Below are 41,068 nucleotides of genomic sequence, written 5' to 3' on the forward strand. Positions count from 1 at the left end.
GGAACCAACGGGATCCAGGCCATTGACCTGATGGGCCGAAAGATGCGGATCAACGACGGGGCCATGTTTGCTGCATTTGCCAAAGAGATGGAAAATTTCATTGATGCCCGGCGGGATCATGACCACTTGGGCGGCCATGTGCGGGACCTGGAAAATGCCTTTGCCCGGGCGCAGAAAAAGGGCCGGAAAAATGAGTTTTTCCGGGGCAAGGTGGCCCAGGCCACGTTTTTTGCCGATACGGTTCTGCCCCATACCATCGAGCGTGCCGGCACCTGCACGCGCCAGGGCCGGGAGATTGTCGAAATTGCCGATACGGCATTTTAATGGATCAAACGTTTCAAGGAGCAACTTATGTCTGATGACCGCACTGTGATCGCAAGCGGCGTGCGAACGCCGGTGGGTGCATATATGGGCGGCCTGCGCACGGTGGAGGCCTATGACCTGGCCGCAATGGTGTTAAACGAGGCCGTGTCCAGGGCCGGCATCGAGCCCGGCCAGATCGATGAAGTGATCATGGGTCAGGCCTACCAGAACGGCGAATATGTCAATATCGCCCGCATGGCCCTGCTAAACGCCAACTGGCCCGAGGAGATCCCCGGCTTTACCATTGACCGCCGCTGCTGTACCGGGCTGGAAGTCATCCGGCTGGCCGCCTCTTTGATTAAAAGCGGGGATGCGGAAATTGTCGTGGCCGGGGGCGTGGAGAGCATGTCCCATGCCGAGTTTTACCTGCCCGGGGATATCAAGTGGGGAATCGGCGGGCAAAAGGGGATGCCCCGGGGCCACGGGGATCTGTCCATTTGGGGACTGCCGTTTTATGACAGAATCCAGCGGGCTCGGGTCATGAGCCAGCCCGAGCACCGCTACGGCAAGCTGCCCTCCATGATGTCCTGGGCCGAAACCGCTGCTGTGGAGGAAAATATCACCCGGGAGGAATGTGACCAGTGGACCTTTGAAAGCCAGAAAAAGGCGTGCGCCGCCTGGGATCAGGGAAAATTCGATCAGGAGGTGATCGCCATTTCTGTCCCTCAGAAAAAGGAAGACCCCGTGGTGGTGGCCAAAGATGAAACCCCGCGCAGGGACACGAGCCTGGAAAAATTGGCCCGGCTGACCCCGGTGCTCGGCGGGGTGTGCACGGCCGGCAATTCCTCCAGTGAAAACGACGGTGCTGCGGCCGTGGTCCTCATGTCTGAGAAAAAGGCCCGGGAACAGGGAATTGAGCCCTTTGCCGCAGTCAAATCCGTGGCTGCGGCCGGAGCCGATCCCACCCGTACCCACCTGACGGTCAATGCCGCGGTGAAAAAAGCCATGGGCCTGGCCGGTGCCCGGCTGGGGGACATGGAGCTCATCGAGATCCAGGAAGCCTTTGCCGCCCAGGTGCTTGCGGATTTAAAGGATATGGGCGTTTCGCCCGATGATTACGGCAAGGTCAACGTCAACGGCTCGGGTATTTCCCTGGGCCATCCCATCGGCGCCACCGGCGTGCGGGTTCTGGTGACCCTGATGCACGAAATGCGCAGAACCGGTGCCAAAACCGGCCTGGAATGCATTTGCGGGGGCGGCGGACTCGGCATTGCCGCCATATTTGAGAGAAGCGAATTCTAGAAGGAGATATCTGCATGCAATTTGAACTTTCCAAAGAACATAAAATGCTGCAAAAAGCCGTACGGGAATTTGCAGACAAGAAAATCGCCCCCAATGCCGACCAGTGGGATGCGGACAACTACCTGCCGGTCAAAGAGGCCATCAAGCCCATGGCGGAGCTGGGCTTTATCGGCACTGTGATTCCGGAGGAATACGGCGGCGAGGATGCCGGCTGGATGGCCGCGGCCATTACCACCGAGGAAATCGCCAGGGCTTCGAGTTCCCTGCGGGTCCAGATCAATCTCATCGGCATCGGATGCGCCTACCCCATTTATCTTTACGGCACAGAGGAGGCCAGAAAAAAGTATGTCCCAAAATTGTGCGCCGGAGAGATGCTGGGCGCCTTTGGCATCACCGAGCCCAATGCGGGATCTGATGTCATGTCCATGGAAACCGTGGCCGAGGACAAGGGGGATCATTTCGTGTTAAACGGTTCCAAGACCTGGATTTCCAATGCCAACCAGGCCGATGTGGCCGTGATTTACTGCTACACTGACCGGGAGGCCAAGACCAAGGGTCTGTCCGCACTGGCAGTGGAACTCAAGAATTTCCCGGGCATCACCACCTCGGATATTGACAAGCTGGGCTCTCACTCCTCGCCCACAGGTGAAATCTTTTTCAACAACACGCCCGTGCCCAAGGAAAACCTGCTGGGCCAGCCCGGTGACGGGGCCAAAATCGTTTTCAGCTCCCTTGCCAACACAAGGCTGTCTGCGGCGGCCGGTGCCGTAGGATGTGCCCAGGCATGCTATGAAATGGCCCTGAAATACTGCAACCAGCGCGTCCAGTTCGGCCAGCAGATCGGCAAATTTCAGATGAACCAGGAACTGATCGCAAAGATGGTAACCGATATCGAGGCCGCACGCCTGCTGGTATACAAGGCGGCCTGGCAGAAGGACCAGGGCAAGCTCAACAACGGGTTTGAAGTGGCCCAGGCCAAGTACATGGCCGGAGAGGTGGCCATGCAGTGCGCGGAATCAACCATGCGCATCATGGGAGCCTACGGGTATTCCACTGAATACTCCCTGGCCCGGTATTACCGGGATATCCCCACCTATGTGCTGGTTGAGGGATCGGCCAATATCTGCAAGCACATTATCGCTATGGATCGTCTGGGATACCGGAAAGCCAACCGGTAATCTCAAAAGGTGTTATCAATGGACAGAGCGGTCCTGCAGCCTGAAAGCGCAGGCAAAACCACATTGTTTCGAACCATTGCCGGGGTATTAAAGCCCGGTTCCGGAGCTGTTGAGTTCAACGGCATTCCCATTTATCAGATGCCATGGTATAGATAAATCCGTGGAAAATGCATCTTCCACATATATTGATTCCACAGCCCAGTTTCTGATTTTAAATGCACATTGCCCGGTTTTGACCGTAAAGTAAATCGGTTGGCCCTCTATGGGGGAAAAATCTTACCGCCCTGCCGCCCGCCCCGGCTCCCCAAAAGGGCGGCAGGGCAGATCTGCTGCCGCCCTTTGCCTATATTTTGACTTCCAGATGTCGTTTTTTGATTTTTTCCAGCAGAGTGGTGCGCTTCATGTTCAGCAGGCGGGCCGCCTCTTTTTTATTTCCCTCGGCCATGTTAAGTGCTTTGAGGATAAGCTGGTTTTCAAATTCTTGTGTCATGGCATGAAAATCAAGATCTTCACAGACATTATTTTGTTGTTCCGCCTCTGGGTTGTCCGCAGGGTCGCCCAAGTCCTGGAATCTCTGGGGCAGGGAGGCCACATTAACCGTGGCTCCCCCGTGGAGGATGCACATGCGCTGAACCAGGTTCTGCAGTTCCCGGACATTTCCGGGCCATTCATAGGCTTTTAGCCGCTGAAGGGCTTGGTCCGTGAAGCCGAGAGGGACATTTTTCCTGCCCCGGTTGTACATGAGCAGAAATTTCTGCACCAGGTGCGGGATGTCTCCGGTGCGCTTGCGCAGCGGCGGCAGGGTGATGGGCACGACGCTTAACCGGTAATACAAGTCTTCGCGAAATGCGCCGTCAGCCACAGCCTGCTCAAGGTTTCGGTTGGTTGCGGCAATCACCCGCACATCAATCTGTGTGCTTTTTACCGATCCCACCGCCTCAAAGTTCTGTTCCTGGAGGACCCGCAGCAGCTTTGCCTGCAGGTTGGCCTTCATGTCCCCGATTTCATCAAGAAACAGCGTTCCCTGATCCGCGTGTGCCAGTCTGCCCTTTTTGGCCCGGTTGGCACCGGTGAAAGCGCCTTTTTCATATCCAAACAATTCACTTTCCAGCAGTTCCTCGGGAATGGCCGCGCAATTTAAGGGGACAAAGTTATACTGATTGCGCTCCGGTGTCAGGTCATGAATGGCCCGGGCCACCAGTTCCTTTCCGGTGCCGCTTTCGCCTTTGAGCAATACATTGCCTTCGCTGTTGCCGGCAATGCGTTCGATAATCTCAAAGAGTTTTTTCATGGGCGCGGATTCGCCTATGATACCGGCGAATCCGTCGCTTTTGCGCAGGCGCGGTTTGTGCTGAAGGCTTTGGGCCAGCAGTTTCTGGTATTCCAAAGCATTTTTGACCACTTCCAGGATTTCCTGCTGGTAAATGGGCGTGTGAATATAAAAGTATGCCCCTGCCTGTAAGGATTCCACGACATGCTGACGTCCCCCGGGCGGCATGACCACGATGGGAACCATTGCCGGATTTATGGCAATGCCTTTTTGGATGAGTTCCAGTCCGGACTTGTCCGGAAAGAACAGATCCGTGACCAGAAGCTCCACATGTCTGTTGTTGTTGATAAACTTCAGGGCCTCTGTCGAGTTTTTGGCTTGAAAAATATTGGCTTCGGTATGTTCTCTGAAAAAACCGGCCACTTCTCTGCCGGCATTGTCTCCCGGTTCAACCACCAGGACGGAAATATTTTTGAGCATGTTTCACCCTTGTTCAAACAGGCGGTTTATCAAATGGGTGTTAGCTGGAAACTGCTTGAAAACAGCAAATATAGTACATTTCATGTCAAAATACTGACATGGCGGGGGCAATGTCAAGAATTCTTTTATTTCATTTGGCTTATGAACAGCCGCAAGTAATTTGAATTCGTAAAATTCTGTTCAATTACAGAATGTTGAAGGTTTTTAACAAGTCTGGCCCCAGTTTTGCATACAAGCCCTGCAGGAGGCGCATATGAACCAGATTTCCCAGGCAGTCGGTATTGCTTGCGTATTGATCTTTTTGTCAACAGGCCTGTGTTTGGCCGGCAGTGCCAGCTTGCTGGGCATGTCCAATGACCGGCAGGAAAATGTGAATCAGGTGGATTTTGTTTTTGACAGGATCCCGGGAATCCATGTCAGCCGTTCCGGACAGCGCGTCCGGGTGGAAATGGAAAATACCCGGGTTTCCGATTCGGTTCGCAAGATTGCCGGCAAGGACTTGACCCCCCCTTTGGTAAGGGTCAAGCTCAATTCCGAAGGAGCAAAAAGTATAGTGGATTTCTATTTCCGGCAGATACCCCGATCCGTGGATATCACCAGGGATAAAGGCAGCGCCAGGCTGACGGTCAATGTGTTCTGGGACCGGCAGCAGGCCGGCAGCCGGCCGGCAATTCAGGATCAGCGGGTGGGCCGGCTTCAGCCGATTCGCCACGGGGCCGTGGCCCGGCAGATGATTTCTTCGGATTATACGGGTGGATGGACTGATTTTTTCTCCCGATTCGAATGGCCGCCGCAATGGGATCTGCCGGTAAAATTTTCTCTTCCCCCGTTTCCCGGGCCCCTGGTGACGGAAAACCGGGCCTTTCTGCCGGATGCACTCGTGGAAATGGTCAACGGCGGGATGTGGCAGGCTGTGGAAAACAAAACAACAGAACTTCTCAACGGCGATATCGGCGGCCGGCAGGCGGATTTGTACCGGCTGATGCTGGCTGAATCTTTGGTTCGGCAAAACCGGAACCAGAAAGCCCTGTCCGTGCTTGAAAATATGGAGCCGGGTGCTGAAAGACCTCAGATTCGGGCCTGGCAGATTTATTTTCAGGTCCGTGCCACAGCCGGGATGCGGGAGTATTACCAGGCCGCCCGTATTGCAGAAACCCAAAGGAAAACGGTTTTGGAGGAAACTTCCGCAGCCGGCTGGTTTGCCATTCTGGACGCGGAAATGGATATGGCCTTGGGAGAGCCGGAACAGGCACTTGACGGGTTGGAACAAGATCTGGCTTATTCCGGGGCCGCCGGCTGCATTGCATCGCTTCGCAAGGGAGATGTCCGGTATGATCTCGGGGATATGGAGGCCGCATCGGATTCCTACGATCAGGCTGTTTCTGATTTGCGCCTTGTGCAGCAATACCCCGGTTCTCTTGCCAGGTACACCTCGCTGCTTTACCGGAACCAGCAATATGACACCGCCTATCGACACTGGTTTCTGCTGTCTGAAATACTTGTCAAAAGAGCGCCCGTGCACAAGCCCCTGGCCGACTACTGGGCGGCCATGGCCCTGTTTCATTCAGGCGAGCCCAACCGGGCGCGGCTGATGCTCTGGGAAATCGAGGAAAAAGCCGGAGATTCAGAGGCCGCACTCCGGGCAAGGCTGAAATTAATGGATCTGGATGTGATGGAAAAGCCGGATCCGGATTTCGATGCCCTGCTACCACGATATGATTCGATCATTGAGGCCGGCGAGAAACGACAGATCCGGGAGGAGGCCTTTTTCAAGCAAATTCTGGCCTGCCATCTGAGCGGAAACGAGCTTGCGGCTGTCCGGCAGCTGGGTCGGTTTTTTGACGATTACTGGGCCGGAGATCTGCTGGCTGAAGCCCAGGCCCTGTTTGTGGAAATTTTTCCGGATGCCGTAGGCGCCATGCTAAAGCAAGAAGCTTATTTCGAGGCGCTCACCCTGGTTTCCAAGCATCGGGATCTGCTCGCGCAAGCTCCGATCACTTACGGATTTTTATATGACTTGGCTGAAAGCTACACCCGCTCCGGGCTTCTGGACCAGGCAGCTACCACCTACCGTTATCTCATGGATTTTGAAAAGGACGAAAAAAAACAGGCCCGGATTTTTCTGCCCCTCATCCGAACTTTTGATCAGCAAGGCAATCACGGTCAGGTGATGCGTTATGCCCCGGATTACCTAAACCGGTTTCCGAAAGGGTCTGATCGCAGGGAGGTGTTTTATTACTATGTCCGGGCGCTGGCCAAAACCGGAGAATCCCGGGAAGCGGCACGAATGCTGAGGGAAAACAAGCGGCCCGTTCATGAAAAAACCGATCTCCTGGCAGGAGAGCTTTTTTTTGAACAAAAGAAATACAGGCTGGCTGCGTGTTATCTGGGCAGGGCCTCGGCCATGGCCGGGGAAAGCGGTTTGCCGGAAACGGATTTTAAACAGGCTGAAGCCCTGTTTTACCGGGATAAATGGCGGAAGGCCGCATCTGTTTATGAATCACTGCTTGATGTGGATGAATACAGGGGGCAGGCGGCATTCCGATTGATTCGGACTTATTTGAACATGGGAAGCCGGGATAAGGCCCTTAACCTTTACCGGCAAATGTCCGAAATGGAAATAGAAGAGTCCTGGCTGGCCCTGTCAGCCCAGGAAATCGAAATTGAAAACCGGATGAACTAGGGGGAGGTATTATGCCCGTCAACGGCATTTTTGACAGCAATATCCAGCTGCTCGATCAGGCCCTTTCATTGAGGAGCCGCAAGCATGAAGCCATCTCCGCCAATATTGCAAATGCTGAGACGCCCGGTTATGCACGGCTGCGGATGGATTTTGAAGATGCCATGGCCGCGGCTGCCGGCAGATCGGATGATACGCAGGCGGTCACCCATCCGAAGCATATGCAGGCCGGTGCAGGCCAGGCCGAGGGGCTTGTTTATCGTCAACAGGATCCAAGCGTTATAGGAGATGGCAACAATGTGGTGATGGAGCAGGAAATGATGGATCTGTCGGAAAACCAGATCCGGTACGAGGCAGCCATTCAGATGCTGAACAAAAAATTTAGCATGCTCAAATTCGTGATTCAGGAAAGAGCATAAACCCAAGGAGAAATGCAATGGATATTTTCGGCGCCATGGACATCGGTTATTCGGCTTTGCGGGCGCAGACCCTGCGGTTAAACGTCATTGGCTCCAATCTGGCCAATATGGAAACCACCCGTACCCCGGAAGGCGGCGCTTACCGCAAAAAATCCGTGATTTTTACAAGCGAGCAAAACAGCTTTGCCCGGGAGCTTGAAAACAGCAGCCAACAGCAGGCCCGGGGGGTGCGGGTAGAGCGGATCATGACCCACCAGGGAGAAGGCAAAATGGTCTATGAACCTTCTCATCCGGATGCAAATGACGAAGGCTACGTGGAAAAGCCCGATATCAGCCTGGTGGAGCAGATGACGGACATGATGAAGGCCAGGGGGAGCTATGAAGCCAACGTGACTTCCATCAAGGCGGCCCAGCGCATGGCCATGAAGGCTCTGGAAATCGGGAGGTAGAAGCAATGGCAGACTCAGTTATGGCAGCTGCGGGCAGTATATCTGCAAACCCCGGGCCCAATGCGGCGCAGAAAACAGATGACCCCGGGCCGGAAGGCGGTTTTGAAAAAATGTTAAACGAGACGGCTCAAAACCTGAAAAAGGCTGATCAGGCAATTCTGGAGGCCAACACCGGTGGTTCCACCGACCTCCATGATGTAATGGTCGCCATGGAAAAAGCCGATATTTCACTGCGCCTTGCAGTGCAGGTGCGCAACAAGGCTGTGGATGCTTATCAGGAAATAATGCGCATGCAGGTTTAATGCAGCCCTATAGGATAAACACCAATGGAAGAAACCAAGCCTTACCAAAAATTCGTGGAAAATATCCGCAACTGGCCCCTTTCCAGAAAACTGTCTTTGGCCGGTGTCGGGCTGCTGTCACTGATCTTGTTCGGGGTCCTGATTTTCCAGGCCGGCAAGGCGGATTTCCGGCCTTTGTATACGGATCTGCCCCGTCAGGAGGCCGCCTCGGTAACCCAATGGCTCAAGGAGGAAGGGGTTGCCTACCGGCTGGAAAACAACGGTCGATCCATTCACGTGCCGGCCGATCTGGTGTATGAAACCCGCCTGAACCTGGCCGGTCAGGGACTTCCCCGGCAGGGCGGGGTGGGATTTGAGATTTTTGACAAGCAGGATTTCGGGGTCACCAAATTTACCCAGAAAGTCAATTTCCAGCGGGCCATGCAGGGCGAACTGGCCCGGACCATTGCGGCCATGGAACCTGTGAAATCCGCCCGGGTACATCTGGTGCTGCCCGAGGATCGTCTGCTCCGGGAGCAGCAAAAGCCCGCCAAGGCATCCGTGGTCCTGGACATAGCGCAGGGCCGGAGCCTGGATGCCACCCAGACCCGGTCGATTGTTCATTTGGTTTCCGGCAGTATTGAGGGGCTGGATAAAAACCATGTCACGGTACTCGATACCGGGGGGCGGCTTTTGAGCGAAAACCGCTCCAATGATCCCGGCCTGGTGATGCTGCCGGATAAGCTGAAATTCAAAAACACCCTTGAAAGCCGCCTGGAACAAAGGGTGCAGTCCCTTTTGGACCGGGCCCTGGGCCGCGGCAACTCCCAGGTCCAGGTGACCGCAGACCTTGATTTTACCCAGGAGGCCATTACCACCGAGGAATACGACCCGGACAGTCTGGTGCCCAGAAGCGAGAAAATCACTGAGAGCCGCTCGGGACGGGAACAGGGCGGCGGGGTTCCGGGCGCTGAGTCCAACCTGGGCGATAACCAGCAAGATGGCGGCAGTCTGATGACCGAGTCCAGAAATTCCGAGGTGATTAACTACGAAATCAGCAAAACCGTAAAGCAGATCCAGCGCCCGGTGGGCGATGTCAGCCAGATTTCGGCCGCAGTGCTGGTGGCCGACACCTTTGATCCCGCAGCCAACGACGGCGAGGGCCAATGGGTTCCCATGGCGCCTGAAAAGCTCGAATCCATCCGCACAATGGTGTCATCCGCACTGGGGTTGGACGCCGACCGGGGCGATCGTGTGGAGGTCGTTTCCATGCCGTTTCAAAAGGAAATGGCAGAAGCCGGAACCCGGGAGACATCTCCGGGTCTGTATGATTATCTGCCTTATGCCAAGTACATCCTGCTCCTGATTTGCGCACTTCTGGTTTATCTGGCACTGGTGCGGCCCATGATCCGGACCCTGCGCGGGCAGGCTGTGGCGCAGCAACAGCAATATGCGGCTGAGCTGCCGGATGCATACGGCCATCAGCAGACAAAGGCGCTGGATGCGCCGGCGGCGCTGCGGGGAGAGCTGGACAGTTTTTCCGTAACACCGGCCCAGGTGGTCAAGGCCTGGCTTAAGGAGGGGTAAGCAGCAATGAGCAAGGATTTTTCAAAAATGAGCGGAGCTGAAAAAGCAGCCTACCTGCTGCTGTGTCTCGGCGAGGATACAACGTCTGAAGTGTTTAAGGAATTAAAGGACGACGAGGTTCGGTGGATCAGCAGTTACATGAAAAACGTCGATCACGTGCCCGCGGATCTCGCCCGGATGGTGGTGGATCAATACCGCAAAACCCAGCAGGAGTATGCCGGCTTGTTTGTGGACGGCGGAGAGTTTATCAGCAACGCCCTGACCTCTACCGGCGATCAGAAGCGAGTGGAATCGCTTCTTGAGGATCTGAATTCGGGTTTTGACGGCAAGCCTCTGGAAACCATTTCCATGATGGAACCCCGGATGGTGGCCGACCTGCTGAAAAACGAACACCCCCAGACCGTGGCCCTGATCCTTTCAACCCAAAAGGCCGAGCATACCGGCAATGTTTTGCAATACCTGCCCGAGGAATTGCGTTCTGATGTGGTCTACCGGATCGCACGGATTGAAAAGGTTTCTCCCGAGGTCATCCAGCAGATCGAAGAAGCACTGCAACGGGAGATCGGGGGATTTGTCAAAAAGGATCAGCATCACGTGGGCGGTGTGGATAAAGTTGTCGAAATTCTGACACGAATGGAGAAAAACCTGGAACAGCAGATTTTATCCGGCATTGAGGAGGTTGACGCGGAAACCGCGGAAACCATCCGCAATTCCCTGGTGACCTTTGAGGACCTGAGCAATATTGACAACCGCGGCATGCAGAAAATCCTGCGTGAGGTCAAGAATGAAACCCTCACCCTGGCGTTGAAAACCTCGCCTGAAGGTATCAAGGAAAAGATTTACCACAACATCAGTGAACGGGCGGCCGAAATTATCGCAGAAGACCTGGAAGCCCTGGGTCCGGTGCGGCTGTCAGACGTGGAGCGGGCCCAGCAAAGTATCGTCAAAATCGCCCTGCGGCTCGAAGAGGAAGGTCAACTGGTCTTGCCGGGGAAAGGACAGGAAACCCTTGTCTAGAATATTTCATGCAGGAAGCGATGTTGCGTGTCAGCCAGTTCGTTTTGCCGATCTGGAACAGGCCGGGGGCATGGGGGAGGGCCTTTTTGTTCCCTTGTGGCCCGCAGCCGGAGCATTGGATAAAAGCCAAGCCAAAATTGGCGATGCAAAACAGGCCGAAAAACCGGGCCGGGATCAAGGTCCGGCCATGTCCGAAACAGCCCCTGAATTGCCTGAATCCGATGATGAAAAGAAACCGGAACCTGCCATTGATCTGGAGGCGGTAAAAAAGGAAGCCTATACCCGGGGCAAAAAAGAGGGCCGGGCCGAAGCGGAAAAAAAACTGCACACAAGCGCCCAGGTCCTTGCAGAAGCCCTGGAGCAGATCAGCCGGCTGCGCGAGTCTCTGCTTCTAAAAAGCCGTGAAGACATGGTCCGGCTGATCATGGGCGTGGCCCGGCAGGTGATCCACAGGGAGATCTCGGAGAAAAAGGATATTATTGTCAGCACCGTAGCCGGGGCTTTGGAGGCGGCGGTGGCAGATGACGAATATTATATCCGGGTGCATCCCGATGACCTGGAAATGGTCAAAGACCATGAACCCCTTTTTCTGGCGGCCATGAAGGGGTTGCGCAACATTTATTTCCTCTCTGACGAAAATATCTCCCCTGGCGGGTGTAAGGCCGAATCCCGGGGCGGGGATGTGGATGCCACAATCGAGTCCCAGCTCGGGGAAATTGAGCAGCACCTCAAAAGGGCGGTTGTCTGATCATGGATGGTGTTGTCGAATCCCTTAAGCAGTTTAATCCCATGCGGGTCCGGGGAAAAGTCACCCGGATTGTGGGCATGGTCATCGAAGGTCATTGCCCCAGTGCGACCATTGGCTCATTGTGTGAGATCATGCCCCTCAACGGCGGCCAGTGCATATGGGCTGAGGTGGTTGGGTTCAGGGATCAGTCGGCCCTTCTCATGCCCCTCGGGGAAATGCACGGTCTGGGTTCGGGCAGCCTGATCCGGGTCATGGATGCAAGCGCTCATATCCAGGTGGGACCGGATATGCTCGGTCGCGTGGTCGATGCCATGGCAAACCCGGTGGACGGCAAGGGGCCTATTGAATACACGGATTATCGCAGACTATATCAGTCTCCCCCGACCCCAATGGAACGAAGTCCCATTAATGATCCCCTGGACCTGGGGGTCCGGAGCATCAATGGTCTGCTCACCTGCGGTACAGGCCAGAGAATGGGCATCATGGCCGGCTCTGGCGTGGGCAAAAGCGTTCTGCTCGGCATGATGGCCCGCAACACCCGGGCCGATGTCAATGTGATTGCCTTAATCGGGGAACGGGGCCGGGAGGTCCGGGAGTTTATCGAAGATGATCTGGGCGAAGACGGGCTTGCCCGCTCGGTGGTGGTGACAGCCACCTCGGATCAGTCCCCGCTTTTGCGCATGCGCGGGGCCTTTATTGCCATGTCCGTGGCGGAATATTTCTGCGCCCAGGGCAAGCATGTGCTGCTGCTGATGGATTCCGTGACCCGTTTTGCCATGGCCATGCGCGAAATCGGCCTGGCGGTGGGTGAGCCGCCCACCACCAAGGGTTATACACCGTCGGTGTTTTCACGCCTGCCCAAGCTGCTGGAACGCGCGGGCAATTTTTCAGACATGGGCAGTATCACGGGCCTTTTTACAGTGCTCGTGGAAGGCGACGACATGAATGAGCCTGTGGCAGACGCGGTACGCTCCATACTCGACGGCCATATTGTCTTGTCAAGGGATATCGCGGCCAGAAACCACTACCCGGCCATTGACGTGCTGCATTCTGCCAGCCGGGTCATGAATCGGTTGGTGGATGAACCGCATGCGCGATACAGCGCCCGGATTCGGGAAATTCTGGCCGTATATGCCGAGCAGGAGGACCTGATCAATATCGGCGCCTACCAGCCCGGCAGCAACCCGAAAATCGACACGGCGCTCAAATACATCGAGCCGGTAAATCATTTTCTGCGCCAGGATTTAACTGAGCAAGCCACCATGAAGCAGACCCGAAGGCAGATGAAAAAACTGTTTGAAAAGGAGACTTGATGAAATCGTTTAAACTTCAGTCCCTGCTTGATTACCGGAAACGGCTTTCCGATCAGGCAAACCAAGCGGTTGTGGTTGCCATGGAGCATAAAAATGCGGTGGCCGAAGCGCGCAGGCAGGTGGAAAAGGAAAGACAGCGGCTCTGCCTGGAGCTTGAATCAGCCAAGGCCGGCAATTTTCGTATGGAAGAGGTGCTTTTGTACCAACAGTGTATCTGCGCAAAACAGGACCAGTTGCGCCGGCTTGAGGAAAAACAGGCCCGGGCCGAGGCAGCGGTGGCGGAAAAGCAGCAGAAGCTGGTAAAGGCCAGGCAAAAAAAGCGAATCCTGGAAAAGCTCAGGCAAAAACGCAGCGATGCGGAACAGAAAAACCAGGCCCGCCAGGAGCGCCTGATGACAGATGAGGTGGCAATCCTGGGATTCGGAGGGGGCAAATGAAGAAGCTCGGTCTGCAGGTGATTGTCTGTATGGTGGCAGTGGCCCTGGCAAGCCTGGCTGCACCGGATGCCCGGGCCCAGGAGCCGGAGGTGATTTTTGAGTGCGAAGACATCGGCACCGAGGCCCGCAGGATGTTGGACCGGCTTCAACAGGAGCGAAGGAGATTCGCTGAGCGGGAAAGGCGGCTTGATCGGCGCGAAAATGAATTAAAGATTTTGCAGGATGAGGTCGATAAGAAAATCGAGCAGCTAAAGACACTTCGTTCAAAGCTTGACCAAATGCTGGCTGAAAAAGAGCAGACGGAAAATGAAAAAGTCAAACAGCTCAGCAAAATCTATCAGAAACGCAATCCCGCCGGAGCAGCAGCAAGCCTGGCGGCCATGGACAAGGATCTGGCCGTATCGATTCTCTCCATGATGCGGGATAAATACGCCGGTGAGATTTTAGACAACATGGAACAGGAAACAGCCGTGGCCTACAGTACTTCCCTGGGCCGCCTAAACCCGTAAGCACAAAAAACCGGATTCTTGGAAAGACAGGGATAAAACAGCATGATCTTTTCGCAGCTTGGTTTAATGCACGCAAACACCGGTACCTCCCGGGATTGCCTCCAGGACCCTGGCACTGAGGGCGGCTCCGCCGGAAAGGATGTTCACAAGGCGGCCAGTTTCTTGCAAATGCTTGTGCGGGCGGCGGGTTCAGAGGGCGGCAAGGTCCCGGAAGCCGCCGGAACCGGGGGGCAGCCCGAGGCGATTTCAGACCGGGAGTTGGAGCAATTGCTGGGACAGATCATTGACTTTCTGGAAAAGAACGGGCTTTCGGCCGGCTTTCTTAATTCTGCTTTTGACCGGGACGGGCAGGTTGATATGCCGGGCCGCTGGAACAGTTCAGGCCATGCCCGGATGCTGGAAAATCTGCTTGTCAACGGCGGTTTTAATCAAAGCGCCGGGCAGGGCGGCGATTTAACGGCCGTGTCTGAAGGCGCCATGGATTCAGGGCTGGACAGCCAGGTTCGCCGGATTATGGCGCAAATAGCAGGCGGGCCGGCCGGACAGGACAGCCGGTCTGAAACGGATCAATCCACGCGCGTGCTGCTGCAGTCCCTGGTGGAGAAGTTAAAGGGCGGGCAGAAAAACGCCCCGGAAGCCGGGGGCCATGCGGGCCGAAGCGATTCTCAGGGCGGCAGCCCGGCAACCGCCGAGCGGTCTTATCATTTGATGCCGGAAATCCCGGCAGTATTGAAAAATTCCGTTCAGGGACAAGGTGCGGCAGGGGGAACCAATGCCGGCCTGTCACCGGATACGGCCATGCAGGCCCTGCAGGAATTTGCAGCCAAAACCGCGCGGGGAAACGAACTGCCCGAAGACACGAACTCCCTGCGGGTTCGGCTTCAGGCATCAGAGAAATCCGATGAATTTCAATTGATTGAAAATTCAGGTAAGACCGGGCAAACGGCCCGGCCTCAACCTCAACAGGAACCCGGTTCTGACAATCTCCGGGCCATGCTCGACTCCCTTGTTTCCAACACTATGGAAAAAACCGGGGCCGCGGAAAGGACGGAAAACCGTCAGAACATCTTAAAGGACGGCGGTGGCCCGGCCGGCGCGAACATGAATACGTCGGCCACGAGCACCGGGTTGTTCGGGCGGGCGGAAAATGCCGCCAATGTGGTTCAGCCCGGGGGGGCTTCGTTTGACAGCCAGGTAAAGGCAGCGGAACACCAGGTGGTCAACCAGGTTTCCGTGCGCCTGTTTACCGGTGTGCGCCAGGGATCGGGCAACATGACCATCCAGATCCATCCTCCGGAACTGGGCAGCGTAAAGGTCAGGATCGTCTCCGATCAGGGGAGCTTAAACGTTCATCTGCATCCCCAGAACCAGCAGGTGGCCGCCATTCTGGAGCGGCATCTGCCGGCCCTGCACCAGTCCCTGGCTGATCAGGGCATTGATCTTTCGGGCCTCCAGGTCAGCGTGGATTCGGGCACGGATCAGAATGCTTCCGGCTTTGAGGATCAGGAAGGGGATTTTACGGCCGATCGGAGAAATTTCAACGGTGAAGCGGAATCGGATGAAAATCGTTTAGCCCAATCAGCGGAATCTGCGGACCCGGCGGCTTACAATCAGGGTTCGGGTCTGAGCCTGCGGGTATAAGTCAAGGAGGAAAAAAGCAAATGAATGCAATTGATACTCTCCAGCAGTCAGCCGGTTCTGAAGGAGCAGCTGCGGCATCCAAGGTTGCGGCCAAGGATCTGGGAAAGGACGATTTTTTAAAACTCCTGGTTTCCCAGCTGGAACACCAGGATCCGCTCAACCCCAGTGACCCCACGGAATTTACCGCCCAGCTGGCCCAGTTCAGTTCCCTGGAGCAGCTCACCAACATCAGTGAAAGCATGGAGTCCATCAACACTCTGTCCTCGGAATTCGGACGGCTGTCTGCGCTCTCGCTTATTGATCGAAATGTGGTGGTCAATGACAACGCCTTTGTTTTTGACGGCGAGCAGGCTCAACTGGGCTTTTCCTTCCAGGATCCCGTGGAGTCGGCCACCCTTTATATCCGAAATGAAAACGGCCAGACCGTGGGCAGGGTTGAGGCGCCTGCCCCGGGAACCGAAGAAAACTGGGTGACCTGGGACGGCACCAGTAGTTCGGGGCAGCCCCTTGACCCGGGGAAATACAGTTTTTCGGCTGTGGGCAAAAACGCCGATGGCGAGGAAACCGAGGGCCGGGCCCTGGTGGAAAGCCGGATCACCGGTGCGGATTTTTCCGATTCGGACCAGACCCTGTTGACCGACAACGGGCCTGTGCAGGTTTCGGAAATCACCCGGGTACGGTAACACGACACGGGATATCCGGACGTGTCAGGATTTTGACGCGCTCGGGCAATGAACTCAAAAAAAGAATTTACCCATATAAAACAGGAGATACGACCATGAGTTTAGGCGGTGCAATGAACAGCGGCATTTCCGGGCTTCGATCCTTTTCCAGCGCCATGGGCGTGATCGGAAACAACCTGGCAAACTCCAACACCGCAGGTTTCAAGGCCAGCAGAACGCTATTTGCAGACCTGATCCCGGACACGGTGTCCGGCTCCGGCGGCACCAGCCAGGTGGGAAGGGGCTCGGGGCTGTCCACTGTGGATGATATTTTCACCCAGGGCTCCATTGAAAGCACCAGTTCCAGCCTGGACCTGGCCATCGAGGGCACTGGCTTTTTCATGGTGCGCAACCCGGATGCCCAGGCCAGCAGCTTTAGCCGATCCGGGGCCTTCCGGTTAAACGAGGAAGGCTACATGGTCAATCCCGAGGGTTATGTGGTCCAGGGTTATGACCATATCGGAGGAGGCGAGTTCCAGGACCTGGCCGGGGATGTCCAGATCAATACCCGTTCTTCGGTGCCCGGAGAGGCATCTTCCATGGTGGAGCTGACCACCAACCTCAATGCCAACACAGATACCAATAAGGCCGCTACCCCGGGCCGGGCGGCGATCGGCATTACGGATGCAGATGCCGTGGGCGTTGGAGGGGTCAATATTCTGGTGGATGGCAACCCAGTGACTCCGGATCTTAGCTCCGTTACCGACGGGGATAGCCTTGCCACGGCACTCAATGATGTTGATGGTCTTTCCGCTTCCTATGACGATGTTACAGAGACGCTCACCCTGGCCACAGAAGCCGGTGATACACTGGAATATAGCACCCCCGGGCCCTTGAATGACGGCGGCACCAACGAGGTGGGCGAGCTGGTCAGTCACTATGACGGCGATGGATGGGATATTAACAACCCCGTGCCTTCCTCGGATTTTGCCACTACTTCGGAGATTTATGATTCTTTGGGCAACACGCATCTGATCACCACTTATTTCAGAAAAACCGGTCTTAATCAGTGGGAATACAACCAGGTGGTTGCTGGTTCAGAACTGGACATGGACGCGGGCACTTTCAGCGCTGAGGACTCTTCCCTGGATTCAGAGGGCGAAATTGATCAGGTCCGGGTTGGCACCGGCAATGTTGGTTTTGATGATGCCGGTATTCTCAATACCATTAACGGCCAGACCCGGCAGGATATGGGAAACACCTGGCCGGAAGTCAGCATAGGAGAAAACAAGCTGGTGTGGGATAACGGCTCCAGCCAGGGAGATCCCTTGGGTTACACCATGAACTTAACCCAGTTTGCCACCGAGTCCCGGGTGGTCACCCAGCAGTCAGACGGCTACAGTTCCGGGTATCTCAATGATATCAGCGTGGACAACGAGGGGGTTATCACGGGTACCTATTCCAATGGTGAATCCCGGTCCCTGGCCCGGCTGGCCCTGGGCAAGTTTGCCAATGAAAACGGCCTGGAAAAGCTGGGCAACAACCTCTACTCCCCCACACGGGAATCCGGGCCCGCGGATATCGGAACCCCGGGAGCCGGTTTCGGCCGGATTTTTTCCAACTCCCTGGAGCAGTCCACAGTGGACATTGCCGAGGAATTTACCCGGATGATCACCACCCAGCGCTCGTTTCAGGCCAACTCAAAGACCATTACCACCACGGATGAAATGTTAAGTGAAGTGATCAATATCAAGCGCTAGGGGCAAAGTCAAAAATTTGTCTTTTTAGTGGGGCCGGTCTGTCAGGACCGGCCCTTTTTATTTCATTGTCCGGTGCCGGCGCCTTTCGCAAAAACAAAAAGACCCCTGTAAAAATTACTGAAAGCCTGAGGACATCCCTCTTGTTTGCCATTGATTCCTCCCTGTCCGGTCCGTTTTTCATGGTTTGGTATGAAGCTTGCAAAGCAAAAGGGCGAAAAGGAGATCTTGTTTATGGATTTTTCAACGCTTCTGGGTATTGTGGCTGCTTTCGGGCTGATGATCATGGCGATAATGAGCGGCAGCGGCATTATGGTTTTTGTCGAACCCCAGTCCATCATGATCGTTGCCGGCGGCACCCTCGGCGCCCTTCTGGTGCATTACCCCTTTGGCGAGGTGCGCCGGGCTTTTTCCGTGGCGCAGAAGACCTTTTTTTACAAGGAAGTGCCGCCCCTTCAGCTCATTGAGCAGTTAACCGAGTTTGCCGGCAAGGCCAGAAAGGAAGGCCTTCTTTCGCTTCAGGCCATGGCCAAGCAGGTGGAGGACCCGTTTCTGGTCAAGGGCCTGCAGATGGCTGCTGACGGCCATGAGCCCGAGGCCCTGGAGCATATGATGGTCCGGGAGATCGATTATATCCGTGAACGTCATGAGAGCGGGGCCGAGATTTTCGCCGCTCTGGGCACTTATGCTCCGGCCATCGGCATGGTGGGCACCCTGATCGGACTGGTGCAGATGCTCCAGAGCATGGATGATCCCTCCACCATTGGTCCGGCCATGGCCATTGCCCTGCTGACCACCTTTTACGGTTCTGTTGCGGCCAATGTGATTTTTTTGCCCATGTCCGGGAAACTCAAGACCCGGTCTCAGTACGAGCTGCTCAAAAAGGAGCTGATCGTGGAAGGCATGAACTCGATTCTGGCCGGGGAAAACCCCCGGGTCATGGAACAGAAGCTTCACGCCTACCTCCAGCCCAAGGACCGGCAGAGCGTGTTTCAGAAAAAAAAGAAGAAATAGCCGGTTTGCGGGGGCATTTTCATGGCAGTCAAAAGAAAGAAAAAAAACAGGGAAAGCAACGGGCCGTCAGCCCCGGCCTGGATGGTGACTTACAGCGACATGGTCACTTTGCTGCTGACCTTTTTTGTGCTCATGCTTTCCATGGCGGAAATGGATAAGGTCAAGTTCCAGCGTGCCGTGGTGTCCCTGCAGGGGGCATTCGGCATCATGGAAAACAAGCCCCCGGATGAAACCCAGACCGATGTCATTGTTCCGGAAATCGAGCCTATTCCCCTGGAAATGCTCCAAAGCGTATACCGGAAAATGCTGCTGGATCTGCAAAAGCTTGAGCTGGATGAAGACATTGAGCTGGTCAAGGATCGCGGTGCCATCGTGCTTAGAATCAAGGAAAAGGTGCTCTTTGACCTGGGCTCCACCCGGTTGAAAAAACAGGCCGAGCCTGTGCTGCGAAAAGTGGCCCGGCTGGTCAAGCCCCTGCCGTTTCAGGTCCGTATTGAAGGCCATGCCGACAGCCAGCCCTTTGGTGCACTGGATCAGACCAATTGGGATTTGTCCGCCCAGCGGGCAATCGGGGTGGTGAAATTCATCGCCCAAAATGAACTGCTCTCCCTGGATCGCTTGTCTGCGGTGGGATACGGGGATCAAAAACCCCTGGTGCCCAACGACACTCCGGAAAATCGCGCTCTGAACCGGCGGGTGGAGTTCGTCCTGGAAACCGGCGGTGATTACCGGCAGGAGCTGCCTTTCCTGGTGGATTCCAGCGATCAGCTGCCCTTTTAAGCAAATTCCCGGATGCCGGGTTTTACGATTTATCATTGTTGGAAGATTGCGTTAACCATTGAATCAAGGAGTGGCCGTCATGGCAAAAGAAAAGGAAAAACAAGCACCGGAAAAAATCGCCAGTCCAGTCAAGCGGCTGCTTTTTATCGGGGTGCCGGTTCTGTTGATTTTACTTGCTGCAGCGGGTACAGGGCTTTACCTGCTGGGCGCATTGAACACAACAGGTTCAGCCGAAGCCCGGCAGTCCGATACCGGCAGGGATAAAACCGAGCTGGGGCCCCTGGTGGAGATGGATGATTTTGTGGTCAATATCGTTCACCGGGACAGCACCCGTTTTCTGAAAGTGGGCATCACCCTGGAGGTCCGGGACCCGGCCAGCAGGGAATCCATTGAAAAACGCGTGCCCCAGATCACCGATTCCGTACTGCTGCTTTTGGGCAACAGGAAATACGACGATGTCAAGGACCTTCAGGGCAAAATGCAGCTCAAGGCCGATCTGCTGGCCAAGATCCGGTCTCTTGCCGGCAAGGGTGAGGTCACCAATCTTTATTTTACTGATTTTGTCGTTCAATAACAAAAAAAGAGGCGTCCAGTGGAACGGATTTTAACACAGCAAGAAATTGACGAGCTGCTCCTGGCTTTTGATGACGGGCAAATCGAGCCCGCTTCCGGAGGCCCTGTCGGCGGCATGTCTTCGGCTGCCGCACCCAGGGAGGAGAAGCGGGTTTCCAGCATTGACCTGATTCGGGGCCAGAATTACAGCAAGTGGCGGATCGCCAACCTGGACATCGTGTTTAATTCCTTTGCCCGTTATTATTCCATTGCCCTTTCCAACAGCCTTCAGCAGGGCGTGACCGTATCCAGGGGGGAAATTTTGTCCCGGTTTTTCGAGGATTTTCTTGTCAGCCAGGAAAAGGCCGGGCTGCTGGGGGTGATGTCTTTGGAACCGCTTAAGGGCCACGCGCTGATTGTCTATGACAAGGCTCTTTGCTTCGGCATGGTGGAAGTGATGTTCGGCATGCCCGGCGGTGCCGAGTTCATGACATTTGACCGGGATGTCAGCGCCATTGAGGCCAATATTATAAAGGGCCTTATGGCCGAAGGCTGCAGGGTCTTTAACCGGGCGTTCGAGCCCCTTGAACAGCTTGCTACCCGGATCACCCGGGCGGAGACCAACTGGAAGATGTTAAACATCCTGGCCCCGGAAACCGAGGTCATCCAGGTCAGCTTTTCCGTACAGGTGGGAGAGCTGGAGGGAAAGATCCAGCTCGTGATTCCTTATTTCTCCCTGGAGCCCTTTAAGGAGCGGCTGCGCAACGAGGGATTGCAGCTTGCCGAGGACAGAAAGGAAGCCTCATGGAGCCGGTTTCTGACAAAGGAGGCAGAGAAAATGGAAATTTCGGTTTCAGCCGTGTGGGGGGATTTGATTCTGACGATCGGGGAAATTTTAAGCCTGGATAAGGGAGATATTATCGGCCTGGATTATGATGAACAGTGTCCGGTTACTGTTATGGCCGGCGCGCAGCCCAAATTTGGCGCCCAACCCGGGGTAAAGGACGGCAAAAAGGTCGTCCGCCTCATCAAACAGGAAGTCGCAGGAGAGTAAATCATGGCGGAAAGCAAAAAACAAGAAGCAGCAGACATAGCGCAGGACTCGCAGGAGTCCCGGACAGAGACCTCCCGGGGGCGGCTCGAATCGGCGGCAGGGGATGCAGCAAACGGGCAAAATCAGGCCAAGGGGATTGATTTTCTGCTGGATGTTCCCCTGCAGGTTTCCGTGGAAGTGGGGCGGGCCCGGATGCTGATCAAGGATTTTCTGCAAATGAAAGAAGGCGGGGTTATTGAGCTTGACAAACTGGCTGACGAGCCCCTGGACCTGTATGTCAATTCCCGGCTCATTGCCAGGGGGGAGGCTGTTGTGGTCAATGAGAAATTCGGCTTGCGTTTAATCGATGTGGTCAGTCCGTCTGAACGTATCGAGAAGCTGAGGTAGCGTCCATGGCCAGGCTGTTGTTTTTCATTTTATTGATTCTGCCCGTAGATCTTTGCGCTGCTGAGACGGCTCCGTTGAACCTGTTTCGTTCAGGGTTGAAGCTGGCCGTGGCCATGGCCATTGTCATCGGGATCATGCTGCTTTTCCATGCAGTGAGCAGAAAAGGCTTCCGGCTGCTGGAAAAACGTCAGGGCGGGCATATCCGGGTAATGGAATCGCGCCCCATGGGCGGCAGAAAGGCCCTGTGCCTGGTGGAGGTCGACGGCCAGCGACTGCTTTTGGGCTTGGGCAACGACCGGGTGGAATTGCTGCACCATTTTGATGCAGAGGCAAATTCGGACGGGCAGTTTGAAAAACACCTGCGCAGCCATGCTGAGGCCCAATCATGAAGGGTATGCACTGGGTCCATATCGGCCTGGCCATTGCGGCCATATGGCTGTGTGCCGCAGGCAATGCCGCAGCACAGGAACCTGCGGCCCTGACGCTTCAGATGGACGGCGGCGGGGGCACGGGACAGGTTTCAACAGCGATTCAGATCATGGTACTGCTCACTGTGCTGAGCATGGCTCCGGCCATTTTGCTGATGACCACCTCGTTTATCCGCATTGTCGTGGTGCTCTCGTTTCTGCGCCAGGCAATGGGCACCCAGCAGATGCCGCCCAACCAGATTATCATTGGTCTGGCCATGTTCCTGACGCTTTTCATCATGGCCCCGGTTTTTACCCAGATCAATGAAGAGGCGCTCCAGCCTTATCTCCAGGAGGAGATTGAAGGCCGCCAGGCCCTGGAGACAGCCGCCATTCCCATGCGCGAGTTCATGTTCGGCCAGGTCCGGGAGGCGGATCTGGCGCTGATGAGACAGATTTCCGGAAATGAGCAGGCCCCGGAGACCCGGGAGGATATTTCTACCATTACCCTGATTCCGGCGTTTATGCTTTCCGAGCTCAAGCGCGCCTTTCAGATCGGATTCATGATTTTTGTGCCGTTTCTGGTCATCGACATGATCACCGCCTCGGTGCTGATGACCATGGGCATGCTCATGCTGCCGCCCATTATCATTTCCCTGCCGTTTAAGGTGCTGCTGTTTGTCCTCGTCGATGGGTGGAATCTGGTGGTGGGCTCGTTGATGCAGGGATTCTATTGATGGGAAGGTCAAACATCCAATATTTGCGTTGCGCTGCATCCTTCGTCATTTCACGTACAAAACTACGCTGTATTCCTCAGGATTTGGGCGCCTTGATCTTGGAGGTTTGACCTTCCCATATCAAAATTTTTTAAGAAAATGAAAAGTGCAAACCTGGATTAATTAAGGAAAAGGGATTTTCAAATGACTGAAGAAATGGTTGTGGAGCTGATCCGGCGGGCGGTTATCGCCGTTCTGCTGGCGGCCTCTCCCATGATGATTGCCGGTCTTGTGGTGGGACTGGTGGTGAGCATCTTTCAGGCCGCCACCCAGATCAACGAGCAGACCATGACCTTTGCACCCAAGATCGTGGCGGTTCTGGTTGCTCTGGTCATTGCCGTGCCCTGGATTTTGAATATCGTGCTTGGGCTGGCACATGAAATTTTCGGAAACATGATCATTGGAAGTTGAACTCTTTGAAATTGAGACTTGGTATGTGTTTCTGGTGATTTTATCCCGCATGGCGGCGATGATGGGATCGCTTCCCATTTTTACCGCCTCTCAGGCGGCCATGCGTCTTCGGCTCGGGGTGGCTGCCGGCCTGGCGGTGCTGCTTTTTCCTGTGCTGGATATCTCCCTTGCGGCCATTGATAAAACCCCGGCCGGCTTGATTTTCATTATGGCCCAGGAAGCCGCGCTGGGATTTCTGCTGGGTTTTGTGGTCCAGCTGATCTTTTTTGCCGTCCAGTTCGGGGGAACCATCGTGGGCTACCAGATGGGCTTTGCCGCAGCCAATATTCTCGACCCCCAGCACCAGCAGCAGATCCCGCTGCTTTCTCAGTTCCAGAACGTCTTTGCCATTCTTCTTTTTCTGGCCCTGGATATTCATCACCTGGTCATCCGGGTCATGGCCCGTTCCTATGAGGTGCTGCCCCCGGGAAACCTGGACATGGAGGGCGTGGCGGTGCTGTTTTTAATGGATCTGACCGGCCAAATGTTTGTTTTGGGCCTGCAGCTGGTGGCGCCGGTGATGGCGGTGCTCATGGTCTCCATGTTTATCCTGGGCATCATGTCCCGGGTTTTTTCCCAGCTCCAGGTGTTTCTTTTGTCTTTTCCCATCAACATCTCCCTGGCCCTGATCCTTCTGGGGCTGGGCGCGGAACTGGCCTTTGTGCTTCTGGAGCGGGAGTTTTCCCAACTGCCGGACAAGCTCATGCGTATTTTGCAAATGGTTTAAAGGGGTTTTGAAATGGCCGAGGAACAGCAGCAGGAAAAAACCGAGGACCCGACTGAAAAGCGGCGCCGGGAGTTTCGGGAAAAAGGGCAAGTGGCCCAGAGCCGCGAGGTCAACACCGCCATGCTCCTAACCGGTCTGCTGGTGCTCTGGTCTTTTTATGCCCCGGTTTTCTGGTCGGATTTGCAGGCCTTTCTGGCCTTTTTCTGGCGCACCTGCAGCGAGCTGCCGGTATCGGTGGGTTCCATGCGTCCCATGATGGTTTTTATCATCTCCGGGTGCGCGGCCATTGTCTGGCCCCTGCTGCTCACGGGCCTGGTGCTGGGTGTGCTTGCCGGATATCTACAGGTGGGGGTGTTGTTTACGGCAAAGCCCCTGCAGCCGGATCTGAGCAAGCTCGATCCCATCAAGGGGCTGGGCCGGATGATATCCAAGCGATCTGCATTTGAGGCCCTGAAGTCCTTCGGTAAAATTATTCTGGTGGGCGTGCTGGCATACTGGACCCTGATTGGCCGGTTTGATGAATTCATGGGGCTATCCGGTGTTGCGCTTCCCGGGGTTGTTTCCTTTATGGCGGATGTGGTGTTTGTGATTTTGGTCAAGTGCTGCCTGCTGCTGGCATTTATTGGCCTGGTTGACTACATCTTTTCCAGGTGGGAGATGGAAAAAAAGATGAAAATGACCAAGCAGGAGGTCAAGGAGGAAAACAAGGAAACCGAGGGTGACCCGCAGCTTAAGCAGAAGGTTCGTGCCATTCAGCGGGATATGGCCAGGCGGCGGATGATGGAGGATGTGCCCAAAGCGGATGTGATCATCACCAACCCCACCCATTACGCGGTGGCCCTTTCCTACAGGCGTCAGGAAATGGATGCCCCCGAGGTTCTGGCAAAGGGTGCGGACCACATGGCCCGGCGCATCCGGGAAGTCGCGTCTGAACACAATGTACCCGTTGTGGAAAATCCGCCTGTGGCACGGTCTTTGTATGAAGTGGAAATCGGGGCCCGGATTCCGGAGCACATGTTTAAGGCAGTGGCTGAAATTCTGGCTTACGTATACAGCCTGAAAAACGGGGAAAAGAAATGATTCGTGAAATAATCGCGCAGCGCTGGGACCGGATTTTTGTCCGAAGCGACGTGTTTGTGTCCCTGGGGCTGGTGATGATTCTGCTGGTAATGATCATCCCCATGCCACCGATGCTTCTGGATTTGTTTCTGGCCTTGAATATCACCGTGGCCCTGATGATTCTCATCATTACCCTGTATGTGCAAAGATCCCTGGAATTCTCCATTTTTCCCACGGTGCTGCTGGTCACCACCCTGTTTCGCCTTTCCCTGAACGTGGCCTCCACCCGTTTGATCCTGCTTCAGGGCCATACCGGTGAATTCGCCGCCGGCAAGGTCATCCAGTCATTCGGGCAATTTGTTGTGGGCGGCAATTACGTGGTGGGCATTGTGGTGTTTCTGATCCTGGTGGTCATCAATTTCATCGTGATCACCAAGGGCGCCGGCCGGGTGGCCGAAGTTTCGGCGCGGTTTACCCTCGATGCCATGCCCGGCAAGCAGATGGCCATTGACGCGGATTTAAATGCCGGTCTCATAAATGAAGAACAGGCCCGCAACCGGCGCGAGGACATTACCCGGGAAGCTGATTTTTTCGGTGCCATGGACGGGGCAAGCAAGTTTGTGCGCGGCGATGCCATTGCCGGAATTGTTATTACCATGATCAATGTCTGCGCCGGGTTTATCATCGGAGTGCTTCAGCAAAACATGCCGCTTGGCGAGGCCGCCCAGAACTATACCACCCTGACCATCGGAGACGGGCTGGTCAGCCAGATTCCAGCGTTGGTGATCTCCACCGGGGCGGGCATTCTGGTTTCCAGAAGCGGCGGGCTGGGCGATTTCGGAAGCCAGCTCAAAAGCCAGTTCAGTGTGCATGTCCGGGCCATCTGGGTTGTGGGCGGGATTTTGCTCGGTTTTGCCCTGATTCCCGGACTGCCTTTCCTGCCTTTTCTCGTGCTTTCCCTGCTTTTGTTAACCATGGCCCATTTTGTTGGCAAACAACAGAAAGCCGATCAGGCCGAAGCGGAAGTCCAACCGGAAAAACCCGAAACCGAGGCGGAAGAGGATTACGAACAATTGCTGAGCGTGGATCTGCTGGAACTGGAGGTGGGCTACGGCCTGATCCGGTTTGTGGACGCCTCCCAGGACGGCGAACTGCTCGGCCGCATCCGGTCAATCCGCAAGCAGTTTGCGCTTTCCATGGGTTTTATTATGCCGCCGGTGCATATCAAGGACAACCTGCAGCTAAAGCCCAATGAATACCGGCTGCTGCTAAAGGGGGTTTCCATTGCATCCGCGGAGATGACCCCGGGCCATTTCCTGGCCATGGATTCGGGCGGGGCAACCGAGAAAATTAAGGGCGTTTCCGCAGTGGAACCCGCTTTCGGCCTGCCCGCGGTCTGGATTTCCGAAGACAAGAAGGAACGGGCCCAGATGGCCGGCTATACAGTGGTGGACTGCAATACGGTGATGGCCACGCATATCAGTGAAGTGGTCAAGCGGCACGCCCATGAGCTGCTCGGCAGACAAGAGGCACAGAACTTGCTTGATAATATCTTCAAGAGTTACCCCAAGCTGATCGATGAACTGATACCCAATCTTATGAGCCTTGGAGGCGTGTTGAAAGTGCTGCAGAATCTGTTGCGGGAAAATGTATCCATCCGGGATCTGAGAACCATTCTCGAGACCCTGGCCGACTGGGCGCCTGCTGTCCAGGACCCGGATCAGCTCACCGAATACGTCCGGCAGGCCTTGGCACGGCAGATTACGGCATCAGTGGCGGGTGAAAACGATACCCTTGCGCTAATCACCCTGGATCACGACGTGGAAGAAAGCGTTGCCGGTTCGGTCCAAAGAGGTGGCCAGGGAGGTGTGCTGGCCCTTGAGCCCAAAAAGGCACGGTCCCTTTTGGAAGGCATCGGCCGGCAAATGGAGAAATTCACCGGCGGCGCCAGCCCGGTATTGCTCTGTCCGCCGGCGATCCGACTTCATGTCAAAAAATTGACAGAAAGATATTTTCCCAACCTGACGGTTATTTCCCATAACGAGGTGGCCCCGCAGGTCAAAATTCAATCCCTGGGCACGGTGAGGTTCAATGCAGGTTAAAGTCTTTGAAGCAGCGGATATGCGTTCGGCCATTGAAAAGGTCAAAAAGGCCCTGGGTCCGGATGCGCTGATTTTATCCACCCGAAGCCTGGCAGACAGCAAGCAGGGGCGGGTCAACCGCTCCGGCATTGAAGTGACTGCAGCTGTGGATGCGGATTTGTCTCCGGCTTCTTCGGGTGCGGCCGGAACCGGTTTTCAGCAGGTTCTGGAAAAAACCCGGAAAGCGGCCGCATCTGCGCCGGACTCTGACAGCGGGGATCCGCCGGAGGATGCCGGGCTGATGGAGGAATTCAGGCAAATGAAGCGCTCCTTTGAAAACCTGTCCAAAAAGGTGGCCAGATGGGAAGGCCGGATGGAAAGGGGTTTGCCGGCCGGACCGGGGCAGGATGGAAGGCTGCCGGGCCTGTCCGGGCTGGGCATCGGCGATTCAGTGCTGGATTTGCTTGCAGAGTCGGCATGTCGACATAAAGACGAATTTTTGGCCGGCCGGGATCCGGACCCCAGGGAGTTTCTTATCCGCGGCATCCGCGATCATATCCGGATTGAAAATCCCTTGTCCGCAGGTCTGCACGGTCAGCGGCGCCTTGTTTTCATGGGTCCCACGGGAGTTGGCAAAACCACAACCATTGCCAAGGTGGCGGCTTGCGCCATGCTTCATTACGGAAAAAAAATCGTCCTTGCCACAATTGACAATTACCGGATTGCCGCAGCCGAACAATTAAAGATTTACGGGCAGATCATGGATGTTTCTGTTGAACTGGCCCGTTCGCCGGATCAGTTGGCCGATATTTTTCAAAGGCACGCAGACAAGGACCTGATTCTGGTGGATACGGCAGGCAGAAGCCCCAAAGACGACATGCGCCGCAATGAACTGGCCGCATACCTGGATCCGGCCCTGAAAACGGAAAATCACCTGGTGTTGTCTGCCACCACCGGCCAGCAGGACCTGGAAATGGCCATTGACCGGTTTTCTTCCCTGGATCCGGCCGGCTTGGTGCTCACCAAGCTCGATGAATGCGAGATGCTGGGACAGATCCTCAATGCAGCTGTCTGCGCCGGGCGGCCGCTTTCTTTTTTCACCAATGGGCAGCAGGTCCCGGAGGACCTGTTGTTTCCCGAGCCGGACAACATGGCGGAAATGATCCTTAACCCTGAAGAGGTGGTGGCACAATGGAATACCCCGGATACCCGGATCAGGCCGGAACACTGCGTCAACTGAGCCGGGATTTTGAAATGGAGTCCTCTATGAACAAAACAAGCCCAAAGGCTGCCCGGGTGATGTCTGTTACCAGCGGCAAGGGCGGAGTGGGCAAGACGGTCTGCGTGGCCAACCTGGCAGTGAGCATGGCCCGGCAGGGATACCGGGTGCTGGTTATTGATGCGGATTTGGGTTTGGCCAATATTGATTTGTATTTCGGTGTGAGCCCAAGGTTTAATCTGAATCATTTCTTTTCCGGCCAGAAAACCCTTGAGGAAATCCTGGTTCCGGCAGCAGAGCAGATCACCATCCTGCCCGCCGGCTCCGGGGTGCAGCGTTACACCCGCCTGGAATCCGATCAGAAGCTGTCTTTGATGGAGGGCCTTGATTCCCTGCACGGAAAGTTTGATGTGGTGCTCATTGATACCGAAGCGGGTATTTCCGAAAACGTCACCTATTTCAACGTGGCCGCCCAGGAGATCCTGGTGGTCACCACCCCGGAGCCCACGGCTATATCCGATGTATACGCCCTGATGAAGCTGCTTTCCACCCGGTACTATGAAAAAACATTCAAGCTGATTGTCAATTGCGTGACATCGGAAAACGAGGCGCTGGATGTCTATCACAAGCTCACCCTGGTCAGCAGCCGCTTTATTGATATTTCGATTGATTTTTTGGGCGCCATACCACTGGATTCCCGGTTTACAAAGTCGGTGCGCCGGCAGAAAACCCTTGCAGAACTGTATCCCGATTCCGGGCCGAGCCTGGCTTTTGCCGAACTGGTGGATACAATGGAATTGGAATCTGAAACCCTGGCACCCAAGGGCACGCAGCAGTTTTTCTGGAAACAGCTGCTGGCCTGCAGCGAAGCCCGGTAGAAAAGAGGAAGGCACAATGATGTATCAGGCAAACGTATATGATCAAAGAGATGAGCTGATCCGGTCCCACCTGGATTTTGTGGATTTTGTCGTATGCCGTATGCGGCCCCAGATTCCCGTATTCGTTTCCATGGACGAGCTGCGCAGCGCTGCCATGCAAGGTCTCATGGAGGCTGCTGCCCGGTTTGATCCGGGCCGGGGAGTCATGTTTAAAACTTATGCGGAAACCCGCATCCGGGGAGCGATCCGCGATGAGCTCCGGAAGATGGACTGGTTTTCACGGTCCATGCGCGAAAAGCACAACCGGGTCCTCAGGGAGATCAAGCAACTGGAGCAGGACCTGGGCCGGACGCCCACGGAAGAAGAAATTGCCGGGGCCATGGAGATGGAACTGGGCCAGTATCATAAGATGTTAAATGAAATCGGACATTTGGGAATTGTTAGCCTCCATGAGGTGTTAGACGGTGATTTCGGTGGCGATACGTTTATGGACCAGCTCGAGGATCTCGACACCCGGAGCCCGGAGGACTCCCTGGGCAAAAAGGAGCTGGTGGGCATGCTGGCCGGCGCCATTGACCGGCTTACGGAAAAAGAGCGCCTTGTGGTGACCCTGTTTTACTACGAAGAATTTACCCAGAAGGAAATCGCCGGCATCCTGGAGCTGTCCGAGGGCCGGATTTCACAGCTCCACAGCCAGGCGCTGGTCAAACTCAAGGCAACACTGCCCCAATAGCCGGGAAGCGGTTTTCAAGGATTGTGCAAATGGAATCCCTAACGACTCTGATGATCTTTTTGTTTTGCCTGGCGGGCATTGCCTGCGCCGTTGTCCTGGCCGGTGCCATTTGGTGCCGCCGGGTGATTTTATCCATAAACAGACGGATCAATGAACTCAACGGCCGGATCCGGGAGATGGAAGACCGGGCCGGAACCGTTTGCGAGAGCACGGATACCCAGGTCCGGAGTCTGACTTCAGATCAGCTAAGCGCCCGGTTTGAAAGGGCTGATAAAATGCCCGCATCCGATGTTTCCGCCAAATACCGGCATGTGGCCCGGCTGGCATGTTCCGGGCTGGGCGCAGCCGAGCTTTCGGAAATTCTGGATGTCTCCCTCATGGAAGCAGATCAGATGCTTTTGCTGGCCCGGTTGACAGGCAAAACTGCATGACCCGGTCAGGGATGTTTTTTCCGGCGGCCCGCCCCTAAACCATATCTGCAAGCCGCCGATAAGTATCCTGCAAAGGATTTAAAATCACGGCCGGTTTTTCGGTTTTTAACCAAATAAGGGTGAAAATGCATGGGATCAGGAATTTACAGTGCCCTTTCGGGCGGCATCGCCAGGATGCAGAAAATGGAAACATCGATCAACAACCTGGCCAACGTGGGCAATATCGGCTACAAGGCCAGCCAGCTGTCCTTTGAATCCCTGATCAATGATCAGCTCCAGAACAGCTCGGGCAAGGGCATGAATTACTGCCGCACTGCATCCCGCTATATTGATTTTTCCCAGGGCCCCATGGCCGAAACCAGCCGCAGCCTCGACCTGGCCATTGAGGGTGACGGATTTTTCAAGGTGGCCGGGGAAGACGGCTTTTTTTATACCCGTCAGGGCAACTTCCGTTTGGACAGCGAGGGCAACCTGGTAACCGCCACGGGCGGATTGCAGGTGGTTGGCGATAACGGGCCCGTGAACCTGCCGCGCAATGATGTTGACATTGACGAGGATGGCCGGATCACCGCAGATGGCGCCGGGGTCGGGCGAATCGATATTTACGGCTTATCCGATCCCCAATCCCTTGTCCAGCGGCCGGACGGTCTTTTTGAGCTCGGCGGGGAGGCCCGGGAGCAGGCTGCAAACGGCGCCCGGCTCCATCAGGGCAGCCTTGAGCAGTCCAATGTCAGCACCATGCGCATGACCACACAGCTCATTGAAACCCAGCGGGCATACAGCGCATATCTCAATACCATGAAACTCTACAGCGATCTTGGCGAAAAGGCCCGTGAAATCGGGCGGATCGGTTAGAAAAGAACGAAAACAATTCATCATAGCCGGACAAGGATAACCTCATGATTACAGCATTATATTCGGCAGCAACCGGTATGGAAGCCCAGGAGACCAATATCAATGTGGTTGCCAATAACCTGGCCAATGTCAATACCACCGGGTTTAAAAGAAGTCGGGCCAATTTTCAGGATCTTCTTTATCAAAACGCACGGGCCGTGGGCAGCGCGGCCACGGCCGACACCCAGGTGCCCACGGGCATTCAGGTGGGTCTGGGCACCCGCACGGCCTCTGTGGAAAAGGTGCATACGGTCGGGGATCTGCAGAGAACCGGCAATGATCTGGATATGGCCATTGAAGGAAACGGGTTTTTCCAGGTGGAGCAGCCTGACGGTGAAACCGCCTATACCCGGGACGGAAGCTTTAAAAAAGACAGTGAGGGCCGGCTGGTGACAGCCGACGGAAATCCCGTGATTCCGGAGATCGTGATTCCGGAAAACGCCACCAAGATCGCTGTTGGCCAGGACGGGACGGTTACGGCATTTCTTGACAGCGAGGCCGCCGGCAATGAGATCGGAACCATGGAATTGGCCCGTTTCGGCAACCCGGCCGGACTCATCAGCCTGGGCAACAATCTGCTTCAGGAGTCCGACGCATCCGGGGCCCCGATACTCGGGGAGGCGGCCAATGATGGTTTCGGCGGCATTGCCCAGGGGTTTCTGGAAGGGTCCAACGTGAGCATCATGCAGGAAATGATCGACCTGATTTCCGGCCAGCGCGCCTATGAAGTCAATTCCAAGGCCGTGAAGGCCTCGGATGAGATCCTGCAGCAAACCACCCAGCTTGTGGCGTAACGTTATGCGTGCTTTCCTTTGTTGCCTGTTGTTGATCATTGCTGCGCCGTTTTCGGCTTCCGGCCTGGAAGTCGCGTTTAAAGCCGATGTGGTGGCCCGCTCGGATATCCTTACCATCGGGGATGTGGCGGATTTGAGTCCTGAATCCCAGGCCCGGGATCTTGCAGACAAAGAGCTTTTTGCCGCCCCGGGCCCGGGAGAAACCCGTTGTTATAAAAGCCGGACCCTGATGGCTTACGTGCGGCAGGCCGTTTCCGCAGACCACAAGGTAAAGCGGGGCGGGGCGGAACAGGTATGTGTCCGCCATGACGGGGCCAGGCTTTTATCTGGAAAGATCCAGAGCGTGGTCAACGCGCATTTGCAGTCAGCCCTTTCGCATCTTGGAGCAAAAAGGGTGGCCTTTGAAATGCGCAACCCTCCGGAAAGCCTCAGTCTTCCAAAGGGTCAGGCGGAATATGAAATTCTGTTTGCCGGAAACCGGATACTGGATGCCAGAAAAGTTACGGTGATTGTTCGGGTGGACGGAAATGTGGTGGAAAATCTCAGTATCGCCGGTCGAATCCGGGCCTATCTGCCTGTGGTGACAGCCGCCCGGAAACTGGGGCGCAATACAGTGGTCACCGAAAATGACCTGGCCATGCGGGAAAAAAATATTGCCGACCTGCGCCGGCCCTGCCTTGATCCGGAAGCGGCCGTGGGAATGCGGGTCAAGCGCGCTGTGCCCATGGGGAAGGTGTTGGAGAAAAACGATCTGGATGCGCCCGTGCTGGTCAAGCGTCGGGAGGTGGTCACAATGATTCTGGATCAGGGCCCCATGCGGATCCGGGCCCGGGGCATGGCAACGGTAAACGGCAAAAAGGGGGAAGTGATCCCAGTGCAGAACATGAGTTCCAAAAGAGAAGTCATCTGCGAGGTGACCGGAAGAAAACAGGTACGGGTGGAATTTTAAAATGAAATCAAAATTATTCATCCTGTTGATGGCCGCCCTGGTACTGGGGGCATGCGCCGGCCGGCAGCAGCCCGGCCCCTCCGGGCGGGATGCCGCCATTGAAAAGCCGGAAACCCAAAGCCGGGAGAAGCTTTCTCAGCAGAAGCCGTCTGCTCAATCCCGCACCGGATCCATTTGGCCGGCCAGGGGAAGCTCATTGTTTGCCGCCAATATCGCCACCGGAGTGGGCGATATTGTGACTGTCACCATATCCGAACAGGCCAGTGCGGCAAAGGAGGCAGAAACTTCAACAGGGCGGTCTTCCTCGGCTTCCGTGGGCATTCCCAAACTGTTTGGCTATGAAACCGCACTGGCCAACAAGAACCGCAACCTGGACCCGTCGAGTCTGATTTCCGCAAGCACGGACAATTCCTTTGAAGGCTCGGGCAGCACCTCCCGGGAGGAGCGGCTGTCCGCCACCCTGACCACAAGGGTCATTGAAGAAGTGGAGGGCGGGAATCTGAGAATCGAGGGCACCAAGACCGTACGGGTCAACAACGAGGATCAGATCATCCGGCTGACAGGGATTATCCGGCCCTATGACATCACCGCATACAATACAATCGATTCCCAGTACATTCTGGACGCCCGTATCGAGTATTCAGGCGATGGTGTTATTTCTGAAAAACAGCGTCCGGGCTGGCTTGCCCGGCTCATTGACATTGCCTGGCCTTTCTGATGAAAGGAAGAGGGATATGAAAAAATTGACAATTCCCATAGTCCTGTGTCTGATCCTGGCTTGGTCTGCTTCCGGATTCTGTGCCCGGATAAAGGACCTGACAGAGCTCCAGGGCGTGCGCGACAATCAGCTGCTGGGCTACGGGCTGGTGGTGGGGTTAAACGATACCGGAGACAGCGATAAAAACGGCATCACCATGCAGACCGTGGCCAACATGATGGAGCACATGGGTATGACCCTGGACCGCAGTGAAATCGACGTGGAAAACGTGGCTGCTGTCATGGTCACCGCCAATCTCCCGCCCTTTGCCAGGGCCGGCACCAAGATCGACATCTCGGTTTCGTCTTTGGGCGATGCCGAAAGTCTGTCCGGGGGAATGCTTTTGCGCACGCCGCTTATGGGCGCAGACAATGAGGTCTATGCCGTGGCCCAGGGATCCGTGGTCGTTGGCGCAATCTCGGTTTCCGGGCAGGCCGCCTCTATTGAAAAAAATCATCCCACTGTTGGCCGTATCCCCGACGGCGCCCTGGTGGAACGGGAGGTGGGGTTTTCCCTGCCGGGAAACGGCCCGTATGTGTTTCATCTCAAGGAGGCCGATTTTACAACCATTTCCCGGATGGTGGCAGCGGTCAATTCCGGTTTTGACGAAAATATCGCCCGGGCCGTGGACAGCAAGAGCATGGCCGTGGATCTGCCCGCTGATTTTTCCGCAAGCCCGGTGCAGTTTCTCTCCCGTCTGGAGAATCTGGAGGTTCAACCGGATGCAAAGGCCCGGATCGTTGTCAATGAAAGAACCGGCACCATCGTCATGGGTGCAAATGTCCGGCTTTCCACCGTGGCCGTCGCCCACGGCAATATCAAGCTCACCATTCGGGAAATGCCGGGCGTCTCTCAGCCCGCTCCCTTTAGTCGGGGCGGGCAGACCGTAGTGGTGCCCGACACGGAACTGGAAGTCGAAGAGGAAAAAGCCCGCTTCATGGTCATGGAGCGCGGTGTCAATGTGGGTGATGTGGCAGCGGCCTTAAATGCCATCGGGGTTACGCCGCAGGATGTTATCGCCATTTTCCAGGCTGTAAAAGCCGCTGGCGCCCTTCAGGCCGAACTGGTTGTGATGTAGTATATTTAAAGGATATTCAATCATGAAACTGGCGTTTGATCCCCGGCTCAGCCTTCCGCAGGCTCCGGTGGACAGAAGCGATGATACCGGAAAGCAAAAGGATCCTGAAGCGCTCAGGGCTTTGTGCCAGGACTTTGAGTCCATTTTGATTCAATCCATGTTCAAGGAGATGCGCAAGACCATTCCGGAATCAGAGCTTCTGGATACGGACATGGCCTCTGATCTTTTCGACGAGATGATGGATATGGAAGTGGCCCGAGACATGGCCCGAAAAGGGGGCTTTGGTTTGGCAGATCAGCTTTACCGGCAGCTGCAGGGCCAGGGGGAAGGATTGGACTGAAAAATATTTTAAAGTTTTTTTGCAGTCTTGCCGATAAGTAATATCAGAAACAGGTAAAACGTATCAGAAACGGGCCTGAAAATGAAAATCCGGTGCATTTCCGCCCGGATTCGGCATTCAGGCCGGCAGGGATGCAATCAAGGGACATAAGGCCATGAAGATAGATCCGGCACATGTGGTAAAGCAGTTTGAGGCCATACACAAGAAGCAGTCCGTGAATGCTGCCGAAAAGACGGCCAAAGCCAGGGAAGGCGACAAGGTGGTTTTTTCAGAAGAACTCCGTGAAATGCAGGGTGTCAACAACGATATGTCCGCGGACGCACAGCGGCAGGCAAGGCTTGATTCGGTCAAGGAGCAGATTGCAAACGGCTCCTATTCCCCGGATTCGGTCAAGGTGGCCGAGAGCCTGCTGCAGTATATCGCGGGAACCCAAAACCATGAATAGAGCCGAGCTGCCGGCATATCTGCGGGAACTCCAGGACCTGATCGCCCGGGAGCGCAAGGCCGCAAGCGCATTGCAAGTCGATGAAATGATGGCTTTGACCGGTCGCAAGGAGTCGCTGTTGCAGGAATTGCTGCCCGTGGTGGATTCCTTGGGAGAATTGACCGAGCAGGAGCGGCAGATGGCCGATGCCGTGTACTCGGAAAACCTCAGAAACGCTTATTTTTTCTGGTCTGCCCTGAAATGGGTCCGTCAGTCTGTTTGTTTTATCAACGACCAGATATCTCCGGCATCCTACAAGGGCAACGGTTCCGTGGCCCGGGCCCGTCACAGTGGGGCGCTGCTTTCCGGGAGGGCTTAGGCCATGAGTTTAAATATCGCCTTGCACGCCGGTTTAAGCGGGGTTTTGACCCACCAGAAGCAGGTGGAAGTCACAGGCAACAATATCGCCAATGTCAATACTCCGGGCTACTCCCGGCAGACCCTGAGTGTGTCGCCCGGCAAGGCAATAGACATGAACGGCCTGCTGCTGGGCCAGGGCGTGGATGCGGAAACTGTTAACCGGGAATATGACAAGTTTGTTTCCGGCCAGCTCGTGGAGCAGGGCGATGTGCTGGGCCGCGAGGAGGCCAAAAGCAGTCCTTTGGCTGAAATCGAGCGGATCATGGGCATTGGCGAAGATTCCCTGGCCTCGGAAATCGAGGGTTTTTTCGGGGCGTGGCATGATCTTTCCGCCAATCCGGGCGGCTCGGTGGAGCGCGACCAGGTGATCTACAAGGGAGAAAATCTGCTGGACTCTTTTTCCCAGCTGGAATCAGGGCTTGTGGATGTGAGCCGAAACATCAATGACAGCCTGAATGCCGAGGTCAACGGCATTAATCTGAAACTCCAGAAAGTGGCCGAGCTAAACGCCAGCATCAAGGATAAGCAGTCGTTGGGCCATGTGGCCAACACGGATCTGGATGAAAGGGATGTGGTGGTCAAGGAGCTTTCGGAAATCCTTGGGGCGCAGACCTTTGAAACCGGCCAGGGGCAGGTGGGACTGCAGCTTCCCGGCGGCGTTCCCCTGGTGCAGGGAAACCGGGCTCTGGAGTTTGAAGGCTATTACGAGGGTGGAAATCTGCAGGTGCAGATCCGCTCTGATGATGTTGTCCTGGAAACCGACAGGACCAATTTCGGGGGCAAATTCCGCGGCCTGATGGATCTGCGCGATCAGTTCATCCCTGAGCTGGAGCAGGATCTCGATGATCTGCGCCACGGCATTGTCACCAATGTCAATGCCCAACATGAGGCCGGCTATGATTTGGACGGCAACACGGGGCAGTCGTTTTTCACCCGGCCGGCGTCCTATCAGAGCGATACGGGATTTAGTGAGACTGATATTGAAACACAAACATTTGACAATGAAATCACCATTGTTGTTGATGGGGAGGCCAAAACAATTGATCCCGGAACAGACAGCTCTCTCTATGATGTCCGGGATGCCATCAATGACTCTGATGCAGGCGTGATTGCCTCGGTGGTGCACAATGGATCTGATAAATATCATCTGGATCTGACCCCCAGGAACAAAGGCGCCGGGATCGATATTACGTCCACGGATTTTGACTTCAGTCAGAAGACCGGCTCCGAGCAAATCTCGGTGGCCATTGATTCCACCGACCAGGTGGCTGCAGCCGGGTTTCCTGAAGGCGCTCCCGGTGACAACGTCAATGCCATGGCCATCCATGAATTAAACAGTGCCAAGCTCATCAACGGCGATCAGACATTTGTGGATGCTTACGGCCGGATTGCTGCCACTGTGGGCACCGAGACCCGGAGAAACACCATGGCCCGGCAGGGTGCGGCCGACACCATGGATCAGCTGGAAAACCTTCGCGAATCCATGGTGGGGGTTTCCCTGGAGCAGGAAATGATCAACCTGACGCTGTTTCAACGGGGGTTTGAAGCTTCCTCGCGCTTTGTGCAGACCATTGATGAAATGATGGGCACGCTTATCGGTTTAAAGAGGTGATCGGATATGAAATCCACCCTGGCCATGAATTATCGCATGCTTTCATCCAACCTGGAGAGCATGTCCAACCGGCTCTATGATTTTCGCCAGCAGGCGGCCACGGGCAAGCAGATGAACCGCCCGTCGGACAACCCCTCGGGCATCCGGCCGGTGCTGGATTACCGGGTCAAGACCCAGGCTGCGGATCGCAGTTTAAACCAGATGTCCATGGCCCAGGGGGAGATGGAAGTGCTTGATTCCAGTCTGGACCAGGTGGAAAATATCCTGGTGGCGGCCAAGGAAACCGGCATTGCGGCCATCAGCGGTTCGGCCAACGAGGCGGACCGGCAGACTTATGCCGACAAGATCGGCCAGCTGCGCGAGGAATTGCTCCAGGCGGCCAACACCCAGAACGGGGGCAAATACATGTACGCCGGGTATTCGGAAAGCACGGCGCCTTTTCGGGTGGAGATTGCCGATCCGGCCAATCCCGAGGATTGGCATGTGGAGTATGACGGTGACGGTCACGCAAAGACCGTGGACATCGGTACCGGCAAACAGGTTCAGGTTGCTTTGCCCGGAAATGAGTTGTTCTTGGGCGATTATGACAATGACGGCACCACTGACGCCGACGGTGAAAATCTTTTTGCCGCTTTAAAGGATTTTGAAGCCGCCATAAGGAACAATGACAAGACAGCCATGGACAATGGCCTGGAAACGCTCGAGGAGAGTGCCGACCAGGTCCGGCGGCTGCGGGGGCGGATGGGCAACAATGCATGGCGCATCGAGCGGGCCAGTGAGCAGTTAAACGGTGCGGCCATTGAATTTGAAAAAATTCTTTCAAGCTACGAGGATGCCGACGCCCTGGAGGTCTTCTCCCAGCTGGTACAGCAGGAGACCGCGTTTGAAGCCGCATTAAACGTCACCACCCGTATTGCCAAGCTCTCCATTCTGGATTTTATGCGCTAAAAAAATTTTTTTAAATAAAAAATGATTATCAGATGAAAGAAAGGAGCAATTTGTGAAGAAAGTATTTTGGCTGATGGCGGCGGTTGTTTTTTGTAGTTTTGGTTTCATCCATTCTGCCATTGCAGAGGAAAGAGCTACAGTGGAAGAAATTTATGAAATGTGTATTAAAGCGGCAAATGTCCTTGAAGTATTAGGGCATGATGCTCTTTCAGAGTTTAACAACCCAGAGGGTGAATTCGTCTGGAAATATAGTTAGTGCCTGAACGAAAACCGTCTTTTTCGCCAATCTCTGCGTCCGGCTCAAATTTTAATCCTCAAAATACGTCGAGTATTCCTGCGGTTAAAATTTTCGCCGTCCTTGACCTTGACGAAAAATCCTGGTTTTCGTTCGGGCACTAACTATAAAAGTATATCTTGGGTTTCGCTCTATGAATAACTGACACAAACAGCATACAAACCCATTGCATCTGCCGGCAGTCCCTGTGTTTATCATTGACATGAAAAGCCGTTCATGTGACTTCTTTATAAGAAAGGCATGTCTCATGAACGGCTTGGTTTCGGCCGGACTTGCCCGGAAAAATCAAGCCATGTCCGATGCAGCGCCAGGGAGGGCGGCAGATGCTTGTATTAACCCGCAGAGCCGGTGAGGGGATAATCATCGGCGATGATGTGAAAGTCACGATCCTGGAAAGCCAGGACGGCAAGATCCGAATCGGGATTGAAGCCCCACGGGATCGGAAAATTTATCGTCAAGAGGTTTATGACCGCATATGCAGGGAGAACCGGGAAGCCAGTCAGTGGGATGCAGAAAAACGCGATATTCTGGAAGCCGTGCTTCTGAAAAAGGAGGCGGGCAATTGAGTTCCCAGGAAACGACCGGCAAAAAGACCTTGCAGACGCGTTTTGGAGATGTTTCATATGATCCTGACAAGATGATCCGGTTTCCCGAAGGTCTTGTCGGCTTTGAGCAACTGCTTGATTTCGTTGTGCTTCCCAACAGGGGCAAAGACGATCCCCTTTTTTGTTTCCAAAGCGTGGAAGAGCCGCACCTGAGTTTTTTGCTGATCAACCCGGCCCTATTTTTTCCGGATTACCAAATCGCTCCGGGCCCGGAGGAACTTGAAAAGCTGGCCATAAAAGAAACGGACCCGTATTTCGTGCTCACCACCATCACCTTTCACGATGATCAAAGCATTACGCTTAATCTTCTGGCCCCGGTGATCTACACCCCGAAAACCGACCGGGCGCTGCAGGTGATTTTAGACGGGTCCGGATACAAGGCAAAGACGCCGCTGCCTGAAAACCAATAAAGTGCCACGACCTGGTATGCCGGCAAACAGACTACCACGATGGTTCAAGCACCTGCTGTAAGATTTTTTCCGCTTCCTTGTTCCCGCCTGCAAACCCGGCTTTCAGATCCACATATACCTGTACCGGTGACACACTGGCAATCGGCACCCGGATATCTTTTTCAATATCAGCCACGGTTTTCTCCGAAGGTCGGCAGTACTGCAGGCGCGATGCGGCCTGAACAGGATGCCCCCCGTAAAACACGCCGGGATCTGCGCTGTGTATCACAGCCACATTGGCATCTTTTGCCCCGATTTTTTCAAACCCCAGTTCATCTGCTGCAAGCTCCGCACCCCCGTAAACCCTTGCTTGAATTTGGCGGTAATAGTCAATGCCCGAGGCCATGTGCACGGCCGCAGACAGCCCTGTAAAGGCCAACTGAAGCCCTTTTTTGCGGCAGGTTGCCGCTATTGCGTTTTCCGCCTGGAGAAAATCCGCGGATGCGTAAAAAAAGGAAACCGGTTCACGGGAGGTGTCAGCCGATGCCATGTGCTCCAGGATTTTTCGGGGGCGGGCCAATATGATCTGCTGCCGCCTGTTGTCGATCCATTCCCGGTCCTTTAGAATCTGCTTTACATTGGAAACCAGCCCCAGGCTTACCCCTGCCTCTGCGGCCAGATCCCGGGCCTTCCAGTGCCGGCGCGGATGACAGAGCAGCACCCGCAGAATCCGTGCGGCTTTGGGGCGATTGAGGGATTTCAGGCGTCTTTTGTTGGTATAGGGGTTGGGCCGCCCCCGGGTGTGGAGAAACAGGCCGTCTATGGCGATTCTGCAGTTTCCGGCAAGATCCATGTATCCCACTTGGTGTTTTTGGCAGATTTCAGCAGCCTGTTCGGATATGTATGGGGCGGTAAACACCGGAAATGCATGGGACCAGTTGTTTTTCTGGACCAGCAGGTGGTTGACCGCCTCCCTTGCCAG

Annotated in this window: 46 protein-coding genes and 1 pseudogene; 45 read left to right on the forward strand and 2 right to left on the reverse strand. The window is 55.2% G+C overall.

What is annotated here, in order from left to right:
* The 4 genes and pseudogenes from R6U41_RS10130 to R6U41_RS10145 all read left to right on the forward strand — a co-directional run.
* Positions 1-324, forward strand: a pseudogene (locus R6U41_RS10130) (acyl-CoA dehydrogenase); the annotation flags it as partial.
* A 27-nt stretch (positions 325-351) separates the two neighbouring features.
* The gene (locus R6U41_RS10135; RefSeq protein WP_410269722.1) at positions 352-1,605 is read left to right on the forward strand and encodes a thiolase family protein; all 1,254 of its coding nucleotides are present in this window, start codon (positions 352-354) and stop codon (positions 1,603-1,605) included.
* 14 nt (positions 1,606-1,619) lie between these two features.
* Positions 1,620-2,783: a glutaryl-CoA dehydrogenase Acd gene (gene acd, locus R6U41_RS10140; protein WP_410269723.1), complete on the forward strand. Its 1,164-nt coding sequence runs from the start codon at positions 1,620-1,622 to the stop codon at positions 2,781-2,783.
* Positions 2,784-2,801: 18 nt separating this feature from the next.
* Positions 2,802-2,939 carry a hypothetical protein gene (locus R6U41_RS10145; RefSeq protein ID WP_410269724.1) on the forward strand — a complete coding sequence of 46 codons (138 nt, stop codon included), beginning with the start codon at positions 2,802-2,804 and terminating at the stop codon, positions 2,937-2,939.
* A gap of 187 nt (positions 2,940-3,126) precedes the next feature.
* Here R6U41_RS10145 and R6U41_RS10150 read toward each other — a convergent pair whose 3' ends face one another.
* Complete coding sequence (locus R6U41_RS10150) at positions 3,127-4,533, reverse strand: sigma-54-dependent transcriptional regulator (RefSeq protein ID WP_410269725.1); 1,407 nt, start codon at positions 4,531-4,533, stop codon at positions 3,127-3,129.
* Between the two features lie 253 nt (positions 4,534-4,786).
* On the opposite strand from R6U41_RS10150, the gene R6U41_RS10155 reads away from it, so the two are divergent.
* The 41 genes from R6U41_RS10155 to R6U41_RS10355 all read left to right on the forward strand — a co-directional run bounded on the left by R6U41_RS10155 (position 4,787) and on the right by R6U41_RS10355 (position 40,107).
* Positions 4,787-7,216 (forward strand): hypothetical protein, encoded by a 2,430-nt coding sequence (locus R6U41_RS10155; RefSeq protein ID WP_410269726.1) that lies wholly within the window; start codon positions 4,787-4,789, stop codon positions 7,214-7,216.
* Between the two features lie 11 nt (positions 7,217-7,227).
* Positions 7,228-7,632, forward strand: a complete 405-nt coding sequence (gene flgB, locus R6U41_RS10160; protein WP_410269727.1) for a flagellar basal body rod protein FlgB — start codon at positions 7,228-7,230, stop codon at positions 7,630-7,632.
* A gap of 17 nt (positions 7,633-7,649) precedes the next feature.
* Positions 7,650-8,081, forward strand: a complete 432-nt coding sequence (flgC, locus tag R6U41_RS10165) for a flagellar basal body rod protein FlgC (protein ID WP_410269728.1) — start codon at positions 7,650-7,652, stop codon at positions 8,079-8,081.
* A 5-nt stretch (positions 8,082-8,086) separates the two neighbouring features.
* Entirely contained in the window at positions 8,087-8,383 is a 297-nt protein-coding gene (gene fliE, locus R6U41_RS10170; RefSeq protein WP_410269729.1) for a flagellar hook-basal body complex protein FliE, read from the forward strand.
* 24 nt (positions 8,384-8,407) lie between these two features.
* Positions 8,408-9,949 carry a flagellar basal-body MS-ring/collar protein FliF gene (gene fliF / locus R6U41_RS10175; RefSeq protein WP_410269730.1) on the forward strand — a complete coding sequence of 514 codons (1,542 nt, stop codon included), beginning with the start codon at positions 8,408-8,410 and terminating at the stop codon, positions 9,947-9,949.
* A gap of 6 nt (positions 9,950-9,955) precedes the next feature.
* The gene (fliG, locus tag R6U41_RS10180) at positions 9,956-10,966 is read left to right on the forward strand and encodes a flagellar motor switch protein FliG (RefSeq protein ID WP_410269731.1); all 1,011 of its coding nucleotides are present in this window, start codon (positions 9,956-9,958) and stop codon (positions 10,964-10,966) included.
* The gene (locus tag R6U41_RS10185; protein ID WP_410269732.1) at positions 10,959-11,714 is read left to right on the forward strand and encodes a FliH/SctL family protein; all 756 of its coding nucleotides are present in this window, start codon (positions 10,959-10,961) and stop codon (positions 11,712-11,714) included. The genes fliG and R6U41_RS10185 overlap by 8 nt, the downstream gene beginning before the upstream one ends.
* Positions 11,715-11,716: 2 nt before the next feature.
* Positions 11,717-13,027, forward strand: coding sequence for a FliI/YscN family ATPase (locus R6U41_RS10190; RefSeq protein ID WP_410269733.1), 1,311 nt, complete (start codon positions 11,717-11,719; stop codon positions 13,025-13,027).
* A complete protein-coding gene (gene fliJ, locus R6U41_RS10195; protein ID WP_410269734.1) occupies positions 13,027-13,464 on the forward strand; it encodes a flagellar export protein FliJ in 438 nt (145 codons plus the stop codon). The genes R6U41_RS10190 and fliJ overlap by 1 nt, the downstream gene beginning before the upstream one ends.
* The gene (locus R6U41_RS10200; RefSeq protein WP_410269735.1) at positions 13,461-13,973 is read left to right on the forward strand and encodes a MotE family protein; all 513 of its coding nucleotides are present in this window, start codon (positions 13,461-13,463) and stop codon (positions 13,971-13,973) included. The genes fliJ and R6U41_RS10200 overlap by 4 nt, the downstream gene beginning before the upstream one ends.
* 42 nt (positions 13,974-14,015) lie before the next feature.
* Complete coding sequence (locus R6U41_RS10205) at positions 14,016-15,614, forward strand: flagellar hook-length control protein FliK (RefSeq protein ID WP_410269736.1); 1,599 nt, start codon at positions 14,016-14,018, stop codon at positions 15,612-15,614.
* Between the two features lie 20 nt (positions 15,615-15,634).
* The gene (locus tag R6U41_RS10210; RefSeq protein ID WP_410269737.1) at positions 15,635-16,297 is read left to right on the forward strand and encodes a flagellar hook assembly protein FlgD; all 663 of its coding nucleotides are present in this window, start codon (positions 15,635-15,637) and stop codon (positions 16,295-16,297) included.
* A gap of 95 nt (positions 16,298-16,392) precedes the next feature.
* Entirely contained in the window at positions 16,393-18,036 is a 1,644-nt protein-coding gene (locus R6U41_RS10215; RefSeq protein WP_410269738.1) for a flagellar hook protein FlgE, read from the forward strand.
* Between the two features lie 231 nt (positions 18,037-18,267).
* The gene (locus R6U41_RS10220; protein WP_410269739.1) at positions 18,268-19,047 is read left to right on the forward strand and encodes a motility protein A; all 780 of its coding nucleotides are present in this window, start codon (positions 18,268-18,270) and stop codon (positions 19,045-19,047) included.
* Positions 19,048-19,068: 21 nt separating this feature from the next.
* Positions 19,069-19,827: a flagellar motor protein MotB gene (locus tag R6U41_RS10225; RefSeq protein WP_410269740.1), complete on the forward strand. Its 759-nt coding sequence runs from the start codon at positions 19,069-19,071 to the stop codon at positions 19,825-19,827.
* Between the two features lie 79 nt (positions 19,828-19,906).
* The gene (fliL, locus tag R6U41_RS10230) at positions 19,907-20,401 is read left to right on the forward strand and encodes a flagellar basal body-associated protein FliL (protein WP_410269741.1); all 495 of its coding nucleotides are present in this window, start codon (positions 19,907-19,909) and stop codon (positions 20,399-20,401) included.
* Between the two features lie 18 nt (positions 20,402-20,419).
* A complete protein-coding gene (locus R6U41_RS10235) occupies positions 20,420-21,433 on the forward strand; it encodes a flagellar motor switch protein FliM (protein WP_410269742.1) in 1,014 nt (337 codons plus the stop codon).
* A gap of 3 nt (positions 21,434-21,436) precedes the next feature.
* Positions 21,437-21,820, forward strand: a complete 384-nt coding sequence (fliN, locus tag R6U41_RS10240; protein ID WP_410269743.1) for a flagellar motor switch protein FliN — start codon at positions 21,437-21,439, stop codon at positions 21,818-21,820.
* A 5-nt stretch (positions 21,821-21,825) separates the two neighbouring features.
* A complete protein-coding gene (locus R6U41_RS10245) occupies positions 21,826-22,209 on the forward strand; it encodes a FliO/MopB family protein (RefSeq protein ID WP_410269744.1) in 384 nt (127 codons plus the stop codon).
* Positions 22,206-22,964 (forward strand): flagellar type III secretion system pore protein FliP, encoded by a 759-nt coding sequence (gene fliP, locus R6U41_RS10250; protein ID WP_410269745.1) that lies wholly within the window; start codon positions 22,206-22,208, stop codon positions 22,962-22,964. The genes R6U41_RS10245 and fliP overlap by 4 nt, the downstream gene beginning before the upstream one ends.
* Before the next feature lie 183 nt (positions 22,965-23,147).
* On the forward strand, positions 23,148-23,414 hold the full coding sequence (gene fliQ, locus R6U41_RS10255) for a flagellar biosynthesis protein FliQ (RefSeq protein WP_410269746.1): 267 nt from the start codon (positions 23,148-23,150) through the stop codon (positions 23,412-23,414).
* Entirely contained in the window at positions 23,404-24,180 is a 777-nt protein-coding gene (gene fliR, locus R6U41_RS10260) for a flagellar biosynthetic protein FliR (protein ID WP_410269747.1), read from the forward strand. Before fliQ ends, fliR begins: the two co-directional genes overlap by 11 nt.
* Before the next feature lie 12 nt (positions 24,181-24,192).
* Complete coding sequence (flhB, locus tag R6U41_RS10265) at positions 24,193-25,260, forward strand: flagellar biosynthesis protein FlhB (RefSeq protein WP_410269748.1); 1,068 nt, start codon at positions 24,193-24,195, stop codon at positions 25,258-25,260.
* On the forward strand, positions 25,257-27,341 hold the full coding sequence (gene flhA, locus R6U41_RS10270; RefSeq protein WP_410269749.1) for a flagellar biosynthesis protein FlhA: 2,085 nt from the start codon (positions 25,257-25,259) through the stop codon (positions 27,339-27,341). The genes flhB and flhA overlap by 4 nt, the downstream gene beginning before the upstream one ends.
* Positions 27,331-28,560, forward strand: coding sequence for a flagellar biosynthesis protein FlhF (gene flhF, locus R6U41_RS10275; protein WP_410269750.1), 1,230 nt, complete (start codon positions 27,331-27,333; stop codon positions 28,558-28,560). Before flhA ends, flhF begins: the two co-directional genes overlap by 11 nt.
* Positions 28,512-29,417, forward strand: a complete 906-nt coding sequence (locus tag R6U41_RS10280) for a MinD/ParA family protein (protein WP_410269751.1) — start codon at positions 28,512-28,514, stop codon at positions 29,415-29,417. The genes flhF and R6U41_RS10280 overlap by 49 nt, the downstream gene beginning before the upstream one ends.
* A gap of 16 nt (positions 29,418-29,433) precedes the next feature.
* Positions 29,434-30,150 (forward strand): FliA/WhiG family RNA polymerase sigma factor, encoded by a 717-nt coding sequence (locus R6U41_RS10285; RefSeq protein ID WP_410269752.1) that lies wholly within the window; start codon positions 29,434-29,436, stop codon positions 30,148-30,150.
* 29 nt (positions 30,151-30,179) lie between these two features.
* Positions 30,180-30,581, forward strand: a complete 402-nt coding sequence (locus tag R6U41_RS10290; RefSeq protein ID WP_410269753.1) for a hypothetical protein — start codon at positions 30,180-30,182, stop codon at positions 30,579-30,581.
* Positions 30,582-30,710: 129 nt separating this feature from the next.
* On the forward strand, positions 30,711-31,436 hold the full coding sequence (flgF, locus tag R6U41_RS10295; protein ID WP_410269754.1) for a flagellar basal-body rod protein FlgF: 726 nt from the start codon (positions 30,711-30,713) through the stop codon (positions 31,434-31,436).
* Positions 31,437-31,480: 44 nt separating this feature from the next.
* Positions 31,481-32,269, forward strand: coding sequence for a flagellar basal-body rod protein FlgG (gene flgG / locus R6U41_RS10300; protein WP_410269755.1), 789 nt, complete (start codon positions 31,481-31,483; stop codon positions 32,267-32,269).
* A gap of 4 nt (positions 32,270-32,273) precedes the next feature.
* On the forward strand, positions 32,274-33,218 hold the full coding sequence (flgA, locus tag R6U41_RS10305) for a flagellar basal body P-ring formation chaperone FlgA (RefSeq protein ID WP_410269756.1): 945 nt from the start codon (positions 32,274-32,276) through the stop codon (positions 33,216-33,218).
* A gap of 1 nt (position 33,219) precedes the next feature.
* Positions 33,220-33,936, forward strand: coding sequence for a flagellar basal body L-ring protein FlgH (locus R6U41_RS10310; RefSeq protein WP_410269757.1), 717 nt, complete (start codon positions 33,220-33,222; stop codon positions 33,934-33,936).
* 16 nt (positions 33,937-33,952) lie between these two features.
* Positions 33,953-35,053, forward strand: coding sequence for a flagellar basal body P-ring protein FlgI (locus R6U41_RS10315; protein ID WP_410269758.1), 1,101 nt, complete (start codon positions 33,953-33,955; stop codon positions 35,051-35,053).
* A gap of 22 nt (positions 35,054-35,075) precedes the next feature.
* On the forward strand, positions 35,076-35,393 hold the full coding sequence (locus R6U41_RS10320) for a rod-binding protein (RefSeq protein ID WP_410269759.1): 318 nt from the start codon (positions 35,076-35,078) through the stop codon (positions 35,391-35,393).
* 154 nt (positions 35,394-35,547) lie between these two features.
* Positions 35,548-35,838 carry a flagellar biosynthesis anti-sigma factor FlgM gene (gene flgM, locus R6U41_RS10325; protein WP_410269760.1) on the forward strand — a complete coding sequence of 97 codons (291 nt, stop codon included), beginning with the start codon at positions 35,548-35,550 and terminating at the stop codon, positions 35,836-35,838.
* Positions 35,831-36,196 carry a hypothetical protein gene (locus tag R6U41_RS10330; RefSeq protein ID WP_410269761.1) on the forward strand — a complete coding sequence of 122 codons (366 nt, stop codon included), beginning with the start codon at positions 35,831-35,833 and terminating at the stop codon, positions 36,194-36,196. Before flgM ends, R6U41_RS10330 begins: the two co-directional genes overlap by 8 nt.
* A 3-nt stretch (positions 36,197-36,199) precedes the next feature.
* Entirely contained in the window at positions 36,200-37,849 is a 1,650-nt protein-coding gene (gene flgK, locus R6U41_RS10335; protein ID WP_410269762.1) for a flagellar hook-associated protein FlgK, read from the forward strand.
* 6 nt (positions 37,850-37,855) lie between these two features.
* Entirely contained in the window at positions 37,856-38,797 is a 942-nt protein-coding gene (locus R6U41_RS10340) for a hypothetical protein (RefSeq protein ID WP_410269763.1), read from the forward strand.
* 52 nt (positions 38,798-38,849) lie between these two features.
* The gene (locus R6U41_RS10345) at positions 38,850-39,053 is read left to right on the forward strand and encodes a hypothetical protein (RefSeq protein WP_410269764.1); all 204 of its coding nucleotides are present in this window, start codon (positions 38,850-38,852) and stop codon (positions 39,051-39,053) included.
* Between the two features lie 362 nt (positions 39,054-39,415).
* Positions 39,416-39,658 (forward strand): carbon storage regulator CsrA, encoded by a 243-nt coding sequence (csrA, locus tag R6U41_RS10350; protein ID WP_410269765.1) that lies wholly within the window; start codon positions 39,416-39,418, stop codon positions 39,656-39,658.
* The gene (locus tag R6U41_RS10355) at positions 39,655-40,107 is read left to right on the forward strand and encodes a flagellar assembly protein FliW (RefSeq protein ID WP_410269766.1); all 453 of its coding nucleotides are present in this window, start codon (positions 39,655-39,657) and stop codon (positions 40,105-40,107) included. The genes csrA and R6U41_RS10355 overlap by 4 nt, the downstream gene beginning before the upstream one ends.
* Before the next feature lie 31 nt (positions 40,108-40,138).
* On the opposite strand, the gene R6U41_RS10360 is transcribed toward R6U41_RS10355, so the two are convergent.
* Positions 40,139-41,068, reverse strand: a 930-nt coding sequence (locus R6U41_RS10360; RefSeq protein WP_410269767.1) for a hypothetical protein, incomplete at its 5' end; no start/stop codon positions are given.

This window comes from Desulfosalsimonas sp. (assembly GCF_046483245.1).
Classification (GTDB): domain Bacteria; phylum Desulfobacterota; class Desulfobacteria; order Desulfobacterales; family Desulfosalsimonadaceae; genus Desulfosalsimonas.

Bases quoted from the DNA above. Each gene is read 5' to 3' on its own strand.
- R6U41_RS10150 (WP_410269725.1), bottom strand. From the start codon at position 4,533: ATGCTCAAAAATATTTCCGTCCTGGTGGTTGAACCGGGAGACAATGCC.
- R6U41_RS10310 (WP_410269757.1), top strand. From the start codon at position 33,220: ATGAAATCAAAATTATTCATCCTGTTGATGGCCGCCCTGGTACTGGGG.
- R6U41_RS10285 (WP_410269752.1), top strand. From the start codon at position 29,434: ATGATGTATCAGGCAAACGTATATGATCAAAGAGATGAGCTGATCCGG.
- R6U41_RS10280 (WP_410269751.1), top strand. From the start codon at position 28,512: ATGGAATACCCCGGATACCCGGATCAGGCCGGAACACTGCGTCAACTG.
- fliN (WP_410269743.1), top strand. From the start codon at position 21,437: ATGGCGGAAAGCAAAAAACAAGAAGCAGCAGACATAGCGCAGGACTCG.
- flhF (WP_410269750.1), top strand. From the start codon at position 27,331: ATGCAGGTTAAAGTCTTTGAAGCAGCGGATATGCGTTCGGCCATTGAA.
- R6U41_RS10135 (WP_410269722.1), top strand. From the start codon at position 352: ATGTCTGATGACCGCACTGTGATCGCAAGCGGCGTGCGAACGCCGGTG.
- R6U41_RS10220 (WP_410269739.1), top strand. From the start codon at position 18,268: ATGGATTTTTCAACGCTTCTGGGTATTGTGGCTGCTTTCGGGCTGATG.
- flgG (WP_410269755.1), top strand. From the start codon at position 31,481: ATGATTACAGCATTATATTCGGCAGCAACCGGTATGGAAGCCCAGGAG.
- R6U41_RS10155 (WP_410269726.1), top strand. From the start codon at position 4,787: ATGAACCAGATTTCCCAGGCAGTCGGTATTGCTTGCGTATTGATCTTT.
- R6U41_RS10200 (WP_410269735.1), top strand. From the start codon at position 13,461: ATGAAGAAGCTCGGTCTGCAGGTGATTGTCTGTATGGTGGCAGTGGCC.
- csrA (WP_410269765.1), top strand. From the start codon at position 39,416: ATGCTTGTATTAACCCGCAGAGCCGGTGAGGGGATAATCATCGGCGAT.
- flgM (WP_410269760.1), top strand. From the start codon at position 35,548: ATGAAGATAGATCCGGCACATGTGGTAAAGCAGTTTGAGGCCATACAC.
- fliF (WP_410269730.1), top strand. From the start codon at position 8,408: ATGGAAGAAACCAAGCCTTACCAAAAATTCGTGGAAAATATCCGCAAC.
- R6U41_RS10190 (WP_410269733.1), top strand. From the start codon at position 11,717: ATGGATGGTGTTGTCGAATCCCTTAAGCAGTTTAATCCCATGCGGGTC.
- R6U41_RS10225 (WP_410269740.1), top strand. From the start codon at position 19,069: ATGGCAGTCAAAAGAAAGAAAAAAAACAGGGAAAGCAACGGGCCGTCA.
- R6U41_RS10340 (WP_410269763.1), top strand. From the start codon at position 37,856: ATGAAATCCACCCTGGCCATGAATTATCGCATGCTTTCATCCAACCTG.
- R6U41_RS10205 (WP_410269736.1), top strand. From the start codon at position 14,016: ATGATCTTTTCGCAGCTTGGTTTAATGCACGCAAACACCGGTACCTCC.
- flgF (WP_410269754.1), top strand. From the start codon at position 30,711: ATGGGATCAGGAATTTACAGTGCCCTTTCGGGCGGCATCGCCAGGATG.
- R6U41_RS10245 (WP_410269744.1), top strand. From the start codon at position 21,826: ATGGCCAGGCTGTTGTTTTTCATTTTATTGATTCTGCCCGTAGATCTT.
- fliJ (WP_410269734.1), top strand. From the start codon at position 13,027: ATGAAATCGTTTAAACTTCAGTCCCTGCTTGATTACCGGAAACGGCTT.
- R6U41_RS10215 (WP_410269738.1), top strand. From the start codon at position 16,393: ATGAGTTTAGGCGGTGCAATGAACAGCGGCATTTCCGGGCTTCGATCC.
- flgA (WP_410269756.1), top strand. From the start codon at position 32,274: ATGCGTGCTTTCCTTTGTTGCCTGTTGTTGATCATTGCTGCGCCGTTT.
- fliQ (WP_410269746.1), top strand. From the start codon at position 23,148: ATGACTGAAGAAATGGTTGTGGAGCTGATCCGGCGGGCGGTTATCGCC.
- R6U41_RS10290 (WP_410269753.1), top strand. From the start codon at position 30,180: ATGGAATCCCTAACGACTCTGATGATCTTTTTGTTTTGCCTGGCGGGC.
- fliE (WP_410269729.1), top strand. From the start codon at position 8,087: ATGGCAGACTCAGTTATGGCAGCTGCGGGCAGTATATCTGCAAACCCC.
- acd (WP_410269723.1), top strand. From the start codon at position 1,620: ATGCAATTTGAACTTTCCAAAGAACATAAAATGCTGCAAAAAGCCGTA.
- flgK (WP_410269762.1), top strand. From the start codon at position 36,200: ATGAGTTTAAATATCGCCTTGCACGCCGGTTTAAGCGGGGTTTTGACC.
- R6U41_RS10210 (WP_410269737.1), top strand. From the start codon at position 15,635: ATGAATGCAATTGATACTCTCCAGCAGTCAGCCGGTTCTGAAGGAGCA.
- R6U41_RS10330 (WP_410269761.1), top strand. From the start codon at position 35,831: ATGAATAGAGCCGAGCTGCCGGCATATCTGCGGGAACTCCAGGACCTG.
- fliL (WP_410269741.1), top strand. From the start codon at position 19,907: ATGGCAAAAGAAAAGGAAAAACAAGCACCGGAAAAAATCGCCAGTCCA.
- flhB (WP_410269748.1), top strand. From the start codon at position 24,193: ATGGCCGAGGAACAGCAGCAGGAAAAAACCGAGGACCCGACTGAAAAG.
- R6U41_RS10315 (WP_410269758.1), top strand. From the start codon at position 33,953: ATGAAAAAATTGACAATTCCCATAGTCCTGTGTCTGATCCTGGCTTGG.
- flgB (WP_410269727.1), top strand. From the start codon at position 7,228: ATGCCCGTCAACGGCATTTTTGACAGCAATATCCAGCTGCTCGATCAG.
- fliP (WP_410269745.1), top strand. From the start codon at position 22,206: ATGAAGGGTATGCACTGGGTCCATATCGGCCTGGCCATTGCGGCCATA.
- flgC (WP_410269728.1), top strand. From the start codon at position 7,650: ATGGATATTTTCGGCGCCATGGACATCGGTTATTCGGCTTTGCGGGCG.
- fliG (WP_410269731.1), top strand. From the start codon at position 9,956: ATGAGCAAGGATTTTTCAAAAATGAGCGGAGCTGAAAAAGCAGCCTAC.
- flhA (WP_410269749.1), top strand. From the start codon at position 25,257: ATGATTCGTGAAATAATCGCGCAGCGCTGGGACCGGATTTTTGTCCGA.
- R6U41_RS10145 (WP_410269724.1), top strand. From the start codon at position 2,802: ATGGACAGAGCGGTCCTGCAGCCTGAAAGCGCAGGCAAAACCACATTG.
- R6U41_RS10320 (WP_410269759.1), top strand. From the start codon at position 35,076: ATGAAACTGGCGTTTGATCCCCGGCTCAGCCTTCCGCAGGCTCCGGTG.